Raw genomic sequence first — 55951 nt, forward strand, 5'->3', positions numbered from 1 at the left:
GACCCGGCCGGCTTCGCCTGGGCGGTGGCGGCCGTGGTCGACTGTGCCGACGAATGGCACCAGGCGCTGGCGGCGCTGCCGCCGTCGCAGCGCGCCGGCTGGGCGGCCGCGGCCCAGGCCCGGCTGGCCGGCGGCGCCGGCCCGGGCGACAAGGAGCGCTCGCTGGCCCGCTACGCGCTGGCCTGGGCCGCCGACTCCATCGCCCTGCAGCCGCCCGCCAGCGATGCCTTGTACGACGCCCGCCCCAGCGCCTGGATCGGCCTGCGCGCCGGTGGCACGCTGCCGCTGGTGCAGGCCGTGCTGGACGCGGCCCAGGCGCGCGGCGTGCCGGTGCTGTGGCTGGACGAGGACCCGCCGCGCGAGCGGCTCTTCGAGGCCGCCGCCACGCTGCCGCCGCCCCAGGAGCACCTGGCCGACGATGCCGAGGGCGAGGCCCGCGCTGCCGCCGCCGAGGTACTCGACGCGCTGCACCGCCACCCACAGGGCGCGGTGGCGCTGATCGCCCAGGACCGCGAGGCCGTGCGGCGCGTGCGCGCGCTGCTGGAACGCGCGGCGGTGGAGGTGGTCGACGACACAGGCTGGCGTGTCGCCACCACGCGGGCCGGCGCGCGCGCCATGGCGCTGCTGCGCGCTGCGCGGGCGCTGTCGCGGCCCGCGCCCGGCGCCGAGGACCTGTGGCTGGCCTGGTTGAAGGACGACAGCGCCTTCACCGCGCAGGCCGAGGCCCTGCGCAGCCTGGAAGCGCTGTGGCGCGGCCGCCGCCTCAGCCCCGCCCGCCGTGAGCAGGCGCTGGCCTTCTGGGACGCGGCGCAGGCCCGCCTGGCGCCGCTGCGTGAGCCGGCGCGGCGTCCGCTGGCCGACTGGCTGGCCGCGCTGGCGGCGCTGTGGCTGGACGATCCCGCCCAGGCCAGCGCCTGGCGCGACGACCCCGCCGGGCGTGCCGTGCTGGCCGCCTGGCGCCTGGAGCCGCCATGGAACCAGGCCGCCGGCTGGCCGGCGCTGGCGGCCGCCACCCGCTTCACGCTGGACGAGTTGATCGCCTGGGCCGACGAGGCACTCAGCGAAGCCAGCGTCGTGCCAGAGCACCCGCCGCAGGCGCGGGTGGTCATCACGCCGCTGGCGCGGGCCATGCTGCGGCCTTTCGTGGCCGCGGTGCTGCCGGGCGCCGACGAACAGCGCCTGGGCGGGCATGAGCCCGGCGTCGACCTGATCGGCCCGGCGCTGCGCCGCGCGCTGGGCCTGCCCGGCGTGGCCGAGACGACCGAGCGCGAGGCGCTGGCCTTTGTGCAGGCGCTGCGCCTGCCGCAGCTGTGCCTGCTGCGCCGGCGCGCCGATGGCAGCGAGCCGCTCGGCCCCAGCCCGCTGCTGCAGCGCCTGGTGCTGGCGCGCGGCGGCCAGGCCCTGCCGCCATCCAGGCGGTTGCCGCCGCTGCGCGACTGGACGCCGCGGCCGGTGGCCGAACCAGCGTTGGTGTCCACGGGCGCGCGCTGGCCCGCCACGCTCAGCGCCAGTGCGGTGGAGGCCTGGCGCGACTGCCCCTACAAGTTCTTCGCCCAGCGCCTGCTGGGTCTGGCCACCGACGACGAACTGGATCGACTGGCCGAGAAGCGCGACTACGGCGACTGGCTGCACGCCGTGCTGCTGCACTTTCACCAGCAGCGTGCCGACGGCGCCGGCCTGGCGGCCGACCGCGCGCTGCTGCAGCACTGCGCCCGCGCCGTGGCGCCCGACGCCCGGCTGTCCGAGGGCGAGATGCTGCCCTACCTGGCCAGCTTTGACCGCTTGTGTGATCCCTACCTGGCCTGGCTGCAGGCGCGCGACCAGGCCGGCTGGCGCTGGACCGCAGGCGAGGTCGAGCGCCAGCGCCCGGCGCCCGCGCTGGGCACGATGGGCCTGCACGGCCGCCTGGACCGCCTTGACAGCGGCCCCGGCGGCGCCGTGCAGGTGATCGACTACAAGACCGGCCGGGCGGATGAGCTCAGAGCCAAGGCCAAGGGCCTGGAGGACACGCAGCTGGCCTTCTATGCCGCGCTGGCCGTCACCGATGGCTCGCCCGTGGGCGCGGCCTACCTGGCGCTGGACGAGCGTGACGGGCCCCAGTGGATCGAGCACGCCGAGGTGCTGGCCGATGCCGATCGCCTGCTGGGCGAACTGGCCGCCGAGTTCGACCGCGCCCGTGCCGGCGAGCCGCTGCGCGCGCTGGGCCGCGGCCAGGCCTGCGAGCGCTGCGACATGCGCGGCCTGTGCCGCCGCGACCACTGGGCTGCGCCGCCCGACGCGGCGGCCGAGGCCATCACCGAGGCACTCACCGCGCGCGGAGGCGACGAATGACCGGCGCCGCCTACGCGGCCGACGGCCAGCCGGTTGACCGCGCCGCCTTCTACGCCATCGCCTGCGACCCGTCGCGCAGCGTGGTGGTCGAGGCCTGTGCCGGCGCAGGCAAGACCTGGATGCTGGTCTCGCGCATCCTGCGCGCGCTGCTCGACGGCGCCCAGCCGCCCCAGATCCTGGCCATCACCTTCACCCGCAAGGCCGCGGGCGAGATGCGCGAGCGCCTCGACCAGTGGCTGGCGGAGTTGTCAGACGTTCGCGCCAGCCACGCCCAGCGCGTTCAGGCGCTGCGCGAGCGCGGGCTGGATGCCGCGCAGGCCGAGGCGTTGGCGCCCGCGCTGGGTTCGCTGCAGCGCCGCGTGCTGGCCCAGGGCCGGGCGGTGCAGGTGCGCACCTTCCACAGCTGGTTCTCGCAGCTGCTGCGCATGGCGCCGCTGGACGCGCTGCAGACCCTGGGCCTGCAGCCCGGCATGGCGCTGATCGAGAACACCGACGAGCTGCGCCCCGAGCTGACGCGGCGCTTCCTGCGCCGCGTGGCGCAGACGCCCGAGCTGGACAGCGCCTTCCGCGGCCTGGTGGCGCGCCATGGCCGCAGCGTGCTGCAGCGCTGGCTGGACGGCGTGCTGGAGCGCCGCATCGAGCTCGAACGCGCCGACGCCCACGGCACGCTGGCGGGCTCGGTACCGCCGGTGGGCGCGGTGTTCGACGACTGCCAGGACCTGGCTCATCCCACCGAGCTGCTGCGTGCGCCCGGCTGGGTGGCCACCGCCACCGCGCTGCGCGACCGGCTGCGCGACGACACCCGCTCCACCGTGGTGCCGGTGGTGGACGGCCTGTCCCGCGCACTGGCGCACCTGGCTGCCGATGAGACCGAGCTGGCCTATGCCGCCGCGCGCCAGGCGCTGCTGGGCAAGTCGACCGGCCAGGCCAAGGGCAATGTGGCCGGCAAGCCGCCCGAGATTCCACTGCTGGCCGAGGAGCTGCTGGCCATCGCGCTGCGCCTGCGCCAGCACGAGGCGCACCAGGACCAGACCGCGCTGCTGCCGCTGGCGCGCGCATTGCTGCAGGAATTCGCGGCGCTCAAGCGCGCGCGCGGGCTGGTCGACATGCCCGACCTCGAGAACCTGGCCCTGCACCTGCTGCGCGACGCCGAGCAGGCCGGCTGGATCCAGGAGCGCCTGGACGCCCAGTTGCGCCACCTGCTGATCGACGAGTTCCAGGACACCAGCCCGATGCAGTGGCACGCGCTGCAGCCCTGGCTGGCCGCCTACGCGGGCGCCGGGGGCGGCGCCAGCGGCCAGCAGCCGCTGTCGGTGTTCATCGTCGGCGATCCCAAGCAGAGCATCTACCGTTTCCGCCGCGCCGAGCCGCGCGTCTTTGCCGCTGCCGCGCAGTTCGTGGCCGACTCGCTGCACGGCCGCCGCCTGTCCTGCGACCACACGCGGCGCAACGCCGGGGCGGTCATCGAGACGCTGAACCAGGTCTTTGGCGTTGCGGCCGACTACCCAGGCTTTCGCCCGCACACCACCGAGGTGGCGCTGGCGGGCGAGGGCGTCTGGCGCCTGCCGCTGGTCGAGCGTCCGCCGCGCGCCGGCCGGAAGACCGACGTCGCCGAGGCCGCCTGGCGCGACAGCCTGACCCAGCCCCGCCACGAGGAGCGCGAACACCTGGGCGCGCAGGAGGCGCGCTGGGCGGCTCGCGCGATCGCCGAGCTGCTGGCCCAGGGCCGCCGCCCGCGCGACATCCAGGTGCTGGCGCGCAAGCGCAGCGTGCTGGCGCGCCTGTCCGAGGCGCTGCGCGTGCTGCATGTGCCGCATGTGCAGCCGGCCGAGCTGTCACTGCTGGACGAGCCCGAGGCGCGCGACCTGGTGGCGCTGCTGGATGTGCTGGCCTCGCCCGGCCATGACCTCTCACTGGCCCAGGTGCTGCGCAGCCCGGTGTTCGACGCCAGCGACGAGGACCTGATGGCCCTGGCCGCCGAGGCCCGCGGCGAGGCCTGGTGGCCGGCGCTGCAGCGGCTGGCCGCCGCCACCGGCGCAGCACCGGCCCTGGCCCGCGCCGCGCCGCTGCTGGCGCGCTGGGCTGAGCTGGCGCGCCAGTTGCCGCCGCACGATCTGCTGGACCGCATCATCGACGAGGGCGAGGTGATGGGCCGCATGCTGCGTGCGGTGCCCTCCGAGCGCCGCGGCCCGGCGCGGGCGGTGATCGAGGGCCTGGTCGCCGCGGCCCTGTCACTCGATGGCGGCCGCTACGCCACGCCCTATGGCTTCGTGCGCGCGCTGCGCCGCCAGTCACCCACGGTGCCGGCGCTGGCCCAGGCCGACGCGGTGCAACTGCTGACGGTGCACGGCGCCAAGGGCCTGGAAGCCGAGGTGGTGTTCCTGCTCGACACCGACCCGGAAGGCCGCAACGCCGAACCCGGCGCGCTGCTGGTGGACTGGCCGGTCGAGCAGGACCACCCGGCCCGTGTGGCCTTCGTGGCCTCGGCCGCCAAGCGGGCGCCGTCGCTGGACGTGCTGCAGGCCGACGAGGACGCGCAGCAGGCCCGCGAGGAGCTCAACAGCCTGTACGTGGCGCTCACCCGCGCCCGCACGCGCCTGGTGCTCAGCGCGGTGACACCCCACCGGGCAGGGCCGGCACCGTCGTGGTGGGCTCGTCTGCAGGGCCTGGCCGCGCCCTGGGAGCCTGCGGCACCGGCGCCAAGCGCCCAGGCTGGCGCTGCCCCGGTGCAGACCGATGACTGGGCCGCGCTGCGCCTGCCAGCCGCGGCGGGTGGCGGCATTGCCCAGGACTGGGTGGCCCCGGCGCGCAGCGACGACCGCCTGACCCGTCTGGGCGAGGCCTTTCACCGGCTCATGCAATGGGCGTGCGGGCCGAGCGGACCGGACGCCGACGCGCTGGACAGCTGGCTGGAGCGCGCCGCCCGCGCCGCCGCCGCCGAATTCGAGCTGGCGCCCGCCGACGTCGCCGTGCCCCAGGCCGCTGCGCGTGCAGTGTTGGCGGGTGCGGCCTTCGGACCGTGGTGGCGCGACCCGGCGATCGTCTGGGCCGGCGACGAGGTGCCGGTGGACGATGGCACGGCCGCGCTGCGCATCGACCGCCTCGTGGTGCGCCGCGAGCCCGACGGCCAGCGCATCTGGTGGGTGCTGGACTACAAGCTGGACCACGCCCCCCACACCCAGCCGGCCTACCTCGATCAGCTGGCCGCCTATGTGGCCGCGGTGCAGCGCCTGCAGCCCGGCGACTTGGTGCGCGCGCTGCTGGTGGGCGGCGACGGCCGGGTGCACCGGGTCTAGGATTGGGCGGCTTTGGGCCGTTACTTCCGGCCACTGCGGCGGCAGGCCGCGCGGTTCAATCGAGCCACGCTGCCCTCCGTGTCCGCCCCCATGAGCGCCCCTGACCGAACTGCCGACGCCCCGAAAGCCACGAGTGCCCCCGTGCGCCGCTTCGGGCGCTACCAGTTGCTGCGCCTGCTGGGCAAGAGTGAGCGCAGCATGGCCTGGCATGCTGCCGACGAGCGCCAGGGCAGCGAGCTGATCCTGGTCATGCCGCGCCAGCAACCGCTGGGCGAGGCTGCCACGGCCTGGCTGCAGACCGTGCGCCGCGCTGCGCGCCTGAACCACCCGAACCTGGCCACGCCGCTGGAGATCGCCGAGCACGAGCGCTGGCCCTACGCGGCCTATGAGCGCGCCGGTCGCGTCACCTGGGCCGAGCGCTTCTCGCGCCAGGGCATCCCCGCCGAGGAGATGGCGCCCTGGGCCTCGCAGGCCGCGCTGGGCCTGGCCTATGCCCACGAGGCTGGTGTCGCCCACCGTGATGTGCAGCCCTGGCTGCTCAGCGTGGACGACGCCGGCCGCGTGCAGGTGCTGGGCCTGGAAGTGCCCCAGCGCGCCAGCAGCGCCTCCAGCGTGGGTGCGATGGAAGAGCTGCGCCAGGTGCGCGACGCCGCGGTCGGCGACGTGCTGGCCCTGGGCATCGTGATGCACCACGGCCTGGCCGGCCAGCCCGCGCTGGACCAGGCCGATGTGGCCCGCGTGGTGGCAATGATGCCGCCGCAGGGCAATGATTTCGTGCGCCTGCCCTGGAACGTGCCGCGGCCGATCCCGGACGCGCTGCGGGCCATCGTCAACCGCGCCACTGACCGCCAGCCGCGCCAGCGCTACCGCAATGCGCGCACGCTGCAGCGGGCGCTGGACGGCTGGATCAAGGCCAATGCCGACCTGGAGGGCGGGCCGCTGGCGTTGCTGCTCGACCGCATCCGCGCCGCCGGCGTGCTGCCGGCGATGCCCGGCGGCGCCGACCGCGTGGCCCATCTGGCGCTGATGGAACGCGGGCGCACCAGCGAGCTGGCCGAGGTGGTGCTGGGCGACATGGCGCTGGCCTTCGAGCTGCTGCGTCTGGTCAATGGCGCCACGGTGCATGGCGCGTCGGTCTCCAGCGACGGTCCGGTGCTGATGCTGCGCCGCGCGATCGCCATGCTGGGCCTGGAGGGCGTGCGCCGCGCGGCGCTGTCGCTGCGGCCCTGGCCCGGTCCGATGGACGAGGCGGCCGCCACCGAGATGGCGGCGCTGATGCAACGTGTACAGCGCGCCGGCGGCGTGGCCACGCGGCTGGCGCCGGCCGGGTATGACGGCGAGGTGATCTCGCTGATCGCGCAAATGCAGAACCTGGGCCGGCTGGTGGTGCAGTACCACTTTCCGGACGAAGCCGCACAGATCCGCCGCCTGATGCAGCCCGGCGAGGCCGCCGATGGCAAGGCCGGCGGTGAGCCCGGCATGAGCGCCGAGGCCGCCTCCTACGCGGTGCTGGGCATTGACCTGGAAGCCCTGGGTCTGGCCGTGGCCCAGCACTGGGGCCTGGACGACTCGGTGCAGCAGATGATCCGGCGCATCCCGCCGGGCGCACCGGTGCACCATCCCGACAGCGACGCCGACATCCTGCGGGTCACGGCCAGCTGTGCCAACGACCTGCTCGACGCCAGCGCGCTGGCACCCGCGCTGGTGGGGCCGGCGCTGGCCGTGGTGGTGCGCCGCTACGCACGGGCGCTGGGACTGACCCAGCCCGAGATGCTGGGGTCCCTGCAGGCGCTGCCGGCGGCCGCCGAGTCGCGCGCGATGCCCGCCATGATGGCCGACGCCTCGGCCGCCACACGCGCCTTCGCCCAGGCCGGCGGACCCTCCGGCGCCCCACGCGCGGCGGCGGCGTGACGCCCTCGAGCGGGCAACGGATCGGCCGCTTCGAGTTGCGCGGCGAGCTGGGCAGCGGTGCCCAGGCCACGGTGTGGCGGGCGCTGGACAGCACCCTGCAGCGCGAGGTGGCGCTGAAGATCTTTCACCCGCAGGCCGAGTCCGAGCTGGCCGCCGAATGGCGCGACGAGGCCCGCCTGGCTGCCGGCCTGCAGCACGCCGGCATCGTGGCGGTACACGACCTGCTGACGATCAACGACCAGCCGGTGCTGGTCAGCGAGTGCGTGCCCGGCGGTACGCTGGCCGCGCGCCTGCGCCAGGGCCCGCTGGCGCCGCGTCCGGCGGTGACGCTGATGCTGGGCGTGCTGGACGCGCTGGCCCATGCCCACTCCCACGGCGTGGTGCACCGCGACCTGAAGGCCTCCAACGTGCTGCTGGACGCTGATGGCCGTCCCAAGGTGGCCGACTTTGGCATTGCTGCGCGCATCACTGACAGCCATGACGGTCGCATCGTCGGCTCGCCGGGAACGATCTCGCCCGAGGCCGCGGCTGGTGCCGCACCGGCGCCGTCGATGGACCTGTTCGCCGCCGGCATGCTGCTGGGAGAGATGCTGGTGGGCGTGCCGCTGCGCCGCAGCGAGGGGCCCACCCAGGCGATTGCCCAGGCGCGTCATGTGGACGTGGTCTGGCCGACGGTGGACAACGAGGTGGATGATCATCTGCGGGGCATCGTGCTGCGCGCCACCGCCCGCGATCCGGGGCGGCGCTGGCCGGACGCCGCGGCGATGCGCGACGCGCTGCAGGCCTGGCTGCATCCGGCCGCGGCGCCGGGGCCGGGCGCGCACCCGACGCTCGATTTCCTGCAGCGGCGCATGCGCCTGGCGGGCGACTTCCCGGCCCTGTCGGACGCGGTGTTGCGCATCCAGGCGATCACGGCCTCCGATTCCGAGAGCGTGCACACGCTGGCCGCCGAGATCCTGCGCGACGTGGCGCTGACCCAGCGCCTGCTGCGGGTGGTCAACAGCGCGCGTTTCCACCACGCCAACCAGGGCGAGGTCAGCACCGTCTCGCGCGCGGTGGCACTGGTGGGCTTTGGCGGCATTCGGGCGATGGCCTTGTCGCTGCTGTTGCTCGAGCACATGGGCAACCAGGCCCAGGCCGGCCGCATGAAGGGCCTGTTCCTCGAGACCTTGCTCACCGCGGCGCTGGTCGACCAACTGACGCCACCCAGCCGCGAGCGCGAGGAAGCCTTCCTGGCCGGCATGTTCAGCCAGTTGGGCCGGCTGCTGCTGGCCTACTACCTGCCGCAGGAGGCGCAGCACCTGCAGGGCCATGACGGTCCCCAGGACGAACGCGCCCAGGTCGACGTGCTGGGTCTGTCCTGCGCCAGCCTGGGGCAGGGCGTGGCGGCCTCCTGGGGTTTGCCGCAGGCGCTGTGCCAGGCGATGTCGGTGCCGCATGGCGAGCCGCCGCAGCACCGCGTAACCGCCCCCACCGAGGCCATGCGCTGGCGCGTGCGCGCCGCCCACGAGCTGGTGCAGCGCCTGCTGGACGAACGCGGCGAGGGCGCCGACCCCCAACCCGCCTGGGCCGCGCGATTCGGCGCGGCGCTGGGCCAGTCGCAGGAGGCGATGCTGCAGGCCGTGTCGGCCGCTCGGGTGATGCTGGCCGACCTGGCCGGCTCGCTGGGGCTGGACGCCGGCCCGCGGGTGCGCGCCAGCCGCCTGTTGGCGCCGCCCAGCGCGTCGGCCGACGACTTCACCGCCACCGTGGCTGAGGCGCCCGCCAGCGCCGCGGTGCAGCAGTTGCTGGCTGCCGGCATCGCCGATGTCACCGCCACGCTGGCCAGTGAAACGGGCAGTGTGGGCCAGGTGCTGCGCATGATCGCCGAGACGCTGTGGCGCGCCCTGTCGCTGGACCAGGTGGTGCTGGCGCTGCGCGACCCCAAGGGCGAGCAGCTGTGCGGCCGGGTGTCGATGGGCGAGGGCGCAGCCGAGCTGGCCGCTGCGCTGAGGATCGACCTGCGCGAGGGTCCTGCGCCCGACCTGTTCCAACTGGCTTGCCGCAAGGGCCTGGACACCCTGATCGACGACGCCCGGGCCGAATCGCTGCGCCCACGCCTGCCGACGCTGTTGCGCGAGGCGCCGCCGCGCAGCTTCGTGCTGCTGCCGATGGTGCTCAAGGGACGCTGCTTCGGCCTGCTCTACGGCGCCTGCCAGGGCCGCACGCTGCAGCTGTCGGAGGCCGAACTGAGCCTGGTGCGCAGCTTGCGCAACCAGGCGGTCCTGGCGGTGCGCACGGCAGCGTAAGCTGTCGCCCCGATGACCGTGACCGACACCGCAGGCGCGGCGCCCCCGCGCCTGCGCGACCTGCCCGATTTCCGCCGCCTGCTGGCCGCACGAGCCGCTGCCACCACTGCCAACCAGATGCTGATGGTGGCGCTGGGCTGGCAGATGTACGAGCTCACCCGCAGCGCCTGGCAATTGGGCCTGGTCGGCCTGGTGCAGTTCGTGCCTGCGCTGCTGCTCACGCTGCCGGCCGGGCACCTGGTGGACCAGCATGACCGCCGGCACACGTTGTTGGCCAGCCTGGCCCTGCAGGCCGTGGTGGCGGCGCTGATGAGCGTGGGCAGTGCCGCTGGCTGGCTGGGGCCGGCGGGCATCTTTGCCGTGTCGGCACTGCTGGGCGCGGCCCGGGCCTTGCAGATGCCGTCGCTGCAGGCTCTGCTGCCCTCACTGGTGCCCCCCACGGCGCTGCCGCGGGCGGTGGCGGCTGGCGGCGCGGTGCTGCAGGCCTCGATCGTCGGCGGACCGGCGCTGGGCGGGCTGGTCTACGCGGCCGGTCAGGAAGCTGGGGCGGCCTGGGTGTATGGCCTGGCGCTGCTCTTGCTGGTGCTGGCCGGTGGCGCCGTCCTGCGGCTCACCCCCCAAGGCCGGCCAGCGTGCGTGGGAGCCGAGCCCGGCGCGCTCACCGCCGGCCTGCGCTTCATCCTGGCGCACCCGGTGCTGCTGGGCGCCATGGGGCTGGATCTGCTGGCCGTGCTGCTGGGCGGCGCCACGGCGCTGCTGCCGATGTTTGCGCGCGACATCCTGGGCACCGGCCCCGAGGGCCTGGGCCTGCTGCGGGCCGCACCGGCCATGGGGGCGCTGGCCTGCGGCCTGTGGCTGGCCCGGCATCCGCTGCAGCGCCGTGCCGGCCGACGGCTGCTGCAGTCGGTGGCGGTGTACGGCCTGGCCACGCTGGGCTTTGCGCTGGCCGGCAGCTGGCCGCTGGCGATGCTGGCACTGGCGGTGGCGGGTGCCGCCGACATGGTCAGTGTGGTGATCCGCCAGAGCCTGGTGCAAATGGAAACGCCCGATGCGATGCGCGGCCGCGTGGCGGCGGTGAACTCGGTGTTCATCGGTGCCAGCAATCAGCTGGGCGAGTTTGAGTCGGGTGCCACGGCGGCGTGGCTGGGACCGGTGGGCTCGGTGCTGCTGGGAGGCACCGGCACGCTGCTGGCCGTGGTGCTGTGGCCGCGGCTGTTCCCGGCGCTGTGGCAGCGCGACAAGCTGTAGGCCGGCGGCAGGCTCAGGCCGGGTGCAGCGCGCCGAACTGGCGCTTGCGCTCGGCGGTGTAGTCCCACCAGGGCCGCGGCGCGGCGCCGTTCATGAAATCGACAATGGCCAGGAAGGTGTCCAGCACGCAGGGGTCCTGGCGCTTGCCGCTGTGGCGCTCCAGTGCGCGGTACAGCGCATAGGCATCGCGACCGGCCAGTTGCGAGGGGTGCTGGATGCCCAGCGCACGCAGGTCGGCCGCCATGGCCGGGCCCACGTTGGGCAGGCGTTCCAGCGTGTCGCACTCGGCGGCGCTGGCGGCTTTCGGAGATTTGATCGTGCCCACGGTACTGCGCCGGCGGATGTCAGATCAGCATGTGCTGGCGCACCAGCCCCACGGCAATGCCTTCGATTGAGAAATCCTCGCGCTCGGGGCCGACCACGATGGGCTGGAAATCGGGGTTCTCGGGCAGCAACTCGACGCCCTGGCGACCACGGTGAAAGCGCTTGACGGTGACCTCGTTGTCAAGGCGGGCGACGACGATCTGGCCGTTGCGCACCTCACGGGTTTGCTTGACGGCCAGCAGGTCGCCGTCAACGATGCCGGCGTCGCGCATGCTCATGCCCTTGACCTTCAGCAGGTAGTCGGGCTTTTGCGGAAACAGCGAGGCCTCAAGCACATAGGTCTGGTCCACATGCTCCTGGGCCAGGATGGGGTGGCCGGCCGCCACCCGGCCGACCAGCGGCAAGGTGAGCTGGGCCAGGCTGGGCAGCGGCAGCATGAACTGCTTGCCGCGGGCCTCGTTCAGGGCGCGCAGCGTGGCAGACTGCAGGCGGATGCCGCGCGAGGTGCCGCCGACCAGCTCGATCACGCCCTTGCGGGCCAGGGCCTGCAGGTGCTCTTCAGCGGCGTTGGGCGACTTGAAGCCCAGTTCGGCGGCGATCTCGGCCCGCGTGGGCGGGGCGCCAGTGCGCTCGATGGTGCTTTGCACCAGGTCGAGCACCTGCTGCTGCCGGGCGGTGAGCTTGGGACTTTCAAGCATGGGCGAGGGCCAGTTCCTGGTGGAACAAGGCTGAGGTTGCATCCAGTATCTGTATTTTTATCCAGACTGTCGAAAAATGCAAAGTGAATCGGCACGCATCGTGATCCTGGGCACCGGCGGCACCATTGCCGGCGCGGGTGACAACGTCGGCTATGCGGCCGGCAGCCTCAATGTGACCCAGCTGCTGCTGGCCGTGCCGGCGCTGGCCAGCCGCACGCTGGAGGCCGAACAGGTGGCCCAGCTCGACAGCAAGGACATGGACCACGCCACCTGGCAGCAGCTGGCGCGCCGCGCCGCCCACCACCTGGCGCGGCCGGAGGTGGCCGGCGTGGTGGTGACGCACGGCACCGACACACTGGAAGAAACCGCCTGGTTCCTGCAGCGCCTGCTGGCGCCGATCAAGCCGCTGGTGATCACGGCCTCGATGCGCCCCGCCACCTCGCTGCAGGCCGACGGGCCGCAGAACCTGCTGGATGCGGTGACGCTGGCCGGCGAGCCCGGCGCCCAGGGCGTGCTGGTGGCGGTGGGCGGCGAGGTCTGGGCGGCGGCCGATGTGCGCAAGACCCAGCCCTTTCGCATCGATGCGTTTGAAGGCGGCGACGCACCGCCGGTGGCCAGCGTGCGCGAAGGCCGCGTGCTGCGCTGGCGCGACTGGCCGCGCGGCGTGGCGCTGGGCCTGGAGACGATCGAGCCGCCGGTGGCCGACTGGCCACGGGTGGGCATCGTGCCCAGCCATGCCGGTGTCGAGCCGGTGCTGGTGCATGCGCTGGTCGAGGCCGGCTACCTCGGCCTGGTGGTCGAGGGCACCGGCAACGGCACGGTGAATGCCGCGCTGGAGGCGCCGCTGCAGGCAGCGGCGCAGCGCGGGGTGCAGGTCTGGCGCGCCAGCCGCTGCCAGCGCGGCGGCATCATCGGCCAGCCCGAGGGCGCCTGGCCCTCGGCGGGCGCGCTCACCCCCGCCAAGGCGCGGGTGGAGCTGCTGCTGCGCCTGCTGGTGGGGCGCTGATCAGGGCTGCTTGAAGCGCTGCGGCGTGTAGACCGATCCGCCCAGGTCGGCGTCATCGAAGGCGAAGACGAAGAACTGGTTCGGGTTGTCCAGGCCGCCGACGCTGGCCAGGAAGTCGTTGTCGTTGGCCACCCACAGCGTGTGCTTGCTGACACCGTCGATCACCACATCCTCGCCAAAGGCCAGGCCTTCGAGCTTGGCGGGGATCTGCGCATCGGTCAGGCCGGCGGCGTTCAGCGCCGCGCGCAGGTCCAGGAACAGCGTCTTGGCCGGCGCCACGGCCAGCAGGGCCGCCGCACCGCTGAGGTGGCTGACATCGGTGGCGCCGGCCAGGTCGACCTTCCAGAGCTGCTTGACGATGGCGGCGGTGCCGTCGCCCAGGCCCTTGCCGTCGCGCTCGAGCACCAGGAACTCGTGGCTGTTGATCGCCAGGATCTCGCTGCTGTTGTAGGCCTTGTTCATCGCCGGGATGAAGTTGTCGTAGGCGAACTGCTCGACGGTGCCGGTGGCGATCTCGATGCGCACGATGCGGTTGGCGCGGCCGCCGTCGCCGCCGTCCTGCAGCAGCGGGCTTTGCATGAAGCCGATCAGGAATCGCCCGTCCGGCGTGATGGCCAGGCCTTCCATGCCCTTGTTGGCCACACGGCCGCTGGTGTTGCCGCTGATCTCGGCGGCGCCTGTGGCGGACAGGGTGGCCGCCGCGAAGGTGGACGAGGGCATCGCGAAGGCGCGCTTGCGCTTGCCGCTGTCGCAGTCGAACTCGTAGACGTAGGCGCCGTACTCGTCGCTCAGGTAGACGCTCTTGCCATGGCGAGAGACGCGCAGGCCCTCGGGGTCGAGGCGGGCGTGCAGCGGGTCGAGCGAGTTGCCGGCGCCGAAGTTGTCGCTGCGGCCGCTGAAGTAGTGCTGACGCTTGGTGTTGATGGCTGGCACGGCCGGGCCATAGTGCAGCTCATCACGCGACCACAGCAGCGTGGTGGCGGTGAGCGTGGGGGTCAGGGTGTAGGGCAGCGGACCCGCCGGGTTCGGGGTCAGCGCCATCGACAAGGTGTGAAAGCGCGGGACCCAGCTGGTGGTGTTGTCCACGGCTGCGTTCCAGTCTGCGGCGTTCGGTCCGCGGTCCGGCAGCGCCAGGAAGGTGCTGCCACCCGCCCAGGCCAAGGCCGAGCCCAGGCCGCCCAGCAGGTTCGCTGGTGCCCCGTTCTCGAGGGTGCCGGTGAGGCCCGAGAGGTCGGCTGCGTCGCCAGGCAGGCTGCCGCGGGCGATCAGCGTGGGGGCGGCCTGCACACTGGTGATCAGCGTGGCGCAGGCCAGGGCGAGGAGGGACGAACGCGACGAGAAAGACATGGCGGGGATCCGTGGGTACGACGATCCCGCCATGCTCGCCGCCGTCGGTGACCGTCGCGTGACGGCACGGTGACGCGGCGATGTCGGTGCTCAGACCACGGTCAGCACCACGTCGATGTTGCCGCGAGTGGCATTGCTGTAGGGGCAGACCTGGTGGGCGGCGGCCACCAGGGCCTCGGCGGCGGCGCGCTCCATGCCGGGCAGGCTGATCGCCATCGCCACCTGGATGCCGAAGCCGCCCTCGATCGGGCCGATGCCGACATCGGCGCTGATGCTCACGTCGGCCGGCAGCTTGAACTTCTGGGCCGCGGCGACCGCGCCCATCGCGCCGATGAAGCAGGCCGAGTAGCCGGCGGCGAACATCTGCTCGGGGTTGGTGCCGTTGCCGCCAGCGCCGCCCAGCTCGCGCGGGGTCGACAGCTCGACGTTGAGCTTGCCGTCGTCGGACTTGGCAGAACCGGTGCGGCCGCCGGTGGCGGTGGCGTGTGCGGTGTAGAGGACTTTTTGCAGGGCCATGGTCGTCTCCTGAGGAGTGGGGGGTGACAAGGGATCAGGCGGCGGCCTGGTCCAGGCGGTGGCGCAGTGCCTGCAGGCGCTGCGTCAGGTCGGTGATTTCATCGAGCTGGCAACCGCTGGCGCAGGCAATCGCCTGCGGCACGGCCAGCGCCTGTTCGCGCAGTGCGCGGCCGGCGGCGGTGAGGCGCAGACGCACGCGGCGCTCATCGGCGCTGTCGCGCAGGCGCTGCACACGGCCGGCGGCCTCCAGACGCTTGAGCAGCGGCGTCAGCGTGCCCGAGTCCAGCCCCAGTCGCTGACCCAGTTCGCTGACCGTGGCGTTGTCCTGCTCCCACAGGGCCAGCATCACCAGGTACTGCGGATAGGTCAGGTCCAGCGGCGCCAGCAGCGGCTTGTACAGGCGCGTCATGGTCAGCGAGGCGGCGTAGATGGCGTGGCACAGCTGGCGGTCCAGCGACAGCCAGTCGGTGGCGGCGGGAGCAGGGCGGCGCGGTGTCATGGGTTGAAACTTTACACGTAATTAAATTGTACACAATCTAAATGGTCTTTGTGGCGGGTGCCGCTGCCACTGCAAGCCAGGCGGGCGCGGTGGGCCGGGGCGGTAAAATCGAGGGTTGCCAGATCTCCCCCAACCAGAACACGCCATGTCCAACATCCTCCAGCAACTGCCCGTCGGCGAGCGCGTCGGCATCGCCTTCTCCGGCGGCCTCGACACCTCGGCCGCGGTGCACTGGATGCGCGCCAAGGGCGCCGTGCCCTGCGCCTACACCGCCAACCTGGGCCAGCCCGACGAGACCGACTACGAGGAGATTCCCCGCAAGGCCAAGGCCTATGGCGCTGACATCGCCCGCCTGATCGACTGCCGAGCGCAACTGGTGGCTGAGGGCATTGCGGCGATCCAGTGCAGCGCCTTCCACATCTCCACCGGCGGCGCCACCTACTTCAACACCACGCCGCTGGGCCGCGCGGTCACCGGCACCGCGCTGGTGGTGGCGATGCGCGACGATGGCGTCAACATCTGGGGCGACGGCAGCACCTACAAGGGCAACGACATCGAGCGCTTCTACCGCTACGGCCTGCTGGCCAATCCGTCGCTGAAGATCTACAAGCCCTGGCTGGACCAGACCTTCATCGACGAGCTGGGTGGCCGCAAGGAGATGAGCGAGTACCTCATCGCCAACGGTTTCGACTACAAGATGAGCGTGGAGAAGGCCTACTCCACCGACTCCAACCTGCTGGGTGCCACCCACGAGGCCAAGGACCTGGAGTACCTCAACGCCGGCATCAGCATCGTCAAGCCGATCATGGGCGTGGCTTTCTGGAAGGACGAGGTCGAGGTCAAGCGCGAGACCGTCAGCGTGCGCTTCGAGCAGGGCGTGCCAGTGGCCCTGAACGGCCAGACCTTCCCTGATCTGCTGAGCCTGTTCTACAAGGCCAACGAGATCGGCGGCCGCCATGGCCTGGGCATGTGCGACCAGATCGAGAACCGCATCATCGAGGCCAAGAGCCGCGGCATCTATGAGGCCCCGGGCATGGCGCTGCTGCACATCGCCTACGAGCGCCTGGTCACCGGCATCCACAACGAGGACACGATCGAGCAGTACCGCGTCAACGGCCGCAAGCTGGGTCGACTGCTGTACCAGGGCCGCTGGTTTGACCCGCAGTGCATGATGCTGCGCGAAACCGCCCAGCGCTGGGTGGCCTCGGCGATCACCGGCGAGGTGACGCTGGAGCTGCGCCGCGGCAACGACTACACGATCCTGAACACCGAGAGCCCCAACCTGACCTACGCGCCCGAGCGTCTGTCGATGGAGAAGGTGGAAGGCGCCTTCACGCCGGCCGACCGCATCGGTCAGCTGACGATGCGCAACCTGGACATCCAGGACACGCGCCACAAGCTGGGCATCTACTCGGGCGCCGGGCTGCTGGGCAGCAGCCACGGCGGCGTGATGCCGCTGCTGACCGGCGACAAGCCCGCCGAGTAAGGCTCAGCGCCGCCACGGCCAGGCCCGCTTCGGCGGGCCTGCCTGCTTCAGGCACCCACTGCTGCCCGGTAGGCGTGCCAGGTGCCATGGCCAACCACCGGCCCCACCACCAGCAGCCCGGCAAAGCCGGGCAGCAACGCCAGCGTCACCAGGCCGGTGATCAGCGCGCCCCACCACAGCATCACGCCGGTCTGCGTGAGCACCAGGCGAAAGCTGGTCAGGCCGGCCGTGATGGCGTCGACCGGGCGGTCCAGGATCATCGGGATGCTGATCACGCTGACGCAGTAGATCAGCCCGGCGAAGACCGCACCGACCACAACGTAGGTGATGATGAAGCCCAGGTTCTCGGGGTCGAGCAGCGCCAGCAGCGAGCCTTTGAAGTCGGGCATGCCGTCAAAGCTGACCGCAAAGATCACCAGGCTGGCGCGGCCCCACAGCATCTCCAGCACCAGCAGCACGAAGCCAAAGATCGCCAGCGTCGAGGTGCGCGTGCGCCAGGCGGTGAGTGCGCTGCCCAGCGTGGGTGTGCGGCCGGCCTCCAGCTCGCGACTGACGTGGTACAGGCCCAGGCACAGAAACGGGCCCATCAGCAGGAAGCCTGCCGACAACGCCAAGGTATAGGCCGGCTGGTACTGGAAGACCTCCAGCAGCATCCAGCCCATGGCCATGAAGCAGGCGCCGAAGAACAGCCCGATGGCGGGGGCGCGCCGAAAGTCGTGCCAGCCCAGGCGCAGCCATCGCAGCGGGTCGCCGAAGCCCAGCGGGCTCAGCAGGATCGGGCCTGCCGGGGCAGCGGCGGCAGCGGTGTCGTCGATGGGCATGCCATCCTCCTCGTGTCGCGCAGGGTACGCGGGCGGCCGAGGCGCCGTCCACGCGGGCAGACCCTAGCGCCGACTCAGGGATTGGCGAAGCTGCGGCTGGCCACCGGCTGGCGCGACCGCGGCGCCGCGTGCGGCCGTTCCACCCAGCGGTGCACGGCCCAGCCTGCGCCCAGGCTCAGGGCCCAGGTCAGCACCAGGGCGAGCGCAGCGGGCAGGGGCTGATCGGGCCAGACCCGGTCGACCGCGGTGCCCACCAGCAGCAGCAGCGGGTAGTGCAGCAGAAAGCTGCCGTAGGACACGCGGGCCAGCCAGCGCATCATTGGGTGCCACGCATGGCGTGCCAGACGCTCGCCGGCCGGCTGCCAGGCCAGCAGCAGCGCCGTCAGACCGGCCACGGCCAGGCGTTCGCGCCAGTCCAGCACCAGCGCCGCAGCCACCAGGGCTGCCAGCGCCAGCAGCAGAGCGGTGCGGCGCGGCTGGGCGTGGATCCAGCAGGCGGCCACGCCCAGGCCGTAGGCGGCGAAGAAGTAGGGCGCCCAGGCGTCCAGCAGGCTGTCCAGGTTGAGCCACAGCATCGAGGCCAGCATCAGGCCCACGGTGCCCAACACGCTGCCCACGCGCATCGCGCGGTTGAGTGCCGAGCCGGTGCGGCCGATGCGGCGCAGCGCCACCAACGCGGCGAACAGCGCGAAGAGCTGCAGGTCGATCGCCACGTACCAGAAACCCGCACTCAGCGCTGGCACGCCCAGCAGGTCCTGCAGGAAGAACAGGTTGGCCAGCAGCGCGGGGGCGCTGGGCGCGGCCGGGGTGTCCGGGTCGCTGCCGAACGCGCGGGCAAAGCCCGCAGCAGCCAGGGCGGCCAGCAGGGCCACGCCATAGGGTCGGGCCAGGCGCCAGTAGCGTTGCCACACCAGGCCAGCCCACTCGGCAGGGCCCGGGCCACTGCGCGCGAACGGGCTGGGCGCCAGGCCACGGGCCGCCAGATAGCCTGCCACCACCAGAAAGACCTGCACCGCCAGCCGGCCGTGGGACTGCAGGCTGCCGAACAGCCCGGGCCACAGCGCGGTGGCACTGACCGCCAGCGGGCCGTACCAGGCCAGATGGTGGGCAATGATCAGCTGGGAGGCGATGGCGCGCAACCAGTCAGGCAGCGGCAGCGCGGGGCGTCGGGTGGCGGTCATGACAAGGAGCAGGCCGCCGGCCGATGCGGCCGACGGCGGGGTGGCGCATGGCGCCGGTTTACTTGGCCCAGCCGTCTTTCAGGCCGGTGATGCGGTTGAACACCGGCGTGTCGGCGCGGTGGTCCAGGCGGTCGGCGACGAAGTAGCCGTGGCGCTCGAACTGGAACTTCTCGTCGGGCTGCGCGGTGGCCAGCGCCGGCTCCAGGTAGGAGCGCACCACCTGCTTGCTCTTCGGGTTGAGCACGGTGAGGAAATCGCGGCCGCCGGCATCGGGCTGGGCCTCGGTGAACAGGCGATCGAACAGGCGCATCTCGCAGGCCACGGCCTCATGGGCGCCGACCCAGGTGATCGTGCCCTTGACCTTCACACTGTCGGCGCCGGGCGTGCCGCTCTTGGTGTCAGGGATCACCGTGGCGGTGACGGCCGTGATAGCGCCGTCGGCGTCCTTCTCGCAGCCGGTGCACTCGATGATGACGCCGTACTTCAGACGCACCTTGTTGCCCGGGAAGAGGCGGAAGTAGCCCTTGGGCGGCACCTCGGCGAAGTCCTCGCGCTCGATCCACAGTTCGGGCCCCAGGCTGAAGGCGCGCTGGCCCCACTCGGCGTGGTGCGGGTGGAAGGGCGCGCCGCAGGGCTCGCGGTGGGCCTGGCTGCCGAAGACCTCGGCGTAGTTCGTCAGCTTGAGTTTGACCGGGTCGATCACCGCCATCGCCCGCTTCGCCTGGTCTTCCAGGTCGGCGCGCAGCGCGATGTCCAGCACCGAGTAGTCGAGCCAGATGTTGGTCTTGCTGGCGCCAGAGTCGTCGGCCATCTTGCGAATGCTGGCGGGCGTGTAGCCGCGCCGACGCATGCCGGCCAGCGTGGGCATGCGCGGGTCATCCCAGCCGCTGACGTGCTGCTCGTCGACCAGCTGCTTGAGCTTGCGCTTGCTGGTGATGACGTAGCTGAGATTCAGGCGGCCGAACTCGTACTGCCTGGGCAGCGGGTGGGCCAGCAAACCGCCTTCGGCCAGGCGTTCCAGCAACCAGTCGTAGAACGGGCGCTGGTCCTCGAACTCCAGCGTGCAGATCGAATGGGTGATGCGCTCCAGCGCGTCCTCGATCGGGTGCGCGTAGGTGTACATCGGGTAGATGCACCAGGTGTCGCCGGTGTTGTGGTGGGTGGCGCGGCGGATGCGGTAGATGGCCGGGTCGCGCAGGTTGATGTTGGGCGAGGCCATGTCGATCTTGGCGCGCAGCACCATCGAGCCGTCGGCGTGCAGGCCGTCGCGCATCTCGCGAAAGCGCGCCAGGTTCTGCTCGGGCGTGCGGCTGCGGAAAGGGCTGTCGGTGCCGGGCGTGGTGAAGTCGCCGCGGTTGGCGCGCATCTGCTCGGGCGTCTGCTCGTCGACGTAGGCCAGGCCGCGCTCGATGAGGTGCTCGGCGGCGCGGTACATGAAATCGAAGTAGTCGCTGGCGTAGAACTGGTGGCTCACGCCATGGGCATTCCAGTCCCAGCCCAGCCACTGCACCATCTCGGAGATGGCGTCGACGTATTCCTGCTCTTCCTTCTCGGGGTTGGTGTCGTCAAAGCGCAGGTGGCAGACACCGCCATAGTCGCGCGCCAGGCCGAAGTTCAGGCAGATGCTCTTGGCGTGGCCCACATGCAGGTAGCCGTTGGGCTCGGGCGGGAAGCGCAGGCGAACGCGGGCGGGGTCGGGCTGACCAGCGGCGTGATGGGCGGCGTCGCCTGGGCTGCCACCGAAAGGCCTGCGGTCATAGGTGCCGGCCTCCAGGTCGCGCTCGATGATGCCGCGCAGGAAATTGCTGGGCTTGACCGGCTCGGTGCCGGTCGCAGGGGCTTTGTCGCTCATGCCGGGGCGGGAAGTGGGTGGGCGCCAAAGGCACCGCAGATGCGGCGGATTGTAGCGAGCACCCCCTCGGGTCAACCCGCAGATCACATGCCCTTGAAGCGCGCGGCGTAGAGGCGGCTCACGGCCAGGCGCTCGGGGCGGCGGCGCAGCACCAACTGCACCTTGCCCGATTCGTCGCGCAGCGCCTGGTCGATCTCGCGCGCCTGCACCACCACGCTGCGGTGCACCTGCCAGAAGCGCGCCGGGTCGAGTTGCGGCAGCAGCTCGCGCAGCGAGGTGCGGATCAGGTGCTCGCGCTCGGCGGTGAGCACCCGCACGTACTTGTCGGCGGCCTCGAAGTAGATGACCTCCTCGATAGGCACCAGGTACACCGACGGGCCGGACGAGGCCTGGATCACCGTCAGCGGCTGCGCCGCGGCCGGCAGCGCGCCGGCCAGCGACGGCGCGGTGACCAGCAGGTGGCGCAGGCGGTCGAGCAACTGGTCGTCGGCGCCACGCGCCTCGGCCGGCGCGTGTTCGCGCTGGGCCAGGCGTTCGCGCAGGCGTTCGCAGGTCTGCGCCAGGCGATCGCGCGGGGCGGGCTTGAGCAGGTAATCGGCGGCGGCCAGCTCGAAGGCCTGCAGCGCGTACTGGTCGTAGGCGGTCACAAAGACCAGCAGCGGCAGCGGGATGTCGGTCGGCCAGTCCTCGATGATGGCCTGTGCCGCCTCCAGTCCGGTGCGTCCGGGCATCCGGATGTCCATGAATATCAGCTCGGGGCGCAGCGCCAGCGCGTCGTCGATCGCCTGCTCGCCATCCACGGCATGGGCCATGACCTTCAGCTCGGGCCAGACGGCGGCCAGGTCGGCCTGCAGGGCCTGGGCCAGCAGCGGTTCATCCTCGGCGATCAGCGCGGTAGCGGGTTGGCGCAGGGGATGGCTCATGCGGGCTCCTGGGCCGATGCGGGCGGTGTCAGGGGCAGTCTGACCACGGCCTCGGTGCCGCCGCCGGGCAGGGCCTGCAACTGCAGTGAGGCCTGGCTGCCGTAGAGCGTGGCCAGGCGGTCGCGCACCTGCACCAGGCCGAAGCCGCTGCCGCCGCTGGTGCCACCCTGGCCGAGGCCGACGCCGTTGTCGCACACGCGCAGCAGCAACTGCTCGCCGCTGCGCTCGGCCGACACCGTGAGCCGCGCCGGGCCGCGCAGCGGCTCCAGGCCATGGCGGATCGCGTTCTCGACCAGCGGCTGCAGCAGCAGCGGTGGCAGCGGTACGTCGGTCAACTCGGCGGGCAACTGCTGCTCGGTGTGCAGCCGCTCGCCCATGCGGATGCGCATCAGGGCCAGGTAATCCTCGGCATGGCGGAACTCGTCACCCAGCGGATGCCAGTCGCGGCGGCTGGCGCCCAGGGTGGAGCGCAGCCAGGCGATCATGTGGTCCAGCATGGCCTGGGCGCGGGCGGGGTCGATGCCGATCAGCGCGCGCAGGTTGGCCAGCGTGTTGAACATCATGTGCGGCTCAAGCTGGCTTTGCAGCAGGCGCAGCTGGCTCTCGGCCGCATCGCGCCGCGCCTGGGCGGCCAGGCGCTCGGCGCCCTCGAGGCGGCCGCGCAGGTAGAAGAACACCGTGCCGGCCAGGCCCGGGATCAGCGACAGCGCGAAGATCCGCAACCACAGGCCCCAGCGCTCCTGGCGCGGCCACAGGCCATCGAGGCCGGTGATCGCGCTGGCCACGCCGCCGCCCACGACGTAGCCGATCGTCACGCCACCGACGATGCACGCCGCCATCCAGGGCCAGCCCGGAAAGCCGTCGGCGCTGCGCGGGTGGGCGTGTTCCGGGTGCTGTCGCTGCCAGCGCAGCACCAGGAACATCAGCACATGGATGGCCGCCGAGATGCCATTGCCGATCAGCAGCGAGTAGATCAGCGCCACCACCGCCGGCATGCCCAGCAGCCACAGGATGCTGGCCACGCTCAGCGCGATCGCCTGGGCGGCGGGCAGGCTGCGCCACAGCGTGGCAGGCAGCGAGGGCGGGCAGGGTGACGCGGTCATGCGGAGGTGGATCAGGCCAGACCCAGCGCATGGTGCCACAGCAGGTCACCCAGGTAGCGCCCCGGCAGGAGTGTGAACAGCCCGGCCACCACGCAGCCGCCCAGGTAGGTGCGCCACATGGCCTGGCGGTGGGCTGAGATCTGCTTGCGGATGGCCAGCCACAGGCCGCCGCTGACGCCGGCGAGTGTCAGCAGCGTCAGCAGATGGATCGGCGTGAAGCCGGCGATGTTGGGCAGGCGGAAGTCGCGGATGAAGACGCTGGACAGCGCAGCGGCCAGCATGCACAGCACCCACACATAGCCCGCGCCGCGGTGCAGCGGGCTGCCCTTGCGCGAGCGCAGCGCCAGTGGCCCCAGCAGCAGCGCCGCGCTGGCGAACAGCAGGTGGACCTGGACGGCGGGGCTGAGGCTCAACGGTGAGGCGAGGTGCATGGCGATCTCCGGTGTGTTGCGATGTGGAGTGGCTGTGATCGTGCCCACCGCCCCAGACCCGCGCCGCCGCGCTGCGACGAAGCGCCGCTGCACGGCGCGAAACGCCTGCCGGCGGCGCCAAGCGTGCTCTCAAGGAAACGTCGGGCCTTCCCAAGTGTCCTGGTCGCCCTTCGGGGGGTGGGCGGGGCGCAGCCCGGCCCTGGGGGCGCTCAGAAACTGCGGGTGGCGGCCAGCAGCGCGGTGCGGCGCGTGGGCAACGCGCCCAGCACCGATGCATCCGGGCCGCCCACCCAGCGCCAGGCGCCCTGCAGCCGCCAGCGGTCGCCCTGCCAGTGCAGGCTGGCGGTCAGTACGCGGCCACGGTCGGCGGGTTCGACCAGGGCGTCCAGGCTCAGCAGCCAGGGGTCGGGCTGCCAGCTCAGCCGGGCAAACAGGTGCTCGCGCCGCGGCCCGGCGCCACCCAGCGGACTGGCCTGCCAGGCCAGGTTGCCGGCCGCCGCTGCGCTGAGGGCCGGCACCCTGCCCAGGCTGGCCACGGCCAGGCCGCGTTGGCGCCAGGCGGTCCAGGCGTCGTCTGACGGTGCCGTGCCGTCGTGCCAGGCCTCCAGCAGCAGGCTCTGGCGCGCCTGGCCGGTCCAGCTCAGGCCCAGCAGCCATTGGCTGCTGCCTCCCTGCGGACCCACCTGCCAGGGATTGCTGCGCTGCAACCGGTCAGCGGCAGTGGGGTCGATCTGCCAGCCGTCGCTGCGCTGCAGCACGCGCCACGAGGCGTGCACTTCCAGCGATTCACTGGCCACCCAGGCGACGGCGGCGCCCAGGCTGGCGCCGGTGTGGCGGCCCCAGCGGGCAAAGGCGAAGGCGTCCAAGGCCCCCAGGCGCTGGTAGCCGCGCAGCGCCAGCGCGGCCTCGTCGGCGCCCAGGGCGTCGCGCTGGCTGCCGCCGGCGTGCTGCGGGTTCGCCCAGACCAGGCTCAGCGCCCGATCGGCGCCCCAGAAGCGCTCCAGCTGCAGCGCCGGCCGGCCTTCGGTGGCGGCGGCCAGCAGGGTGCGGCGCGCCTCCTGGCCGACCAGGTCATTGGGCCGGAAGCCATAGCCGACGTCCCAGGCCACACGCTGCTGGCCGGCGCTCCATTGCCAGTCGCCCCAGGTGCCGTTCAACACCAGTTCGTTGACGCGGCCCTCGGCATGGCTGCGGCCGCCGGCTGGGGCCACTGAGGCCAGCCAGACCTCGGCTGCCCAGCCGGGCGCCTCGGCGCGCGCCTCCAGCTCGGCCAGGGCCTGCGGCGGCGCGGTGGCCGCGGTGCCAGGGACCAGGCGGTTGGCCTCGGCCAGCGGGCCGCGCGGGTTGGCCTGGGTGTCCCAGCCGCTCAGGCGCCACTCGCCGCGCACGGCGGGCGCCTCATCGGCCCAGGCCGCAGGCAGGGCCAGGGCGAGCAGCAGCGGCAGGCAGTCAACGCGTGGCATGGCTCACTCCAGGCTGGGGTTGCGGGCCAGGAACATCGGATTCAGCCAGTTCTCGGGCACGGCCCTGGGCTGGCGCGACAGGTACTGCACGCGGGTCTGGGCGCGGCTGCCCAGCTCGTCCTGCAGCCGCATTTCGCTGACCAGGGTGCCGGCGTGGTCCAGCACGAAGCGGGCACGCTTGGCGAGCTTGTCGGACTGGACATACAACTCGGCCCGCACCGGCTCATGGCGTGGCTTACCCAGCCACAGCTCGATGCGCTGGTAGCTCACGCCCTTGCGCCGCGCCTGCAGCGTCAGGTGCAGGCAGGGGCGGGCGGGGCCCTCGGCTTCGCATCGCTCCTCGCCGACCAGTCGGCCGTCGTAGTCCTCGGCCCAGGACAGCGTGGCGATGTCGCCGGTGGAGGCATCGCCCAGCAGCTTCTGCGAGGGCGTGATGCGCATCGCGCGCTGGCTGCCGGGCATCAGCAGCCAGAAGTCGTCGCCCAGCATCAACACCTTCTGGCCCGCCTCGGCGGGCGAGCGCATCAGCACCAGCGAGCGGTGCTGGTCCTGCACGAACACCGTGTAGCGGCGCTCCTTGTCGGCCGATCCGTCGGCCCGGGTGGTGGTGACCAGGGTCTCCACCTGCAGGCGCTCGGCGCCGGTGCGGAAGCGGTCGGCGGCTTGCAGCAGCGCGGGCACGTCGGGTTCGGCGGCGCGGGTGGCGCTGTGCCAGGCCAGGCCGGCGAGCAGGCCGATCTTCACCAGGGCGCCAGCGGCGATCCAGGCCAGGGTCTTGGCTTTCATGGGGGTCTCCAGGTCAGACATGGGCGAGGGCGTCCACCACGCTCAGGTGCACAGTGCGGCGAGCGACCAGGGCGGCGGCGATCACCGCCAGGGCCAGCACGGCGCCGATGGTCAGCGCGTAGAGCGCCGGGTCGGGCGAGACCAGCAGCGGGTAGCCCACCGAGCGGCCCGGCGGCGGCGGCATCTGCACCGGAAACACCAGCAGCGCCAGGCTGACCAGCCCCGCGATCAGCGCACCCAGCGCCGTGCCCGCGCCGCCCAGCACCAGGCCTTCCAGCGCAAAGCTGCCGATCAGCTGGCCGGGCAGCGTGCCCATGGCCCGCAGTGTGCCGATCTCGCGGGTGCGCTCGACGATGGCCATGGCCATCGCATTGGTCACCACGAAGACGACGATCACGCCGATGATCAGCCCCAGCGCGCCGAAGATGCGGTTGTACAGGTCCTTGACGCTGCGGTAGAACGGCGCCTGGTCCACCCAGGTGCGTACCGCCAGGCCCGGCAGCGCGGCCTGCCAGCGGGCCTGGGCGGGCGCTGTGGCGTCCATCTGGTCCAGGAAGACACCCGCGCTGGAGATGCGCTGGCTGACCAGCAGGCGCTGGGCGGTGGCCACGTCGGTATAGACCAGGCGCTTGTCGATCTCGGGCACGCCGGTGGAGAACACGCCCTTGACCGTCACGTCCAGCGCGTTGAGTGCGCCTTCGGTGGTGCTGGCCAGCAGCGTCAGCGAGCTGCCTGGCGTGGCCTTCAGGCTGCGCGCCAGGCCTTCGCCCAGCATCACGGTGGCGCGGTCGCGGTCGCTCAGGACCTGGCCGGCGCTGACGGTGAGGAACGGGCCCTTGATCGCGAACTCGGCGTCGGGCGCGATGCCCACGGCCATCATCACCGTGGACTTCTCGCCATTGCTGACCAGGCCACTGAACTCCACGCGCGGCAGCACCTGGCGCACCGACGGATCGTCCAGCAGTTGCTGCTGCAGGCGCGGCCAGTCGTCCAGGCCGTGTTGCAGCGGCACGTCCTCGTCGCGCTCGAACTGCGCCGGCTGGCCGATGATCAGGTGGCCAGTGGTGCGGGCCGAGCTCTCGGCCAATGCCTGGTAGGTGGACAGCGCGAAGCCGCCGGCCATCAGGATCGCGGCCGTGCCCATCGCCGCGATCGTCACGGTCACCGCCGAGCGGCGCCGGTTGCGCAGCGTGTTGCGCCAGGCGTAGCTGAGCCACTTCATTGGAAATCCTCCGGCGTGTGGGCGACGATGCGGCCGTCCTGCAGCGCGATCACGCGGTCGCAGCGGTGGACGACGCGGGCGTCGTGGGTGGCGATCAGGCAGGCGGCGCCCTCGGCGCGGCAGCGCTCGCGCATCAGCGCCAGCACCTGGTCGGCAGTGTGCGAGTCGAGGCTGGCGGTGGGCTCATCGGCGATCACCAGGCGCGGGCGCTTGACCAGCGCGCGGGCGATGGCCACGCGTTGGCGCTGGCCGCCCGACAGCGCGTCGGGTCGGTGCGCGGCGTGCTCGGCCAGGCCCACGCTGTCCAGCGCCTCGGCCACCCGCTGGCGGCGCTGGGCATCGGGCAGGCCGGCCAGGAACAGCGGGTAGTCGACGTTGTCGGCCACCGTCATCACCGGCACCAGGTTGAAGCCCTGGAAGATGAAGCCCAGCTGCTCGCGGCGCAGCAGCGTGGCGGCGCGCTCGTCGAGCCGGCTGACATCCTGGCCGCCCAGGCGGATCTCGCCCTGGTCGGCGCGGTCGATCAGGCCGGCCAGGTTCAGGATCGTGCTCTTGCCGCTGCCGGACGGGCCGGTCAGCGCCAGCATCTCGCCGGGCAGCACGTCCAGGTCCACGCCTTGCAGCGCCGGCACCACGTGGGTGCCCAGGCGGTAGGTCTTGCACAGGCCGCGCGCGCTCAGCACCGGGCTGCTCATCGCGAGACCCCGGCGCGTTGCTGCACCGACTGGCGGAATCCGGCGGGTGCGCTGGCGAACAGTGGGTCAGCCTGCACCTGGGCCAGCAGGGCGCGGCCGCGCTCCTGGCGGTTGAACATCGACGGCAGGGCCAGGAAGGTGCTGGCGGCGACGAAACGTGTCTCCAGCACCGCTGGCGCACCTGAAGGGCCGGCGGCGCTGCCCGCAGCGGCGGCCAGGCTCAGCGCCTTGTCCAGCAGCGCCAGGCCGTCCTCGGCGTGGCGCATCTTGCGCCAGGGCATCCAGGTGGTGGTGGCGCGCATGGACTCGCTGGCGCCGGCGTAGGCCATCAGCACCGGGTCGGTCGGGCTGGCGGCCGACAGGCGGGCGAACTGGGCTGCGGCGGCCTCGACCGCGGCGCTGTCGCCCTGCTGGGCACGGGCAAAGCTCTGCTGGGCGCTGGCAAAGCTGTCAGCGGCCTGGCTGGGTGTGGCCAGGGCGGCCGCGCTCAGCGCCAGGACGGCGAGCCACTGGCGGCGGGAGAGGGATGGGGTGCGCATGGGGTCCTCCGGGGTGTCGATGGGAGGCAGTGTTCCCATCGCCCCGGCGGGCGGCCATGCGGCTGCGACGAACGGTGGCCGGCCGGCGCGAAACGCGGCCAGCCCGGCGTCAGTGGTGCAGGTTCAGCGGCGCTTGGAGCCGCCCAGCAGGCTGCCCAGCACGCCGCGGACTATCTCGCGGCCCACGGCCGAGCCCACGGTGCGCACGGCGGACTTGGCCGCCATTTGCGCCAGGCCGTCGTGGCGGCCACCGCGCGGGCCGGTGGAGCCGAACAGCAGGTCACCCAGGCCGCCCAGCAGGCCGCCGCTGGCCTCCTGGGCCGCACCCTGGGCGGCGTCGGCCATGCCGCCCTTGGCGGCGCGGGTGGCCTCGGCGGCCATGGACTCGGCGTTGCCGGCGGTGGCGGCGGCGCGGCCCTTGAGCTTCTCATAGGCCGATTCGCGGTCGACCTGCTTCTCGTAGACGCCGGCCACCAGCGAGGTCTGGCGCAGCCGGGCGCGCTGCTCGGCGCTGATCGGGCCGATCTGGCTGCCCGGCGGCAGCACATAGACGCGCTCGGTCACGCTGGGACGGCCCTTGGCATCGAGGAAGCTGACCAGCGCCTCGCCCACACCCAGCTCGGTGATCGCGGTGGCGATGTCCAGGCCGGGGTTGGCGCGCATGGTCTCGGCGGCGCTCTTGACGGCCTTCTGGTCGCGTGGCGTGAAGGCGCGCAGCGCGTGCTGCACCCGGTTGCCCAGCTGGCCCAGCACGGTGTCGGGAATGTCCAGCGGGTTCTGGGTGACGAAATACACGCCCACCCCCTTGGAGCGCACCAGGCGCACCACCAGCTCGATGCGCTCGACCAGCGCCGCCGGCGCGTCCTTGAACAGCAGGTGGGCCTCGTCGAAGAAGAACACCAGCTTGGGTTTCTCGAGGTCGCCCACCTCGGGCAGGTTCTCGAACAGCTCGGACAGCATCCACAGCAGGAAGGTGGCGTACAGCCGCGGCGCGTTCATCAGCTTGTCGGCCGACAGGATGTTGACCACGCCCAGGCCATCGACGGTCTGCATGAAGTCGGCGATGTCCAGCATCGGCTCGCCGAAGAATTGGTCGCCACCTTGCTCCTCGACCTGCAGCAGGCCGCGCTGGATGGCGCCGATGCTGGCCGGGCTGACATTGCCGTACTCGGTCTGGAACTGGCTGGCGTTGTCGCCCACGTACTGCAGCATCGCGCGCAGGTCTTTCAGGTCGAGCAGCGCCAGACCGTTGTCGTCGGCGATCTTGAAGACCAGGTTCAGCACGCCCGACTGGGTCTCGTTGAGCGCCAGCATGCGGCCCAGCAGCAGCGGGCCGAGGTCGGACACGGTGGCGCGCACCGGGTGGCCCAGCTCGCCAAAGACGTCCCACAGCGTGGCCGGGCAGGCCAGCGGGGTGGGGGCGTCCAGGCCACGCTCCTTGAGCACGGCGGCCAGCTTGTCGGACACGCTGCCGGCGTGGGTGATGCCGGTCAGGTCGCCCTTGACGTCGGCCATGAAGACCGGCACGCCGATCTTCGAGAAGTTCTCGGCCAGGTTCTGCAGCGTGATCGTCTTGCCGGTGCCGGTGGCGCCGGTGATCAGGCCGTGGCGGTTGGCCAGGGCCGGGAGCAGGACGCACTCGACGGTGCCGTGCTTCGCGACCAGGATGGGATCGGCCATGCGCGCTCTCCTCTGAAGACAGTGCCCGGACGGGCGTGTGCCGCGCCCCCGGTAAAATCACGAGTCTATCCAGAAAACACTGACGCCCCGGTGGCCCTCTCGGCCGCTCCAGAGGGCAGGAGAAAAAAGCCATGGCTGGTCATTCCAAATGGGCCAATATCCAACACCGCAAGGGCCGCCAGGACGAAAAGCGGGGCAAGGCCTGGACCCGGGTCATCCGTGAAATCATGGTGGCTGCCCGCACCGGCGGCGGCGATCCGTCGGCCAACCCGCGGCTGCGGCTGGCGATCGACAAGGCCAAGGCGGTGAACCTGCCGGCCGACACCGTCAAGCGCAACATCGACAAGGCCACCGGCAACCTCGAGGGCGTCAGCTACGAGGAAATCCGCTACGAGGGCTACGGCATCGGCGGCGCGGCGATCATCATCGATTGCATGACCGACAACCGCGTGCGCACCGTGGCCGAGGTCCGTCACGCTTTCAGCAAGTACGGCGGCAACATGGGCACCGAGGGCTCGGTGGCCTTTCAGTTCAAGCACTGCGGCCAGTTGGTGTTTGCGCCCGGCACCTCCGAAGACAAGGTCATGGAAGTGGCGCTGGAGGCGGGCGCCGAGGACGTCATCACCGACGACGATGGCGCCATCGAGGTGTTGACCGCCCCGGCCGATTTCGAGGCCGTGCGCGACGCCCTGTCCGCTGCCGGCCTGAACGCCGAGATCGCCGAGGTGACGATGCGCGCCGAGAACACGATTGCCCTGTCCGGCGATGACGCCGAGAAGATGCAAAAGCTGCTCGACGTCATTGAAGACCTGGACGACGTGCAGGACGTCTTCCACAACGCTGAACTGGGCTGATCGCGATGAATGTCCTCGTCATCGGCGGTGGTGGCCGCGAACACGCGCTGGCCTGGAAGCTGGCGCACAGCGAGAAGGTGCAGCGCGTCTTCGTGGCACCTGGCAACGGCGGTACCGCGCTGGACAAGCGCCTGACCAATGTGGCGATCAGTGACCCGGTGGCGCTGGCGGATTTCGCCCAGGCCGAGAAGGTGGGGCTGACCGTGGTCGGCCCCGAGGCGCCGCTGTCGCAGGGCGTGGTCGATGTCTTCCGTGCCCGCGGTCTGCGCATCTTCGGCCCCACCAAGGCGGCGGCGCAGCTGGAGAGCTCCAAGGCTTTCGCCAAGGCCTTCATGGCGCGCCATGGCATTCCCACCGCGGCCTATGGCACGTTCACCGACCCCGCCGAGGCCCATGCCTACATCGACCGCATCGGCGCGCCCATCGTGGTCAAGGCCGATGGCCTGGCCGCCGGCAAGGGCGTGGTGGTGGCGATGACACTGGCCGAGGCCCACGAGGCCGTGCGCTTCATGCTGGAGGACAACACGCTGGGCGTGGTCCACAACGCCGGCGGCGCGCGCGTGGTGATCGAGGAGTTCCTGCAGGGCGAGGAAGCCAGCTTCATCGTCCTGTGCGATGGCAAGCATGTGTTGCCCCTGGCCACCAGCCAGGACCACAAGCGCATCGGCGACGGCGACACCGGCCCCAACACCGGCGGCATGGGCGCCTACTCGCCCGCCCCGGTGGTCACGCCCAATGTGCATGCCAAGGCGATGCAGGAGATCATCCTGCCCACGATCAACGGCATGGCCAAGGACGGCATCCCGTTCACCGGCTTTCTGTACGCCGGTCTGATGATCTCGCCCGATGGCGCGGTCAAGACGCTGGAGTTCAACACCCGCATGGGCGACCCCGAGACCCAGCCCATCCTGATGCGGCTGAAGTCCGACCTGGTGGATGTGCTGCTGGCCGCCACCGAGGGCCGGCTCGACCAGGTCGAGCTGGAGTGGGACCGGCGCGTGGCCCTGGGTGTGGTGATGGCTGCCCACAACTACCCCGGCACGCCGCGCAAGGGCGACGCCATCCACGGCCTGCCGGCCCAGGCCGCGGGCACCGAGGACGCCGTGGTTTTCCACGCCGGCACCGAGCTGGTCGACGGCCAGGTGCGCACCACCGGTGGCCGCGTGCTGTGCGTGACCGCACTGGGGGACTCGGCCAAGGCGGCGCAGCAGCGCGCCTACGAGGCCCTCGCCCCCATCGGTTTCGATGGCGCGCAATGGCGCACTGACATCGGTCATCGTGCCATCAAGCGCTGAGCCGGCAGGCACGCGCTGGTTGACCGAGCGCCCGGTGCGCCCGGTCGGGCGGGCCTGGGCGCGGGCGGTGCTGCGGCTGGCCGGATGGCAGTTGGTGTTCGACGGCCTGCCGGCGCAGCAGGGCGTGTTCATCGGCTACCCGCACACATCGAACTGGGACTTCGTGCTGGCCCTGTTCTTCAAGCTGGGCGCGGGTTTTCCGGCGCACTTCTGGGCCAAGGACAGCCTGTTCAGGGTCCCGCTCTTCGGTCGCTGGCTGCGCTGGATGGGGGGCCTGCCGGTGGACCGCAGCGGCCCGCATGGCATGGTCGGAGCCATGGTGGCGCGGTTCGCCGCAGCGCGTGAATCCCAGGCCCCGTTGTGGCTGGCCCTGACCCCGGAGGGCACGCGCAGCCTGCAGCCGCACTGGCGCAGCGGTTTCCACCAGCTGGCCCTGCAGGCGGGGGTGCCGGTGGGCCTGGTGTTTTTCGACTACGGCCGCAAACGGGTGGGCGTGGAACACTTCCTGATGCTCAGCGAAGATGCTGCTGCCGACATGGCCGTGCTGGCCACCTGCTACCAGGGCGTGCGAGGCCGGCGGCCGGAGCTGGCCGCCCCCGTTCGCCTCCCCTGATCAACCGAGAGCCCGCCATGGACACCCAGGCCCTGCGCCACTACTTCCTGGACCTTCAGCGGCGCATCGTCGCTGGCGCCGAGGCCTTTGACGGCCAGTCCTTCCTGACCGACACCTGGACCCGCGAGCCCGGTGGCCGGCTGGAGGGCGATGGCATCACCCGCCTGATCGAGGGTGGCGGCGTGCTGGAGCGCGGCGGCTGCAACTTCAGCCACGTCAAGGGCAAGACGCTGCCGCCGTCGGCCACCGCGCACCGGCCTGAGCTGGCCGGCGCCCCGTTCGAGGCGATGGGCGTGTCGCTGGTCTTCCACCCGCGCAACCCCCATGTGCCCACGGTGCACCTGAACGTGCGCTGCTTCGCCGCCATGCCCGAAGGCCGCGCGCCGGTGGTGTGGTTCGGCGGCGGCATGGACCTGACGCCCTATTACGGCGTCGAGGACGACGCGGTGCACTTCCACCGCGTCTGCCGCCACGCGCTCTCGCCCTGGGCCGGCATGCATGAGCGTTTCAAGGCCTGGTGCGACGACTACTTCTTCCTGAAGCACCGCAACGAGCCGCGCGGCGTGGGCGGCATCTTCTACGACGACTTCAACGAGCTGGGCTTCGAGCAGAGCTTTGCGATGACGCGGGCGGTGGGTGACGCCTTCCTGGCCGCCTATGTGCCCATCGTCGAGAAGCGCCGCGACACGCCCTATGGCGAGCGCGAACGCGACTTCCAGGCCTACCGCCGCGGCCGCTATGTCGAGTTCAACCTGGTCTTCGACCGCGGCACCTTGTTCGGGCTGCAATCCGGTGGCCGCACCGAGGCGATCCTGATGTCGATGCCGCCGGTGGTGAACTGGCGCTACAGCTGGGCGCCCGAGCCCGGTACGCCTGAGGCCAGGCTCTACACCGATTTCCTGCGGCCTCGCGATTGGGCGAACGAGGGGCCGTGACCGCGCCTCGCCGGATAGGGCTGTTCGGCGGGAGCTTCAATCCGCCGCACCGGGCGCATCTGGCTTTGGCGCGCGTGGCGCGCGACACGCTGGCCCTGGACGAGCTGCGCTGGTTGCCGGCTGGCCTGCCCTGGCAGAAGCCAGCGGGCGAACTGGCCCCGGCCGAACACCGGCTGGCGATGGTGCGCCTGCTGGTGGCGGATGAGCCCGGCTGCGTCGTCGACGAGCGCGAGCTGCAGCGCGCCGGCCCCAGCTACACCGTTGACACCCTGACCGAGTTGCGGGCCGAGCAGCCGGGGGCCGAGCTGGTGCTGGTCATTGGCCAGGACCAGTACGCCCGGATCGACACCTGGCGCGATGCGGCACAATGGCGGTCCTGGGTGCAGTTCGCCGTCGCCGCCCGCCACGGCCAGCCACCGCAGCCGCCCGCCGATTGGCAGGCCGGCAGCCATCGGTTGGTGGTGCTGCCGCTGCCCGAGCACCCCATCAGCGCCACCCATATCCGCCAACAGGTCCGCGCCGGCGAGGACATCACCCCGCTGGTCGGCCCCGAGGTGGCGCGCTATATTGACCAACACCGCCTCTACCGGGTCTGAACCGCCCGGACACCGCATGGACATCCGCAAACTGCAACGCGCCATCGTCGATGGCCTCGAGGACGTGAAGGCCCAGGACATCCTGGTCTTCAACACCGAGCACCTCTCGCCCCTGTTCGAGCGGGTGATCATCGCCTCGGGCACCAGCAACCGCCAGACCAAGGCCTTGTCCAGCAGCGTGCGCGAGGAGGTCAAGGCCGCCGGCTTCGACGTGCCCCGCTGCGAGGGCGAGGACAACGGCGAGTGGATCATCGTCGACTGCGGCGCGGCGGTCTGCCACATCATGCAGCCGGCGATCCGCGACTACTACCGCCTGGAAGAGATCTGGGGCGGCAAGCCGGTCAAGATGAAGCTGGGCGACGCCAAGACCGGCCTGGTCAAGGCCTCCGAAGGCAGCGACGCCGCAGCCAAGAAGAAGGCCCCCGCCAAAAAGGCCAGCGCCACCGCGCGCTCGGCCGCCGGCCAGGCCGCGCTGGAGAAGCCCGCCAAGGCAGCCAAGCCGGCCAAGCCGGCACCAGCGCGCAAGGTCACCGCAGGCGGTCTGGCCTCGGCCAAGGCGGCGCCCAGGAAGGCCGCCTCCGCCACGACGGCACCCAAGAAAGCCGCCACCCGCAGTACCAGCGGCACCGTGGCCAAGGCGCCGGCCCGCAAGAGCGCGGCTGCCAAGACGCCGATGAAGCTGGTGGTGGTCAAGCCGGCTGCCAAGAAAACGGCGGCCAAGAAGGCCACCCCGAAGAAGACCGGCCGCTGATCCCCGGCGATGAAGCTGGTGATCGCCGCCGTCGGCCAGCGTCAGCCGGCCTGGGCCGACGCGGCGTACGAGGACTTCGCCAAGCGTTTCCCGCCCGACCTGCGGCTGGAGCTGAAGGCGGTGAAGGCCGAGCCGCGTGGCGGCAAGTCGGCCGAGCAACTGATGGCCGCCGAGGCCAGGCGCCTGGACGAGGCCATTCCCAAGGGCGCGCGCCGCGTGCTGCTGGACGAGCGCGGCACACGCCTGAGCACCGTGGACCTGGCCAAGCGGCTGGAGTTCTGGCTGGGCGATGGCCGCGACGTGGCCTTCTTCATCGGCGGCCCTGACGGGCTGGATCCGGCGCTGAAGGCCACGGCCGATGAGAGCCTGCGGCTGTCGGACCTGACCCTGCCGCACGCCTTTGTGCGCATCATCCTGGCCGAGGCGCTGTACCGCGCCTGGTCGCTGCGCAACGGTCATCCCTACCACCGCGAGTGATGCACGACATCGTCTACCTGGCCTCGCAAAGCCCGCGCCGGCGCCAATTGCTCGATCAACTGGGTGTGCGCCACGAGCTGCTGCTGCCCGGCCCCGACGAGGACGCCGAAGCGCTGGAGGCCACGCGTGTCGGCGAGGCGCCGCGCGATTACGTCGAGCGCGCCACCCGCGCCAAGCTCCAGGCCGCGCGCGCGCGCCTGATCGCTCGCGGCCTGCCACCGGCGCCCATCCTGTGCTCCGACACCACCGTCGCGTTGGGGCGGCGCATCCTGGGCAAGCCGACCGATGCGCACGACGCCACAGCCACGCTTCGCGCGCTGTCGGGCCGGCTGCACCATGTGCTGACCGCGGTGGCCGTGTGGGACGGTCGGCGCAGCCTCTTTGCGCTGAGCGACTCGGCCGTGCGTTTTGCCGAGCTGCCCGAGGCGGTGATCGAGGCCTACGTGGCCAGCGGCGAGCCCTTCGGCAAGGCCGGCGCCTACGCCATCCAGAGCTCGCTGGGCGGGTGGATCCCCACGATCCGCGGCAGCTACTCCGGTATCATGGGTTTGCCCCTGTACGAGACCACCCAGCTGCTGCGTCAGGCCCGCGTGCGCTTCTGAGGAAACGGCAGCGCAGGCTGCGGCGGCCCAGAAGAGACCCAGCCCGGCCATGCATGACATCCTGATCAACTGGGCTCCACAGGAGACCCGCGTCGCCCTCATCGAGAACGGCGCCGTGCAGGAGCTGCACATCGAGCGCACGCTGGAGCGCGGTCTGGTGGGCAATATCTACCTGGGCAAGGTCGCGCGCGTGCTGCCTGGCATGCAAAGCGCCTTCATCGACATCGGCCTGGAGCGCGCTGCCTTCCTGCACGTGGCCGACCTGCACACCAGCGGCAGCATCGGCCACGGCCGCGACGCCACACCGCCGGTGCCGATCGAGAAGCAGGTCTTCGAGGGCCAGACGCTGATGGTGCAGGTCATCAAGGACCCGATCGGCACCAAGGGCGCGCGCCTGTCCACGCAGGTCAGCATCGCCGGGCGCATGCTGGTCTTTCTGCCGCAGGACAACCACATCGGCATCTCGCAGAAGATCGGCTCGGCCGAGACCCGCGAGCAACTGCGCACCCGCATGCAGGCCCTGGTGGGCAAGCCGGAAGAGGGCGGTGGCGGCGGCTTTATCCTGCGCACCAATGCCGAGGAGGCCAGCGACCAGGAGCTGGCCGACGACATCGCTTACCTGCGCAAGGCCTGGGCCGACATCCGCCAGCGCGCGCTGGCCCAACCCGCCGGCAGTCTGTTGCACCAGGACCTGAGCCTGGCCGAGCGCGTGCTGCGCGACATGGCCAGCGAGCAGACCCAGACCATCCGCATCGACTCGAAGATGCAGTTCGACCTGCTGCGCGAGTTCGGCCAGGCCTACACGCCCACCGCGGTGGCCAAGCTCGAACACTACCGCGGCGAGCGGCCGATCTTCGACCTCTACGGCATCGAGGAAGAAATCGCCCGCGCGCTGGCGCGCCGGGTGGAGCTGAAGTCGGGCGGCTACCTGATCATCGACCAGACCGAGGCGCTGACCACGGTGGACGTCAACACCGGCGGCTACGTGGGCGCGCGCAACTTCGACGACACGATCTTCAAGACCAACCTCGAGGCGGCGCTGGCGATTGCCCGCCAGCTGCGCCTGCGCAACCTGGGCGGCATCATCATCGTCGACTTCATCGACATGGCCCACGAGGCGCACCAGCAGCAGGTGCTGGCCGAGTTCCGCAAGCAGCTGGCCAAGGACCGCACCAAGACCACGGTCAGCGGCTTCACCCAGCTGGGCCTGGTCGAGATGACGCGCAAGCGCACCCGCGAGAGCCTGGCCCACATGCTGTGCCAGCCCTGTCCCACCTGCGAGGGCAAGGGCCAGGTCAAGACCGCACGCACCGTGTGCTACGACGTGCTGCGCGAGATCCTGCGCGAGGCGCGCCAGTTCGACCCCAAGGAAATCCGCGTGGTCGCCAGCGCCGGCGTGGTCGAGATGCTGCTCGACGAGGAAAGCGCCCACCTGGCCGACCTGTCGGCCTTCATCGGCAAGCCGATCTCGCTGTCGGCCGAGCCGACGATGACGCCGGAGCAGTACGACATCGTGCTGATCTGAGGCGGGTTCTCAGCGGCAGACGAAGCGCGCGCAGCGCCCGGTGTCCCAGTCGGTGCCGCATTGCCATTCGCAGCCTTTGGCGGGTGGTGGCAGGGTGCCCAGGCGGCGCAAGGAATCGGCCAGACGGCCCAGTTCGCGGGCTCGGCTGCGAGCCTCCGCGGTGCGGGGCTGGCCCGGGTTGCCGTCACGCCACCACAGGCGGGGCAGACCGCCGGCGTAGTCGATCACATCGTCCTGCACCACGCTCATCGGCGTGGGCTGATCGGCGGGGATCTCCATGAGGTGGCGGCCGTAGTCCATGCGCCGCTCACGCGCCGAGACCAGGTGGCCGGCGCGCCAGTAGAACTCGGCCAGCACCCGGCCGCGCTCGCCCAGCGCGGTCAGCTCGATCTTGCGCAACTGGCCGCGCTCACGCCAGAGGTTGACGCTGGCGCCCTCGGCCGAATAGCCCTGCAACATGCGCTCATGGCTCTGCCAGCGGCCGCGCTCGGCCTCGAAGCCCCGGGCCAGACCCGAGGGGGACGGGTCGCTCAGGGCCGGGGGTGCTGCCGCGGCCAGCGAGGTGCCCAGCACAAGCAGACTGGCTGACAGCCAGGCGCCGACGTGGCGAAAGGACCGCATGCCGCTCATCGGTTCGTCTCCTCAGATGCCAGCCCGGTGGCCGGGCGGGGCACCAGTATGGCGTCGGCGGCCTGCAGCCAGCGCCACGCCAGATCAACCAGCGGTGTGCGCGCGGTCAGCCGACTGCGCATCAGCCACAGGCCGGGGCGCGGCGCCTCGGGCACCTGGGGCAGGGCCACCAGGCGGCCGCTGGCCAGGGCCTGGCCGGCCAGCAGGGCCGAGACGCAGGCCACACCGTGCTCCAGTGCAGCGGCCTCCAGCAACAGGTTTTCGTCGTGCAAGGTGGCGGCACGCTGCTGGCCCTTGACCGCCTTGGCTGCGGCGCTGGCCAGGCGGCCTGCCCATTCGGGTTCGCTCTCCAGCAGCAGCACCGGCGCCTTGGCCAGCAGGCGCGGCCAGGGCAGGGCGGCCAGGCGCTCGGCGGTGCGCGGGCCGGCCACCGCGATCGAGCGGTCGGTCAGCCAGGGAATGCATTCCACGTCGGTGCGGCGCAGCGGCCGGCGCGAGATCACCAGGTCCACGTCGATGCGGTCGATGTCGGTCAGCTCGCGGTCGGACAGCAGCCACACCTCCAGGCCCGGGTGCAGGGCCCGCAGCTCGCCCAGCCGGGGCAGCAGCCAGCCCTGGGCGATGTCATTGGGGCAGCCGATCAGCAGCGAGGCCTTGCTGCGGTAGGGCTCGATGCGCTCCAGGCCGGCCTGCAGCCGCGCCAGGGTGTCGGCCGCGGTCTGCAGCAGCAGCTCGCCCGCGCCGGTCAGCTTGACCCCGTGCCCCTGGCGCAGGAACAGGCGCTGGCCGACGTGGGCCTCCAGCTTCAGGATGCGCTGGCTCACGGCGGATTGGGTCAGCGCCAGGTCCTCGGCCGCGCGCGAGACGCTGCCATGCCGGGCCGCCGCGACAAAGGCCACCAGACCGGCAAAGGGCAGGTCGGCGCGCGGCAAGGTATCAGGAATATTCATAGCGGATCGAACCCGGCTAATAGACGCCATGGGAGTGTCGGGCCACGATAGCGGCATTGCAACAGTCCATTGAATACCGCTGATGAACCCCGCGACCCCGGTCAATGACCACGCCATCCACCGCCCGGCCGAGCCCGGCGTCGATTTCGAGGCCGCCTATGCTGGCGTGCCCTCGTTCATGCGCCGGCGCTTCACCCGCCAGCTTGACGGCGTGGATGTGGTGGTCTCGGGCGTGCCGCTGGACATTGCCACCACCTACCGCACCGGCGCCCGGCTGGGCCCGCGGGCGATCCGCGCCGCCACGGTGCAACTCAATGAGCGCCTGCACCCCTGGGGCTTCAGCCCCTGCGAGCGCCTGAACGTGATCGACTGGGGCGACTGCGTGCTGGACATGCACCGCCCGCACACCGTGCATGACGCGATCGCCAACCATGCGCGATCGATCCTGGCCAGCGGCGCCAAGATGCTGACGCTGGGCGGCGACCACTACATCACCTACCCGCTGCTGCGCGCCCATGCCGAGCGCCTGGGCCGGCCGTTGGCGCTGGTGCATTTCGACGCGCATTGCGACACCTGGGCCGACGACGAGCCCGATTCGCTCAACCACGGCACGATGTTCTACAAGGCGGTGAAGGAGGGCCTGGTCGATCCGAAGCGCTCGGTGCAGGTGGGCATCCGCACCTGGAACGACGACTTCATGGGCATCGAGATCCTGGGCGCCGACGCCGTGCATGAGCGCGGCCCCGCGGCGATCGCCCAGCGCATCGTCGAGATCGTCGGCGACGCCCCCACCTACCTGACCTTCGACATCGACTGCCTGGACCCGGCCTTCGCGCCCGGCACCGGCACGCCGGTCAGCGGTGGCCTGAGCATGGCGCAGGCGCAGCGCATCCTGCGCGGCCTGCAGCCGCTGGACCTGGCCGGTCTGGACGTGGTGGAGGTGGCGCCCGCCTACGACCACGCCGAGATCACCGCGCTGGCCGCCGCGCATGTGGCTGCGGAGCAGCTGTGTCTGCTGGCGGCCAGGCGCCCTGCCTGAGTCCGCCGCCAGCGGCTCAGGCCACCTCGCGCCCGGTGCTGGCGCTCCACAGCCGGTACCAGTCCTGGCGCGACAGGTCCAGGCGGGTGGCGGCCAGCGCCTCGTCGGCGGCCTCCAGCCGGCGCGAGCCGATCAAGGGCCAGGGCCGCGCCGGGTGGCGCAGCAGCCAGGCCAGCGCCAGCGTGGTGGGCGTGCAGCCCAGGCGCGCGCTGATCTCGCCCAGCACCCAGCGCACGCGGTGGGCGGCGGGGCTGTCCTCGCTGTACAGCCGGCCGCCGGCCAGCGGCGACCAGATCATCGGCCGGCAGCGCAGGCGCTGGGCCTGATCGAAGGTCCCGTCGTCCAGCGCGTCCAGGTGCAGCAAGGAGCACTCGACCTGGTTGGTGGCCAGCGCGATGCGGCTGTGCAGCAGCTCAAACTGCGGCGGCGTGAAGTTCGAGGCGCCAAAGTGCAGCACCTTGCCGTCGCGGCGCAAGCGCTCGAAGCACGCGGCCAGCTCGTCGGCGTCCATCAGGTGGTCGGGGCGGTGGATCAGCAGCAGATCGAGCCGGTCGGTGCGCAGTGCGCGCAGCGACTGCTCGACCGAGGCCGTGACATGCGCCGCGCTGGTGTCGTAGTGCTTGATCGCGTTGCCGGGGCGGGCCGGTGAGACCAGTTGGATGCCGCATTTGCTGACCAGTTGCAGCTGATCGCGCAGGCCCGGGCGCAGCGCCAGCGCCTCGCCGAACAGGCCCTCGACGCTGTAGCCGCCGTAGATGTCGGCGTGGTCGAAGCTGGTGAGGCCACGCTGGGCCAGGCCCTCGATCCAGGCCAGGCGCTGCTGCGGTGTCCAGTCCCAGCTGGCCAGCCGCCAGGCGCCGGCGACGATCGGTGACAGCTGCAGGGCGTCCATCGGCGGGTCCTTCAGGTGCGGAACTGCATCGCATGCAGCTTGGCGTACAGGCCACCATGGGCCAGCAGCTCGGTGTGGCTGCCTTGCTCGACGATGCGGCCAGCCTCCATCGCGACGATGCGGTCGGCGCGCTCAATGGTGGACAGGCGGTGGGCGATGACCAGCGTGGTGCGGCCCTGCATCAGGCGGTCCAGGGCCTGCTGGATCAGGTGCTCGCTCTCGGCATCGAGTGCCGACGTGGCCTCATCGAGGATCAGGATCGGCGCGTCCTTGTACAGGGCCCGGGCGATCGCCAGGCGCTGGCGCTGGCCGCCGCTGAGCGCGCTGCCGTTGTGGCCGATCACCGTGTCCAGGCCCTGCGGCAGGCCCAGCGCAAAGTCCAGCAGGTTGGCGCTGGCCAGTGCGGCGCGCAGGCGGGCCTCGTCGGGCATCTCGCCCAGCGCCACATTGGCGGCCACGCTGTCGTTGAACAGCACCACATCCTGGCTGACAAACGCGAAGTGGCGGCGCATCGAGGTCACGTCCCAGTCGGGCAGCGGCACACCGTCCAGCAGGATGCGGCCCTGCGTGGGCTCAATGAAGCGCGGCAGCAGGTGCGCGACGCTTGACTTGCCGGCACCCGAGGGCCCGACCAGGGCCACGGTCTGGCCGGGCACCAGGTGCAGATCCAGCCGGTCCACGGCAGGGGCCTGGTCGTCGCGGTAGCGCAGCGTCACCTGCTGCAGCTGCAGCTCGCCGCGGCACTGCGCAGGCGCGTGGCTGCCGCCACGCTCGACCGGGAAGGTCTCGACCAGGTCCAGCCCGCGCTCCAGCGCCGCCAGGCCGCGGGTCATCGACGACATCACATCGGTCAGGTGCTTGATCGGCGTAATCAGCATCAGCATCGCGGTGATGAAGGACACGAAGCTGCCCACCGAGGCCTGCGAACTCTGGCTTTGCCACAGCGCCACGGTGATCACCATCGACATCGCGATCGAGGCCAGCACCTGGGTGATCGGCGTGATCGAGGCCCCGGCCGCCACGGTCTTGAGCAGCAGGCGGCGCAGGCGTTGGCTGGCCTGCTCGAAGCGGCCGCCTTGCTGCTCGGCCGCGCCGTGCAGGCGCACCACGCGCCAGGCCAGCACGTTCTCCTCGACCACATAGGCCAGCTCGTCGGTGGCGCCCTGGCCTTCGCGCGCCAGGCGCCGCAGGCGCTTGCTGGACACCCGCATCACCCAGCCCACCGCCGGGATCATCACTGTCACCAGCAGCGTCAGCTTCCAGTTCAGCCACAACAGGTAGCCGAACAGGCCCAGCAGCGTCAGCGAGTCCTTGACCAGGGTGTTGACCGCAATGACCAGCAACTGCGCGCCGCTCTGCACCTCGTAGACCAGGGTGTTGGTCAGGCTGCTGGCGCTGTGGCGGCCGAACAGGTCGGGGGCGGCGCGCAGCAGGTGGCTGAAGGCCGCGCGGCGCAAGGCCAGCACCCCCTGGTTGGCCGACCAGGCCAGCGCATAGTTGGCCACGAAGGTGGAGATGCCACGCACCACGAACAGGCCGACGATCACCAGCGGCACCCACCACAGCGGGATCTGGCCGCCGTGAAAGCCCTGGTCGATCAGCGGGCCCATCAGCCAAGCGGTGAGCGGCTCGGTGGCGGCGGTGAAGACCGAGGCCACCACGGCCACGGCCCAGGCACCGCGCGCGCTGCGGAAGTAGGGGGCCAGCCGGCGGGCGCGGGTGGACAGGCTGTCGGTGGGTCGGTCACTCATCGGTACCGGATTATCGACCGTGCCTGCCTACAATCCCGCCCGATGCCCCGGCCCCCCTGGCCAGGGAACCTTTTTCAGCCGCAATGACTCGACCCTTGGCGATGTGGACACGACGTGAATGGATCGGCGCGGCCGGCGGCCTGGGTGCCGGGCTGCTGGGAGGCTCGGCTGCGGCGCAGTTCCGGGTCGAGATCTCCGGTGTTGGCGCTACCCAGCTGCCGATCGTGCTGGGCCGCTTTCGCGGCGAAGAGGGCGCACCGCAGGCCGTGTCGGCCATCGTGCGCGCGGACCTGGAGCGCAGCGGACGATTCCGCATCGTCGATACGCCCGCGGGTCTCGACGAGCTGAGTACGCCCGCCTACACCGAGCTGCGCAGCCGCGGCGCCGATGCGCTGGTGGCCGGCTCGGTCACCCGGCTGAGTGATGGCCGCTTTGACGCCCGCTACAAGCTGTGGGATGTGGTCAAAGGCCAGGACCAGGGCGGCCAGAGCCTGGCGGTACCGGCGGCCGACCTGCGGCTGGCGGCGCACCGCATCGCTGACGCCATCTACGAAAAGCTCACCGGCGAGAAGGGCGTGTTCTCCACCCGCATCGCCTATGTCACCCGGGGCGGCGGTCGCTACCAGCTGCGCATCACCGATGCCGATGGCGAGGGCGGCCAGGTCGCACTGGCCAGCGCCGAGCCGATCATCTCGCCCTCGTGGTCGCCCGATGGCCGCGAGCTGGCCTACGTCAGCTTCGAGACCCGCAAGGCGGTGGTCTGGGTGCAGGATCTGCAAAGCGGTGCGCGCCGCCAGCTGGCCAATTTCAAGGGCACCAACAGCGCGCCGGCCTGGTCGCCCGATGGGCGCGAACTGGCGGTCACGCTGTCGCGCGAGGGCGGCTCGCAGGTCTTCCTGATCGGGCGCGATGGCGGCTCGCCGCGGCGCATCACGCACAGCTCGGCGATCGACACCGAGGCGGTGTTCTCGCCCGACGGCAAGCAGATCTACTTCGTCAGCGACCGTGGCGGCAGCCCGCAGATCTACCGGCAATCGCTGGGTGGTGGCGGCGCCGAGCGCGTCACCTTCCAGGGCGGCTACAACATCAGCCCGGCGCTCAGCCCCGATGGTCGAACGCTGGCCTATGTCACGCGCCTGGGCGGCAACCAGTTCCGGGTGATGGCGCTGGAGCTGGCGTCGGGCCAGGTCAGCGCGGTGTCTGACACCAGCGACGACGAGCGCCCCACCTTTGCGCCCAACGGCCGCTTCCTCATCTACGCCACCCGCAGCCAGGGCCGCGAGGTGTTGATGACCAGCACCCTGGATGGCAAGATCAGGACGCGCCTGCTGAGCAGCGGTCTGGACATCCGCGAGCCGGTCTGGGGGCCGTTTGGCCGTTGACCGCTTTTCTCAACCCCCCCTCACGAGGAACCCGATGATCCCCTCTGCAACGCCTCGCCGCTCCCGCCATCTGTTGTGGCCCGCCGCACTGACCGTGGCCCTGCTTGCCGGCTGTGCCTCGGGCGTGAAGCTCGACAACGAGGTTCCGGTCGAGTCGCGCAACCCCAACGCCGGTGCCCAGGGCACGCAGGGCGCCGGGGCGGGCGGCACCGCCCAGAGCAACGTGGCCACGGTCGATCTGTCCGCGCAGGACAAGGCCGGGACGGTCGGCCGCGTCGTGTACTTCGATTTCGACAGCTTCGTCGTCAAGGACGAGTACCGCAGCGTCGTTGAAGGCCAGGCCAAGCTGCTGCAGGCCAACCGCCAGCGCCTGGTCCAGATCGAGGGCCACACCGACGAGCGCGGTGGCCGCGAGTACAACCTGGCCCTGGGCCAGAAGCGTGCCGAGGCCGTGCAGCGTGCGCTGGTCCTGCTGGGCGTGGGCGACAAACAGCTCGAGGCCGTGAGCTACGGCGAGGAACGCCCGGCCGACCCCGGCCACGATGAGGCCGCCTGGGCCAAGAACCGCCGCGCCGAAGTGAAGGACCGCTGAGCATGAGGGTGTCTGTCCTGCCGCGCGCGCTGGCGCTGGCGGCCTGTCTGGCCTGCAGCCTGCCGTCGCAGGCCGGCCTGTTCGACGACGACGAGGCGCGCAAGGCCATCCTGGACCTGCGCACCCGCCTGGACGAGACGCGCAGCCAGAACGTCGCGGCCCAGCGCCAGCTGACCGAACAGATCCAGACGCTGCAGCGCAGCCTGCTCGACCTGAACAACCAGAACGAGCAGCTCAAGGCCGAGCTGGCGCGCCTGCGCGGCCAGCTCGAGACCATGCAGCGCGACCTGTCCGACGTGCAGCGCCGGCAAAAGGACATGACGCAGGTGGTGGACGAGCGCATGAAGCGCCTGGAGCCGCAGCAGGTCACCGTCGACGGCAAGGACATCACCGTCGAGCCCGACGAGAAGCGCGCCTACGAGGAGGCCATCGCGGTGCTGCGCTCGGGAGACTTTGAGAAAGCCGCCGGGGCGCTGCAGACCTTCCTGCGCCGCTGGCCGCAATCGGGCTACACCGACAGCGCGCGCTACTGGCTGGGCAATGCCCAGTACGGCCTGCGCGCCTACAAGGACGCGCTGGCCACCTTCCGCCAGTTCCTGGCGGCGGCGCCGGACCACCTGCGGGCCCCCGAAGCCCTGTTGGCGCTGGCCAATTGCCAGGTCGAGCTCAAGGACACCAAGGGCGCGCGCCGCAGCCTGGACGAGTTGGTCAAGCAGTACCCGAAGTCAGAGGCAGCTGTGGCCGCCCGCGAGCGTCTGGCGGTGTTGCGCTGACCTTCGCCCTGACCCGGCACGGGGAGGGGTGGCCCACTAGAATCCCGCCCCACCATGGCCACGCCTGATCCCGCCGCTCTCTCCACCCTTGTGCTCTGGCTGGGGTTCGGCCTGGCTGTGCTGCTGGGCGCCACGCTGCAGCGCAGCCACTTTTGCTCGATGGGCGCGGTGGCCGACATCCTCAGCTTCGGCGACAGCACGCGGGCGCGGGCCTTCGGGCTGGCGCTGGCGGTGGCGATCGCCGGCTTCGGCCTGTTGTCGGCCAGCGGCCAGATCGACCCGGCCGGCAGCTTCTACACACTGCCGACGCTGCAGTGGGGTTCGCATCTGCTTGGCGGCCTGATCTTCGGTGCCGGCATGGTGCTGGGGTCGGGTTGCGGGGCGCGCACGCTGGTGCGCATCGGCGGCGGCAACCTGAAGTCGCTGGTGGTCTTCGTGGTGATGGGCATTGCTGCGCAGGCCACGCTGCGCGGCGTCACCGCGGTGGCGCGCGACCGCAGCGTGGACCGCCTGGTGGTGGCACTGCCCACGCGGCAAGACCTGCCCTCGCTCCTGCAGCTGGGGCCAAGCGCCCAGCTGGCGCTGGCACTGGGGCTGGCCGTGGTGCTGGCTGGGCTGATGCTGTGGCGTTCGCGCTGGAAGGAAGTGCTGCCCGGTGCCCTGGTCGGCCTGCTGCTGGTGGGCCAGTGGTGGGTCAGTGGCCACCTGGGTTACCTGCCCGAGCATCCCGACACGCTGGAACCCGCCTACCTGGCCACCGCCAGCCGGGCGATGGAAGGCTACAACTTTGTCAGTCCGGCGGCCTTCACACTGGACTGGCTGACCTATTTCAGCGACAGCAACCGGGTGCTCACGGTGGGCATCACCATTTCGCTGGGCCTGATGCTGGGCGCCGGCCTGTCGGCCTGGCAGTCGGGGCAGTTCCGATGGGAGAGCTTTCGCAACCCGGCTGACCTGGGTCGCCACCTGCTGGGGGCGGTGATGATGGGCGTGGGTGGCGTGACCGCGCTGGGCTGCAGCTTCGGCCAGGGACTGTCGGGCCTGTCGACGCTGGCGGTGGGCTCGCTGATCAGCACGCTGGCCATCATCGCCGGCGCCTGGGCCATGCTGCGCTGGGAAGCCGCGCGGCTGGAGCGCCTGGCGTGAGCGCTGTCCAGGGCGGGGACGAGGCCGACCTGGAACGCCGATTTGGCGGCCTGCGCCGGCTGTATGGTGACGCGGCCTACCAGCGCCTGCGCGGCCTGCGGCTGGCGGTGGTGGGTCTGGGTGGCGTCGGATCGTGGGCGGTGGAGGCGCTGGGTCGCAGCGGCGTGGCCGGCCTCGTGCTGATCGACCTGGACCATGTGGCCGAGTCCAACATCAACCGCCAGGTGCAGGCCACTGGGCGCACGCTGGGCCAGGCCAAGGGCCAGGCGCTGGCTGAGCGCCTGGCCGACATCCACCCCGCTTGCGCGGTCGACGTGGTCGACGCCTTTGTCGAGCCGGGCAACTGGCCGGCGCTGCTGCCCGGGCCGGTGGACGGCCTGATCGACGCCTGCGACCAGGTGCGCGCCAAGCTGGCGCTGGCCGCCTGGGCGCATGCGGCACAGCGGCCACTGGTCTGCTGCGGCGCGGCCGGCGGCAAGCTGCGGCCGGAGCGGCTGGAAATCGATGACCTGGCCGCGGTCACCCACGATCCGCTGCTGTCCTCACTGCGTCAACGCCTGCGCCGCGAGCATGGCGCGCCGCGCCAGGGCCGCATCGGCCTGCGCTGCGTGTTCTCGCGCGAGCCGGTGGCGCCGCCAGCCAATGCCTGTGACACCGATGGCAGTCTGAACTGCCACGGCTATGGCTCCAGCGTCACGGTCACCGCCAGCATGGGCCTGGCGGCGGCGGCCGAGCTGATACGTTTGTGTTTGTCAGCGGCACGCGCTGATGAAACCGACAAGAAGCGTGCTATAGTCTAGGGCTCTGCCGGGAGGGGTTGTTAGCTCAGTCGGTAGAGCAGCGGACTTTTAATCCGTTGGTCGCAGGTTCGAATCCTGCACAACCCACCACTGCCTGGTGAAATCCGGGCGACCCGAGCGGGCTCTTAGCTCAGTTGGTAGAGCAGCGGACTCTTAATCCGTTGGTCGTAGGTTCGAATCCTACAGGGCCCACCACAATTCAGCGGCTGCTGCTCCGGCAGCCACCGTCAGCGACGACGGGCTCTTAGCTCAGTTGGTAGAGCAGCGGACTCTTAATCCGTTGGTCGTAGGTTCGAATCCTACAGGGCCCACCACCATCACCCCCAGCGCAGCAGCGCCGCGCGATACACCGGCGACGCCGGATGCGAACATCGCGGGGTGAACCCCCACCACCGTCCATCATGGGCCAGCCCCGGCCGCCGTGGCCTGTTGCTGGCCATTGCGGCAGCCCTGGCCGGCTGTGCCACGTCCCGCCGCAGCGCCGCCTGGCAGCCCGACGCGGCCATGCTGGCCGCGCTGCCCGATGAGATGCGGCAGGCCCAGGTGCCGGCGGTGTCGATCGCCGTGCTGGAGGAGGGCGAGCTGGTCTGGCAGCACCAGCAGGGCCTGGCGAATGCGCAGACCGGGCAGGTGCTGGCGCCGCGGGCCCTGTTCGAGGCGGCCTCGCTGACCAAGCCCCTCTTCGCCTGGCTGGTGCTGCGTCTGGCCAGTGAGGGCCAGTTGGTGCTGGATGAGCCGCTGGTGCACACGCTGCGTCCGGCCTGGGTAGACGACCATCACTGGAATGCCCGCATCACCGCGCGCCATGTGCTGAGTCACACCAGCGGCCTGCCCAACTGGCGCCGACAGCCGCTGGAGCAGACCTTGCGCGCGGCGTCGGAGCCGGGAACGCGGCTGAGCTACTCGGGCGAGGCCTTCTTTTGGCTGCAACTGGTGGTCGAGCAGCGCACTGGTCTGGCGCTGCCGAGACTGGCCCAGCGCCTGCTGTTCCAGCCCGCCGGCATGCAGGACAGCGATCTGGCCTGGAGCGACGACGTGGCGCGTCGCGCCGTGTGGGGCCATGCCGCGCCCCGCGCGGCTTGCCTGGTCCCGCTGCCTCGCCAGATGATGCGCGAGGCCTGGTTGCAAGCCATGCCGCTGGCCACCGCCTGGGGTCGGCCGCTGGCGGATTGGCGCTGGGACGATGCCCAGCGCGCCTTCAACGCGCTCGGCAGCGCCGTGCCCTCGGCCGCCGTGGCCTGGCCGGGCGATCTGATGAGCAACGCCGCTGCCAGCCTGCGCTGCACCGCGGCCGACTACGCGCGCTTTCTTCGCGTGCTGATGCCCGCAGCGGCCGGACCGCGCCTGGCGCCCGCCTGGCAGCGGCTCTTCACCGAGCCGCAGTTCGAGACCCGCCCGCCCTGGAGCGCCAAGACCCTGGGCTGGAACCTGGAGCGCACCGCGGCCGGGCCGCTGCTCTACCACGCCGGCAACAACGCCGAGCAGTTCCGCGCCTTCGCGCTGGCCGATCCGGCCCGCGGGCGCGCGCTGGTGGTGCTGACCAACGGCGGCGGCGGTGATGGGGTCTTCCGGGCCGTGATCAGCGCCGCCACCGGGCTCAGGCTGCGCGCTTTCGACCCCTGAGCTCACCCGCAGTCAGGCCGTCCAAGGCCTCCTTGAGCATGGCCGCGGCCACGTCGCGGTCAGCCTGGCCTCGCCGGGACGCGGGCTCTTGCCCACCTCCCGGGTGTCGTCGGTCATGGGGGTTCTCTCCTTCGATGAAGCTGCTGCCGCCGCCATCAGCAGGGGCGTCAGCAGCAGCGCTCGCCGCCGCTGCAGGGGCGTTGCCACTCAGGCCACCTGCTTGGACAGCACCTGCAGCGTGGCGCCCAGCGCGGCGCGGGGATCGATGGGTACGAAGGGGTTGTCCTTCAGACGCGAGAGGATGGGGTCGGTGTCCAGCTGCGACAGCATGCGCTGGATGCTTTGCGCCGCCTGGCGATGCAGGCGGATGCGTTCGGCCTCTTCGGCGGCGGCGCCGGCCTGGCTGAGGATCGCTTCGAGCTGATCATCGAGGCGCAGTGCGACATCGTCCAGGCGGCCGATGCGTGCATTGATCTCGCCCAGCAGCGGGCTGGCAGCGAACTCGCTGAGGATGGCCTCGCGCAGCTTCTTCAGGTCGTCGCTGACGCGGGTGCGGGTGACGCTCCAGGCTTGCGCGCAGCGGGCGTAGTCGGCCTTCTTGGGCACGTCCGAGGGCGTGGGGGTGGGCGCGTTCTTGTCGCTGCCCTGGCCCAGCAGCTTGGCCAGCACCTCCAGCGCCTGCAGGCCGGCGCCGAACTGGCCACCATCGGCCTTGCCCTTGGCGAAGTTGAGCAACTCGCGCAGCTTGGCCGCCGCCGGGTGGGCGCCGTCCAGCGCCTGCTGCAGCGGCCTGGCCAGCGCTTTCAAGCGCGCTTCGTAGCGGGTTCTCTGCGGGTCTTCGCTGCGCTGCGCCTCGGACGCGGTGTCGGACGGCTCCCCTTCGGGCGCCGGCAGGTCCTGCTCGTCCGCCAGGTCCTCTTCCAGCACCTGGCCCTCGGCGTCCCACAGCACGACCTTGGCCACGCGGAAGCCGCAGGCCTTGATCGGTGCGCGGACCTTCTTGACCACGCCGCCCATGGCTTTGTCGATCTGCAGCACCAGCGTGGTGCCATCCAGCCAGGCCAGGCCAAAGGTGCCGACCTTGCTGTCGAGCGCATCGCTCAGCTTGGCGAACAACTTGCGGCCGGCCACCTTGGGACTGAGCGTGAAGCCCGACTCGGTCTTGCTGGCCACGAACGCGAACTGGGCGCGCCGCTGCGGGTTGCGCTTGAGCGTCTGGAACTGCGACCGCAGGCGCTTGGGATCGAGCAACACCGCGGCGGCGGCGTTCTCCTCGTCATCCTCGGATTCACCGTTGCCGGCGTCCTTGGCGGCCTGGGTGGCCTTGGCCGCGTCGGCCACGGCCTTGTCGTAGTCCTTGCGCTGGCTGCCGATCGACTTGTCCAGGTGGCCCAACCAGGTGGTCAGTGCCTTGTCGCCCTTGGCCGACTTGCCCAGCAGGTCAGCCTGCTTCTGTACCTCATCGAGCGCCTTGAGCCCGTCCTGCGGCCCCGATTTGTCGGCCTTCTCGAAGGCGGCCAGGGCCTTGGCCATCGGATCCGCCTTCCAGGCCGTGCCCTTGCTGGCGCTCTTCCACTCCTTCTCGCTGAGGTACTTGTCAGCCATGGGGTGATCCTCCTGATGTTCTCGGGCGTGTCCGTCCGGCGCGCTAGTATCGGCCGATGATCACGCTCTACGGCATCCCCAACTGTGACACGGTGAAGGCGGCGCGCGCCTGGCTGCAGGGGCGAGGCCTGCCGCTGGCCTTTCATGACTACAAGAGGCTGGGTGTGCCGCCGGAGCGGCTGGCCGCCTGGGCGGCGGCGCTGGGCTGGGAGCGGCTGCTGAACCGGCAGGGCACGACCTGGCGCCGACTGGACGCGGCGCGTCAGGCCGCGGTGGTCGATGCGGCCTCGGCGATGGCGCTGATGGTGCAGGAACCCAGTCTGGTGCGGCGGCCGGTGGTCGAGTGGCCTGACGGCAGCATCAGCGTCGGCTTCTCTGACGCCGACTGGGCGCAGCGCGTCGGCGGCTTGCCGCCGGCCTGATCAGTCCGGCAGCACCAGGCTCAGGCCGTCGCTGCGGGCCCAGGCCTGGGCCTCCTGCTCCAGCAGGTAGCGGGTGCGGGGGTTGGCAATCGCCTTGCCAGCCTTGAGCTGCACCTGGCGGCCGCGGCGCTGCAGGCGCACAGCGCCCGTGGGCTGGTCCACCCGCGCATGGCAGACGATCACAGCCAGCCGCAGGCACAGCAGCTGTTCGATGAAGCCTTCGCGCGGCAGTGCCGCTTCGAGCTTGCGCAATCCGCCGCGCTGGCCCAGCACCAGTTCGCCCAGGCGCCGCTGCTGGCTTTGCGAGAAACCGGCGGCGTCGACGTGGTCCAGCAGATAGGCACTGTGGCGGTGGTGGTCGTGGTGCGAGACCATCATGCCGATCTCGTGCAGCTGCGCAGCCCACCACAGCTCGCGACGTTCCTCGGCTGCAGCCTGCGGCGCCAACTGGTCGTGCAGCGCCATGGCCACCCGCGCGACCCGTTCGGCCTGGGCCGTGTCGATGCCGAAGCGCCGCTGCAGCGCCTGCACGCTGTCGTCGCGCATGTCGCGCCGGCCGCTGCGGGGTCGGTGGGCGCGCAGGCGCTCGTGCAGGTCGATGATCACGCCTTGTCGCAGCGCGCCCTTGGCCGGCTGCAGGGCCTGAATGTCGAAATGCGCGGCCAGCGTGTAGAGGATGGCCAGCCCGCCCGGCAGCACCGCGCGGCGCTCGGGCTTGAGCCCGGGCAGGTCCAGGCGGTCCACGTGGCCGGCCTCGATGCAGCGGCCGATCAGCCAACGCAGGCCCGACGGGGTGATCACGCCGTCATCGATGCCGCTGGCCTTGAGCACGTCGGAGACCGCGCCGGCGGTGCCGGACGAGCCCAGCGCCTCGACCCAGCGGTTGGGCGAGAACACCGCCAGCGCCTCCTCGATCTCGGCCCCGGCGGCCACCTGGGCGGCGCGGAAACCGTCGGCATCGAGCCGGCCCTCGGGGAAGTGATTCATCGACAGGCTGACACTGCCGATCTGGAACGACTCGGCGTCGCCGGGCTGCCGGCCCTGGCCCAGGATCAGCTCGGTGGAGCGGCCGCCGATGTCGATCACCAGCCGCGCCCGGTCGGAGGGCTGCAGGAAGGACACGCCCACATAGATCAGGCGGGCCTCCTCGCGACCCGAGATCACCTCGATCGGCTGGCCCAGCGCGGCGCTGGCGCGCTCCAGGAAGGCGTTGCGGTTGCGCGCCTCTCGCAAGGTCTGGGTGGCCACTGCCCGCACCCGGCCGGGCTCGAAGCCCGCCAGATGATCGGCAAAGCGGCGCAGGCAGTCCAGGCCGCGCTGCATGGCTTCTTCGGTCAGGCACAGGTTGGCGTCCAGGCCGGCGCCCAGGCGCACGGTGTCCTTCAGGTAGAGCTGGCGCTGGTAGCGAGCGCCACGCACCTGGCCCATCTCCAGGCGAAAGCTGTTGGAGCCCATGTCGATCGCCGCCAGCGGGGCATCTGCAGTGGCTGAGGTGGAGGCGGTGTTGGGCATGGGGCGGCATTGTGCCCGCGCTGGCGCGGCCATCCCCCCGGGCGCCCAGGGGATGGGGCCGGCTCCTAGAATCCGCCGACCCCATCAACGCGGAGACGAACCATGACGGTGAATCAATGGCACGAGGACGGTGAGGCCCTGGTCGGCCAGGCGGCAGGGCTGCAGCGCCGGGGGGTGTTGCGCGCCGCCCTGGGCAGCGGCTTCGCGGCGGCGGCGCTGCCGGTGGTGGCGCAGACCCTGGTCAAGACCTCTGCCGACGGCCTGGAGGCTGGCGAGGTGACGATCCCTGTGGGCGACTTCAAGATGCCCGCCTACCGCGCCCAGCCGCAGGGCAAGCGCGGTGCGCCGGTGATCCTGGTGATCAGCGAGATCTTCGGCGTGCATGAACACATCGCCGACGTCTGCCGCCGCTTCGCCAAGCTGGGCTACTGCGCGATCGCGCCTGAGCTGTTTGTGCGCCAGGGCGATGCCGGCGCCTATGGCGAGATCGCCAAGTTGGTGGCCGAGGTCATCTCCAAGGTGCCCGACGAACAGGTCATGACCGACCTGGACGCCACCGTGGCCTGGGCCGACGCGCAGGGCCAGGACGCCGGCAAGCTGGCCATCACCGGCTTTTGCTGGGGCGGGCGCATCACCTGGCTGTACGCGGCGCGCCAGCCTCGGCTGAAGGCGGCGGTGGCCTGGTACGGTCGGCTCGAAGGGGCCTCCACGCCGCTGACGCCGAAACACCCGGTGGAGCTGGCCGGGGCGCTGAAAGCGCCGGTGCTGGGCCTGTATGGTGGACAGGACACCGGCATCCCGCTTGACAGCGTTGCTAAGATGAAGACTGCGCTGACCCAGGGCTCGGCGGCCGCCAAGGCCTCCGAGTTCGTCGTCTACGCTGACGCCCCGCATGCCTTCCATGCCGACTACCGCCCCAGCTACCGGGCCGACGCGGCACAGCAAGGCTGGGCGCGTTGCGTGGCCTGGCTGCGTGACCACGGCGCCGCCTGAGGACGCCTTCCGCCCTGAGCTCCGGTCCGGGGCGTCTGCCCTGATTCCCCGATGACCCTGTTCTACATCGTCCTGGCCACGCTGATCGGCGGCGTGCTGTCGGTGGTGATTGCCGCCTCGCTGACCACCTCGGTGCTGACCTATGTGGTCAAGCACCTGGTCAGCCTGTCGGCTGGCGTGCTGCTGGGCACGGCCCTGCTGCACACGCTGCCTGAAGCCTTCGAGAGCGCGGTCGACGCTCACACGCTGTTCGCCACGCTGCTGGGCGGGCTGCTGTTCTTCTTCCTGCTGGAAAAAGCCGAGCTCTACCGGCACGACCACCACCACGAGGGTGACGGACACCACCACCACCACCACCACGACGCCGAACAGGCCGGCCGCGGCGGCTACAGCGTGCTGGTGGGCGACAGCATCCACAACTTCTGCGACGGCATCATCATCGCCGCCGCCTTCATCGCCGACCCCTGGCTGGGCGTCACCACCTCGGTGGCGATCATCCTGCACGAGATCCCGCAGGAGGTGGGCGACACCATCGTGCTGATCAATGCTGGCTTCGGTCGACGCAAGGCGCTGCTGTTCAACGCCTTGTCGGGCCTGGCTGCGGTGGTGGGCGGCGTGCTGGGCTACTACGTGCTGGCCTGGTGGCAGTCGCTGTACCCGTACCTGCTGGTGGTGGCGGCCAGCAGCTTCATCTATGTGGCCGTGGCCGACCTGATCCCACAGATGCAGCGCCGCATGCCGCTGCGCGAACTGCTCAGCCAGGTCGCCTGGATTGGCGCCGGCCTGCTGCTGATCATCGTGGCGATCGGCTTCATGCACGAGCACGGCTGAGCCGGGCCCCACAAGACACACGGGGCCGATCAGGGCCCCGTGGTGCGCACTGGGCCGGGCAGGCGCCCGGCGGCCAATTACTTGATGACCAGCACCGGCACCTGGCAGTGGGTCAGCACCTTCTGCGTCTCGCTGCCCAGCAGCAGCGCGCTGACGCCGCGGCGGCCGTGCGAGGCCATGACGATCAGGTCGCAGCTTTGAGCCTTGGCGTGGTCGACGATGGCTTCCCAGGGGTGGACCGCCTCCACCGTGGCGGCATCGCAGGCCACGCCTGCGGCGGCGGCGGCCTCGGCCACGGTCTTCACACGGGCGGCGGCGATGCGCTCCTGGGCGTCATAGAACTCCTGCGGCGGCACCGGCTGCATCTCGGAGATGGCGCTGTAGGGGAAGGGCTCCTTGACGCTCATGACGGTGAGCTTGGCGCCCAGGGTCTTGGCCAGCGTCAGGGCAGTCTGGACCGCCTTGGCGGTGATGTCGGAACCGTCGGTGGGAACCAGGATGTTGCGGTACATGTGGGACTCCTTGCGCTCATTTGCCGGGGATGCCGGCCCATGGACAGAGTGTCGCCCTCTGGACTTTTTAGTTCTTGATGGCGGTCAAGTCGATCGCGCCACCGGTCGCGCCGGGTCGGCTGACCACTCGCTCCACGAGCCCGGGTACAGCGCACTGCCGGCAAGGCCGGCGGCCTCCATCGCCAGCAGGTTGTGGCAGGCGGTGACGCCCGAGCCGCACTGGTGCACCACCCGCGCAGCCTCGGTGCCCAGGCTGGCGAAGCGCTGGCGCAGGGCCTCGGCGGGCAGGAAGCGGCCGTCCGGGCCCAGGTTGTCCTTGAAGAAGCGGTGACGCGCGCCGGGGATGTGGCCGGCCTGGGCGTCGAGGGGCTCGACCTCGCCGCGGAAGCGCTCGCCGGCGCGGGCGTCCACCACCACGCGGGCGCCAGGGGCCGACAGCAGTGTGGCGGCGTCGACCGTGGGCATGGTCGAGGCACCGAGCGGGTAGGGCGGGGCGGGCTCGGCGGCGACCGGCGGCACCGTCTCCAGCGCACCACCGGCCGCCTGCCAGGCGGCGAGGCCACCATCGAGCACCAGCACCTCGGCGTGGCCGATCCAGCGCAGCATCCACCAGGCGCGGGCCGCATAGCAGCCGCCCTGGGCGTCATAGGCCACCACCAGGCGGCCCGGGCGCAGGCCCCACTGTCCGGCGCGCGCGGCGAAGACCTCGCGCGTGGGCAGCGGGTGGCGGCCGCCGTCGATCGAGCCGCGCGGCGACTTGGGGCCCGAGAGATCGCGGTCCAGGTGCGCATACAGCGCACCGGGCAGATGGCCCGCGGCATGGGCGCGCTCGCCGGCCGTGGGGTCCATCAGGTCGAAGCTGCAGTCCAGCAGCAGCGGGGCGGGTGCTGCGTCCAGGCGCTGGCGCAGCTCGGTGGCGGTGATCAGCGGATGCATCAGGGACTCTCCTGGTGAGGTGTCAGCCATCGGTGGTGGTGTCGGGGGTGTTGGCAGCCACCTGCTGGCGCAGGCGCGTGGCGACGACGCCGGCGCCAATGATCAGCGCCATGCCGGCCACCGCCTCCAGCGTGACCGGGTCGTCGAACAGCAGCATGCCGAAGAGGAACGAGAAGACGATGCCCAGGTACTGCAGGCTGGCGTTGCTGAGCGTGCGGCCGATCGCGTAGGCGCGCGTCATCGCCATCTGGGCGGTGGTGGCCAGCAG

General features: G+C 71.4%; 52 protein-coding genes and 3 tRNA genes (1 of these 55 cut by a window edge). 29 read left to right on the forward strand and 26 right to left on the reverse strand.

Annotation, left to right across the window (positions count from 1 at the left end; genetic code table 11):
- The 5 genes from KAK06_RS11460 to KAK06_RS11480 all read left to right on the forward strand — a co-directional run.
- Window positions 1–2331 (forward strand): PD-(D/E)XK nuclease family protein (locus tag KAK06_RS11460; protein WP_210802247.1); only part of this gene is annotated, 2331 nt, incomplete at its 5' end.
- Window positions 2328–5627 (forward strand): UvrD-helicase domain-containing protein, encoded by a 3300-nt coding sequence (locus KAK06_RS11465; protein WP_210802249.1) that lies wholly within the window; start codon window positions 2328–2330, stop codon window positions 5625–5627. The genes KAK06_RS11460 and KAK06_RS11465, both read left to right, overlap by 4 nt.
- A 141-nt stretch (window positions 5628–5768) precedes the next feature.
- Window positions 5769–7538: a serine/threonine protein kinase gene (locus KAK06_RS11470; RefSeq protein WP_210802250.1), complete on the forward strand. Its 1770-nt coding sequence runs from the start codon at window positions 5769–5771 to the stop codon at window positions 7536–7538.
- Window positions 7535–9826, forward strand: a complete 2292-nt coding sequence (locus KAK06_RS11475; protein WP_210802252.1) for a protein kinase domain-containing protein — start codon at window positions 7535–7537, stop codon at window positions 9824–9826. The genes KAK06_RS11470 and KAK06_RS11475 overlap by 4 nt, the downstream gene beginning before the upstream one ends.
- Before the next feature lie 12 nt (window positions 9827–9838).
- Entirely contained in the window at window positions 9839–11074 is a 1236-nt protein-coding gene (locus KAK06_RS11480) for an MFS transporter (protein ID WP_210802254.1), read from the forward strand.
- A gap of 13 nt (window positions 11075–11087) precedes the next feature.
- Here KAK06_RS11480 and KAK06_RS11485 read toward each other — a convergent pair whose 3' ends face one another.
- On the reverse strand, window positions 11088–11399 hold the full coding sequence (locus KAK06_RS11485) for a helix-hairpin-helix domain-containing protein (protein ID WP_310741075.1): 312 nt from the start codon (window positions 11397–11399) through the stop codon (window positions 11088–11090).
- Between the two features lie 19 nt (window positions 11400–11418).
- The gene (gene lexA / locus KAK06_RS11490; RefSeq protein WP_210802255.1) at window positions 11419–12096 is read right to left on the reverse strand and encodes a transcriptional repressor LexA; all 678 of its coding nucleotides are present in this window, start codon (window positions 12094–12096) and stop codon (window positions 11419–11421) included.
- A 76-nt stretch (window positions 12097–12172) separates the two neighbouring features.
- Here lexA and KAK06_RS11495 point away from each other — a divergent pair, with 76 nt between their 5' ends.
- On the forward strand, window positions 12173–13102 hold the full coding sequence (locus tag KAK06_RS11495; RefSeq protein WP_210802256.1) for an asparaginase: 930 nt from the start codon (window positions 12173–12175) through the stop codon (window positions 13100–13102).
- On the opposite strand, the gene KAK06_RS11500 is transcribed toward KAK06_RS11495, so the two are convergent.
- From KAK06_RS11500 to KAK06_RS11510, 3 genes are all read right to left on the reverse strand, one after another.
- The gene (locus KAK06_RS11500; protein ID WP_210802257.1) at window positions 13103–14449 is read right to left on the reverse strand and encodes an esterase-like activity of phytase family protein; all 1347 of its coding nucleotides are present in this window, start codon (window positions 14447–14449) and stop codon (window positions 13103–13105) included.
- A gap of 90 nt (window positions 14450–14539) precedes the next feature.
- Window positions 14540–14965 (reverse strand): organic hydroperoxide resistance protein, encoded by a 426-nt coding sequence (locus KAK06_RS11505; protein WP_210802258.1) that lies wholly within the window; start codon window positions 14963–14965, stop codon window positions 14540–14542.
- A 34-nt stretch (window positions 14966–14999) separates the two neighbouring features.
- Window positions 15000–15464: a MarR family winged helix-turn-helix transcriptional regulator gene (locus KAK06_RS11510; protein WP_210802259.1), complete on the reverse strand. Its 465-nt coding sequence runs from the start codon at window positions 15462–15464 to the stop codon at window positions 15000–15002.
- 145 nt (window positions 15465–15609) lie between these two features.
- Between KAK06_RS11510 and argG the strand changes: the two genes are divergently transcribed.
- On the forward strand, window positions 15610–16950 hold the full coding sequence (argG, locus tag KAK06_RS11515) for an argininosuccinate synthase (RefSeq protein WP_210802260.1): 1341 nt from the start codon (window positions 15610–15612) through the stop codon (window positions 16948–16950).
- A gap of 47 nt (window positions 16951–16997) precedes the next feature.
- Here argG and KAK06_RS11520 read toward each other — a convergent pair whose 3' ends face one another.
- The 12 genes from KAK06_RS11520 to KAK06_RS11575 form a co-directional block, all read right to left on the reverse strand.
- On the reverse strand, window positions 16998–17771 hold the full coding sequence (locus KAK06_RS11520; protein WP_210802261.1) for a DUF2189 domain-containing protein: 774 nt from the start codon (window positions 17769–17771) through the stop codon (window positions 16998–17000).
- A gap of 74 nt (window positions 17772–17845) precedes the next feature.
- On the reverse strand, window positions 17846–18952 hold the full coding sequence (locus KAK06_RS11525; RefSeq protein ID WP_210802262.1) for an acyltransferase family protein: 1107 nt from the start codon (window positions 18950–18952) through the stop codon (window positions 17846–17848).
- A gap of 58 nt (window positions 18953–19010) precedes the next feature.
- Window positions 19011–20804, reverse strand: coding sequence for a glutamine--tRNA ligase/YqeY domain fusion protein (locus KAK06_RS11530; protein ID WP_210802263.1), 1794 nt, complete (start codon window positions 20802–20804; stop codon window positions 19011–19013).
- Window positions 20805–20887: 83 nt separating this feature from the next.
- Complete coding sequence (locus tag KAK06_RS11535; protein WP_210802264.1) at window positions 20888–21727, reverse strand: LytR/AlgR family response regulator transcription factor; 840 nt, start codon at window positions 21725–21727, stop codon at window positions 20888–20890.
- Window positions 21724–22830: a sensor histidine kinase gene (locus tag KAK06_RS11540; RefSeq protein WP_210802265.1), complete on the reverse strand. Its 1107-nt coding sequence runs from the start codon at window positions 22828–22830 to the stop codon at window positions 21724–21726. The genes KAK06_RS11535 and KAK06_RS11540 overlap by 4 nt, the downstream gene beginning before the upstream one ends.
- 11 nt (window positions 22831–22841) lie before the next feature.
- On the reverse strand, window positions 22842–23261 hold the full coding sequence (locus KAK06_RS11545; protein WP_247652807.1) for a DUF2306 domain-containing protein: 420 nt from the start codon (window positions 23259–23261) through the stop codon (window positions 22842–22844).
- A 209-nt stretch (window positions 23262–23470) separates the two neighbouring features.
- Complete coding sequence (locus KAK06_RS11550) at window positions 23471–24724, reverse strand: hypothetical protein (protein WP_210802266.1); 1254 nt, start codon at window positions 24722–24724, stop codon at window positions 23471–23473.
- A gap of 3 nt (window positions 24725–24727) precedes the next feature.
- Window positions 24728–25510 carry an outer membrane lipoprotein-sorting protein gene (locus tag KAK06_RS11555; protein ID WP_210802267.1) on the reverse strand — a complete coding sequence of 261 codons (783 nt, stop codon included), beginning with the start codon at window positions 25508–25510 and terminating at the stop codon, window positions 24728–24730.
- 13 nt (window positions 25511–25523) lie between these two features.
- On the reverse strand, window positions 25524–26732 hold the full coding sequence (locus KAK06_RS11560; RefSeq protein ID WP_210802268.1) for an FtsX-like permease family protein: 1209 nt from the start codon (window positions 26730–26732) through the stop codon (window positions 25524–25526).
- Window positions 26729–27427, reverse strand: coding sequence for an ABC transporter ATP-binding protein (locus KAK06_RS11565; RefSeq protein WP_210802269.1), 699 nt, complete (start codon window positions 27425–27427; stop codon window positions 26729–26731). Before KAK06_RS11565 ends, KAK06_RS11560 begins: the two co-directional genes overlap by 4 nt.
- The gene (locus KAK06_RS11570; protein ID WP_210802270.1) at window positions 27424–27966 is read right to left on the reverse strand and encodes a hypothetical protein; all 543 of its coding nucleotides are present in this window, start codon (window positions 27964–27966) and stop codon (window positions 27424–27426) included. Before KAK06_RS11570 ends, KAK06_RS11565 begins: the two co-directional genes overlap by 4 nt.
- A gap of 123 nt (window positions 27967–28089) precedes the next feature.
- Entirely contained in the window at window positions 28090–29646 is a 1557-nt protein-coding gene (locus KAK06_RS11575) for a helicase HerA-like C-terminal domain-containing protein (RefSeq protein WP_210802271.1), read from the reverse strand.
- Window positions 29647–29777: 131 nt separating this feature from the next.
- Between KAK06_RS11575 and KAK06_RS11580 the strand changes: the two genes are divergently transcribed.
- The 9 genes from KAK06_RS11580 to rng are packed head-to-tail and all read left to right on the forward strand — an operon-like array spanning window position 29778 to window position 37294.
- Window positions 29778–30500, forward strand: a complete 723-nt coding sequence (locus KAK06_RS11580; protein WP_210802272.1) for a YebC/PmpR family DNA-binding transcriptional regulator — start codon at window positions 29778–29780, stop codon at window positions 30498–30500.
- A gap of 5 nt (window positions 30501–30505) precedes the next feature.
- Complete coding sequence (gene purD / locus KAK06_RS11585) at window positions 30506–31795, forward strand: phosphoribosylamine--glycine ligase (protein ID WP_210802273.1); 1290 nt, start codon at window positions 30506–30508, stop codon at window positions 31793–31795.
- A gap of 19 nt (window positions 31796–31814) precedes the next feature.
- Window positions 31815–32408 carry a 1-acyl-sn-glycerol-3-phosphate acyltransferase gene (locus KAK06_RS11590; RefSeq protein WP_210802274.1) on the forward strand — a complete coding sequence of 198 codons (594 nt, stop codon included), beginning with the start codon at window positions 31815–31817 and terminating at the stop codon, window positions 32406–32408.
- 17 nt (window positions 32409–32425) lie between these two features.
- Window positions 32426–33343, forward strand: coding sequence for an oxygen-dependent coproporphyrinogen oxidase (gene hemF, locus KAK06_RS11595; protein WP_210802275.1), 918 nt, complete (start codon window positions 32426–32428; stop codon window positions 33341–33343).
- A complete protein-coding gene (gene nadD / locus KAK06_RS11600) occupies window positions 33340–33939 on the forward strand; it encodes a nicotinate (nicotinamide) nucleotide adenylyltransferase (RefSeq protein WP_210802276.1) in 600 nt (199 codons plus the stop codon). Before hemF ends, nadD begins: the two co-directional genes overlap by 4 nt.
- Before the next feature lie 16 nt (window positions 33940–33955).
- Window positions 33956–34690: a ribosome silencing factor gene (rsfS, locus tag KAK06_RS11605; protein ID WP_210802277.1), complete on the forward strand. Its 735-nt coding sequence runs from the start codon at window positions 33956–33958 to the stop codon at window positions 34688–34690.
- Window positions 34691–34699: 9 nt separating this feature from the next.
- Entirely contained in the window at window positions 34700–35167 is a 468-nt protein-coding gene (gene rlmH, locus KAK06_RS11610) for a 23S rRNA (pseudouridine(1915)-N(3))-methyltransferase RlmH (protein WP_210802278.1), read from the forward strand.
- Window positions 35167–35769 carry a Maf family protein gene (locus KAK06_RS11615; protein WP_210802279.1) on the forward strand — a complete coding sequence of 201 codons (603 nt, stop codon included), beginning with the start codon at window positions 35167–35169 and terminating at the stop codon, window positions 35767–35769. The genes rlmH and KAK06_RS11615 overlap by 1 nt, the downstream gene beginning before the upstream one ends.
- 49 nt (window positions 35770–35818) lie before the next feature.
- The gene (rng, locus tag KAK06_RS11620) at window positions 35819–37294 is read left to right on the forward strand and encodes a ribonuclease G (RefSeq protein ID WP_210802280.1); all 1476 of its coding nucleotides are present in this window, start codon (window positions 35819–35821) and stop codon (window positions 37292–37294) included.
- A 9-nt stretch (window positions 37295–37303) separates the two neighbouring features.
- Here rng and KAK06_RS11625 read toward each other — a convergent pair whose 3' ends face one another.
- Together KAK06_RS11625 and KAK06_RS11630 are read right to left on the reverse strand one after the other, a co-directional pair.
- A complete protein-coding gene (locus tag KAK06_RS11625; RefSeq protein WP_210802281.1) occupies window positions 37304–37924 on the reverse strand; it encodes a hypothetical protein in 621 nt (206 codons plus the stop codon).
- Window positions 37921–38874 (reverse strand): LysR family transcriptional regulator, encoded by a 954-nt coding sequence (locus KAK06_RS11630; protein WP_210802282.1) that lies wholly within the window; start codon window positions 38872–38874, stop codon window positions 37921–37923. Before KAK06_RS11630 ends, KAK06_RS11625 begins: the two co-directional genes overlap by 4 nt.
- 82 nt (window positions 38875–38956) lie before the next feature.
- Between KAK06_RS11630 and speB the strand changes: the two genes are divergently transcribed.
- On the forward strand, window positions 38957–39913 hold the full coding sequence (gene speB / locus KAK06_RS11635; protein ID WP_210802283.1) for an agmatinase: 957 nt from the start codon (window positions 38957–38959) through the stop codon (window positions 39911–39913).
- A gap of 16 nt (window positions 39914–39929) precedes the next feature.
- Here the strand turns inward: speB and KAK06_RS11640 are convergent, their stop codons facing one another.
- Together KAK06_RS11640 and msbA are read right to left on the reverse strand one after the other, a co-directional pair.
- Entirely contained in the window at window positions 39930–40805 is an 876-nt protein-coding gene (locus KAK06_RS11640; protein WP_210802284.1) for an aldo/keto reductase, read from the reverse strand.
- An 11-nt stretch (window positions 40806–40816) separates the two neighbouring features.
- Entirely contained in the window at window positions 40817–42556 is a 1740-nt protein-coding gene (gene msbA, locus KAK06_RS11645) for a lipid A export permease/ATP-binding protein MsbA (RefSeq protein ID WP_210802285.1), read from the reverse strand.
- Between the two features lie 101 nt (window positions 42557–42657).
- Here msbA and tolB point away from each other — a divergent pair, with 101 nt between their 5' ends.
- The 9 genes from tolB to KAK06_RS11690 all read left to right on the forward strand — a co-directional run bounded on the left by tolB (window position 42658) and on the right by KAK06_RS11690 (window position 48872).
- A complete protein-coding gene (gene tolB / locus KAK06_RS11650; protein WP_210802286.1) occupies window positions 42658–43938 on the forward strand; it encodes a Tol-Pal system beta propeller repeat protein TolB in 1281 nt (426 codons plus the stop codon).
- 34 nt (window positions 43939–43972) lie between these two features.
- Complete coding sequence (pal, locus tag KAK06_RS11655; RefSeq protein ID WP_210802287.1) at window positions 43973–44530, forward strand: peptidoglycan-associated lipoprotein Pal; 558 nt, start codon at window positions 43973–43975, stop codon at window positions 44528–44530.
- 2 nt (window positions 44531–44532) lie between these two features.
- Window positions 44533–45303, forward strand: a complete 771-nt coding sequence (ybgF, locus tag KAK06_RS11660) for a tol-pal system protein YbgF (protein WP_210802288.1) — start codon at window positions 44533–44535, stop codon at window positions 45301–45303.
- 54 nt (window positions 45304–45357) lie between these two features.
- Complete coding sequence (locus tag KAK06_RS11665) at window positions 45358–46449, forward strand: YeeE/YedE family protein (RefSeq protein ID WP_210802289.1); 1092 nt, start codon at window positions 45358–45360, stop codon at window positions 46447–46449.
- Entirely contained in the window at window positions 46446–47249 is an 804-nt protein-coding gene (locus KAK06_RS11670; protein WP_210802290.1) for a tRNA threonylcarbamoyladenosine dehydratase, read from the forward strand. Before KAK06_RS11665 ends, KAK06_RS11670 begins: the two co-directional genes overlap by 4 nt.
- Window positions 47250–47263: 14 nt before the next feature.
- Window positions 47264–47339, forward strand: a tRNA-Lys gene (locus KAK06_RS11675).
- A gap of 29 nt (window positions 47340–47368) precedes the next feature.
- A tRNA-Lys gene (locus KAK06_RS11680) sits at window positions 47369–47444 on the forward strand.
- A gap of 43 nt (window positions 47445–47487) precedes the next feature.
- A tRNA-Lys gene (locus tag KAK06_RS11685) sits at window positions 47488–47563 on the forward strand.
- A gap of 64 nt (window positions 47564–47627) precedes the next feature.
- Entirely contained in the window at window positions 47628–48872 is a 1245-nt protein-coding gene (locus KAK06_RS11690; protein WP_210802291.1) for a serine hydrolase domain-containing protein, read from the forward strand.
- 207 nt (window positions 48873–49079) lie between these two features.
- Here the strand turns inward: KAK06_RS11690 and KAK06_RS11695 are convergent, their stop codons facing one another.
- Window positions 49080–50477, reverse strand: a complete 1398-nt coding sequence (locus KAK06_RS11695) for a hypothetical protein (protein WP_210802292.1) — start codon at window positions 50475–50477, stop codon at window positions 49080–49082.
- Window positions 50478–50533: 56 nt separating this feature from the next.
- Here KAK06_RS11695 and KAK06_RS11700 point away from each other — a divergent pair, with 56 nt between their 5' ends.
- Entirely contained in the window at window positions 50534–50899 is a 366-nt protein-coding gene (locus KAK06_RS11700; RefSeq protein ID WP_210802293.1) for an arsenate reductase, read from the forward strand.
- On the opposite strand, the gene KAK06_RS11705 is transcribed toward KAK06_RS11700, so the two are convergent.
- Window positions 50900–52411, reverse strand: a complete 1512-nt coding sequence (locus tag KAK06_RS11705; protein WP_210802294.1) for a Ppx/GppA phosphatase family protein — start codon at window positions 52409–52411, stop codon at window positions 50900–50902.
- Between the two features lie 102 nt (window positions 52412–52513).
- Here KAK06_RS11705 and KAK06_RS11710 point away from each other — a divergent pair, with 102 nt between their 5' ends.
- Together KAK06_RS11710 and KAK06_RS11715 are read left to right on the forward strand one after the other, a co-directional pair.
- Complete coding sequence (locus KAK06_RS11710) at window positions 52514–53404, forward strand: dienelactone hydrolase family protein (protein ID WP_210802295.1); 891 nt, start codon at window positions 52514–52516, stop codon at window positions 53402–53404.
- 51 nt (window positions 53405–53455) lie between these two features.
- Window positions 53456–54235, forward strand: a complete 780-nt coding sequence (locus KAK06_RS11715) for a ZIP family metal transporter (protein ID WP_210802296.1) — start codon at window positions 53456–53458, stop codon at window positions 54233–54235.
- A gap of 77 nt (window positions 54236–54312) precedes the next feature.
- Here the strand turns inward: KAK06_RS11715 and KAK06_RS11720 are convergent, their stop codons facing one another.
- The 3 genes from KAK06_RS11720 to KAK06_RS11730 form a co-directional block, all read right to left on the reverse strand.
- The gene (locus KAK06_RS11720) at window positions 54313–54747 is read right to left on the reverse strand and encodes a universal stress protein (protein WP_210802297.1); all 435 of its coding nucleotides are present in this window, start codon (window positions 54745–54747) and stop codon (window positions 54313–54315) included.
- An 84-nt stretch (window positions 54748–54831) separates the two neighbouring features.
- Window positions 54832–55683, reverse strand: a complete 852-nt coding sequence (locus KAK06_RS11725; protein WP_210802298.1) for a sulfurtransferase — start codon at window positions 55681–55683, stop codon at window positions 54832–54834.
- 22 nt (window positions 55684–55705) lie between these two features.
- Window positions 55706–55951, reverse strand: the end of a protein-coding gene (locus KAK06_RS11730; protein WP_210802299.1) for a DMT family transporter. Its footprint extends 648 nt past the window's final position; the window shows 246 of its 894 coding nt (coding positions 649–894); the start codon falls outside the window, past its right edge; its stop codon occupies window positions 55706–55708.

Source organism: Ideonella aquatica, assembly GCF_018069755.1.
In the GTDB taxonomy this organism is placed as follows: Bacteria; Pseudomonadota; Gammaproteobacteria; order Burkholderiales; family Burkholderiaceae_C; genus Ideonella; species Ideonella aquatica.

Coding starts and splice junctions, on each gene's coding strand:
- KAK06_RS11465 (WP_210802249.1), top strand. CDS start 2,328: ATGACCGGCGCCGCCTACGCGGCCGACGGCCAGCCGGTTGACCGCGCC.
- KAK06_RS11480 (WP_210802254.1), top strand. CDS start 9,839: ATGACCGTGACCGACACCGCAGGCGCGGCGCCCCCGCGCCTGCGCGAC.
- lexA (WP_210802255.1), bottom strand. CDS start 12,096: ATGCTTGAAAGTCCCAAGCTCACCGCCCGGCAGCAGCAGGTGCTCGAC.
- KAK06_RS11495 (WP_210802256.1), top strand. CDS start 12,173: ATGCAAAGTGAATCGGCACGCATCGTGATCCTGGGCACCGGCGGCACC.
- KAK06_RS11500 (WP_210802257.1), bottom strand. CDS start 14,449: ATGTCTTTCTCGTCGCGTTCGTCCCTCCTCGCCCTGGCCTGCGCCACG.
- KAK06_RS11505 (WP_210802258.1), bottom strand. CDS start 14,965: ATGGCCCTGCAAAAAGTCCTCTACACCGCACACGCCACCGCCACCGGC.
- KAK06_RS11510 (WP_210802259.1), bottom strand. CDS start 15,464: ATGACACCGCGCCGCCCTGCTCCCGCCGCCACCGACTGGCTGTCGCTG.
- argG (WP_210802260.1), top strand. CDS start 15,610: ATGTCCAACATCCTCCAGCAACTGCCCGTCGGCGAGCGCGTCGGCATC.
- KAK06_RS11520 (WP_210802261.1), bottom strand. CDS start 17,771: ATGCCCATCGACGACACCGCTGCCGCCGCTGCCCCGGCAGGCCCGATC.
- KAK06_RS11525 (WP_210802262.1), bottom strand. CDS start 18,952: ATGACCGCCACCCGACGCCCCGCGCTGCCGCTGCCTGACTGGTTGCGC.
- KAK06_RS11530 (WP_210802263.1), bottom strand. CDS start 20,804: ATGAGCGACAAAGCCCCTGCGACCGGCACCGAGCCGGTCAAGCCCAGC.
- KAK06_RS11535 (WP_210802264.1), bottom strand. CDS start 21,727: ATGAGCCATCCCCTGCGCCAACCCGCTACCGCGCTGATCGCCGAGGAT.
- KAK06_RS11540 (WP_210802265.1), bottom strand. CDS start 22,830: ATGACCGCGTCACCCTGCCCGCCCTCGCTGCCTGCCACGCTGTGGCGC.
- KAK06_RS11545 (WP_247652807.1), bottom strand. CDS start 23,261: ATGCACCTCGCCTCACCGTTGAGCCTCAGCCCCGCCGTCCAGGTCCAC.
- KAK06_RS11550 (WP_210802266.1), bottom strand. CDS start 24,724: ATGCCACGCGTTGACTGCCTGCCGCTGCTGCTCGCCCTGGCCCTGCCT.
- KAK06_RS11555 (WP_210802267.1), bottom strand. CDS start 25,510: ATGAAAGCCAAGACCCTGGCCTGGATCGCCGCTGGCGCCCTGGTGAAG.
- KAK06_RS11560 (WP_210802268.1), bottom strand. CDS start 26,732: ATGAAGTGGCTCAGCTACGCCTGGCGCAACACGCTGCGCAACCGGCGC.
- KAK06_RS11565 (WP_210802269.1), bottom strand. CDS start 27,427: ATGAGCAGCCCGGTGCTGAGCGCGCGCGGCCTGTGCAAGACCTACCGC.
- KAK06_RS11570 (WP_210802270.1), bottom strand. CDS start 27,966: ATGCGCACCCCATCCCTCTCCCGCCGCCAGTGGCTCGCCGTCCTGGCG.
- KAK06_RS11575 (WP_210802271.1), bottom strand. CDS start 29,646: ATGGCCGATCCCATCCTGGTCGCGAAGCACGGCACCGTCGAGTGCGTC.
- KAK06_RS11580 (WP_210802272.1), top strand. CDS start 29,778: ATGGCTGGTCATTCCAAATGGGCCAATATCCAACACCGCAAGGGCCGC.
- purD (WP_210802273.1), top strand. CDS start 30,506: ATGAATGTCCTCGTCATCGGCGGTGGTGGCCGCGAACACGCGCTGGCC.
- hemF (WP_210802275.1), top strand. CDS start 32,426: ATGGACACCCAGGCCCTGCGCCACTACTTCCTGGACCTTCAGCGGCGC.
- rsfS (WP_210802277.1), top strand. CDS start 33,956: ATGGACATCCGCAAACTGCAACGCGCCATCGTCGATGGCCTCGAGGAC.
- rlmH (WP_210802278.1), top strand. CDS start 34,700: ATGAAGCTGGTGATCGCCGCCGTCGGCCAGCGTCAGCCGGCCTGGGCC.
- KAK06_RS11615 (WP_210802279.1), top strand. CDS start 35,167: ATGCACGACATCGTCTACCTGGCCTCGCAAAGCCCGCGCCGGCGCCAA.
- rng (WP_210802280.1), top strand. CDS start 35,819: ATGCATGACATCCTGATCAACTGGGCTCCACAGGAGACCCGCGTCGCC.
- KAK06_RS11625 (WP_210802281.1), bottom strand. CDS start 37,924: ATGAGCGGCATGCGGTCCTTTCGCCACGTCGGCGCCTGGCTGTCAGCC.
- KAK06_RS11630 (WP_210802282.1), bottom strand. CDS start 38,874: ATGAATATTCCTGATACCTTGCCGCGCGCCGACCTGCCCTTTGCCGGT.
- speB (WP_210802283.1), top strand. CDS start 38,957: ATGAACCCCGCGACCCCGGTCAATGACCACGCCATCCACCGCCCGGCC.
- KAK06_RS11640 (WP_210802284.1), bottom strand. CDS start 40,805: ATGGACGCCCTGCAGCTGTCACCGATCGTCGCCGGCGCCTGGCGGCTG.
- msbA (WP_210802285.1), bottom strand. CDS start 42,556: ATGAGTGACCGACCCACCGACAGCCTGTCCACCCGCGCCCGCCGGCTG.
- tolB (WP_210802286.1), top strand. CDS start 42,658: ATGTGGACACGACGTGAATGGATCGGCGCGGCCGGCGGCCTGGGTGCC.
- pal (WP_210802287.1), top strand. CDS start 43,973: ATGATCCCCTCTGCAACGCCTCGCCGCTCCCGCCATCTGTTGTGGCCC.
- ybgF (WP_210802288.1), top strand. CDS start 44,533: ATGAGGGTGTCTGTCCTGCCGCGCGCGCTGGCGCTGGCGGCCTGTCTG.
- KAK06_RS11665 (WP_210802289.1), top strand. CDS start 45,358: ATGGCCACGCCTGATCCCGCCGCTCTCTCCACCCTTGTGCTCTGGCTG.
- KAK06_RS11695 (WP_210802292.1), bottom strand. CDS start 50,477: ATGGCTGACAAGTACCTCAGCGAGAAGGAGTGGAAGAGCGCCAGCAAG.
- KAK06_RS11700 (WP_210802293.1), top strand. CDS start 50,534: ATGATCACGCTCTACGGCATCCCCAACTGTGACACGGTGAAGGCGGCG.
- KAK06_RS11705 (WP_210802294.1), bottom strand. CDS start 52,411: ATGCCCAACACCGCCTCCACCTCAGCCACTGCAGATGCCCCGCTGGCG.
- KAK06_RS11710 (WP_210802295.1), top strand. CDS start 52,514: ATGACGGTGAATCAATGGCACGAGGACGGTGAGGCCCTGGTCGGCCAG.
- KAK06_RS11715 (WP_210802296.1), top strand. CDS start 53,456: ATGACCCTGTTCTACATCGTCCTGGCCACGCTGATCGGCGGCGTGCTG.
- KAK06_RS11720 (WP_210802297.1), bottom strand. CDS start 54,747: ATGTACCGCAACATCCTGGTTCCCACCGACGGTTCCGACATCACCGCC.
- KAK06_RS11725 (WP_210802298.1), bottom strand. CDS start 55,683: ATGCATCCGCTGATCACCGCCACCGAGCTGCGCCAGCGCCTGGACGCA.